General features: G+C 70.2%; 63 protein-coding genes and 1 tRNA gene (2 of these 64 only partly in view). 28 read left to right on the top strand and 36 right to left on the bottom strand.

All coding sequences use genetic code 11. The features are described from left to right. Both ACFYYJ_RS13045 and ACFYYJ_RS13040 read right to left on the bottom strand, forming a co-directional pair. Positions 1-705: the 5' portion of an ACP S-malonyltransferase gene (locus ACFYYJ_RS13045; protein ID WP_385128841.1), read on the bottom strand. The gene continues 213 nt to the left of window position 1, outside the view; 705 of the gene's 918 nt are visible here — the first part of the coding sequence; its start codon is at positions 703-705; its stop codon lies off the left edge, out of view. A gap of 89 nt (positions 706-794) precedes the next feature. After that, positions 795-2,015: a PucR family transcriptional regulator gene (locus ACFYYJ_RS13040; protein ID WP_384579598.1), complete on the bottom strand. Its 1,221-nt coding sequence runs from the start codon at positions 2,013-2,015 to the stop codon at positions 795-797. A gap of 80 nt (positions 2,016-2,095) precedes the next feature. On the opposite strand from ACFYYJ_RS13040, the gene ACFYYJ_RS13035 reads away from it, so the two are divergent. Then, on the top strand, positions 2,096-2,752 hold the full coding sequence (locus tag ACFYYJ_RS13035; RefSeq protein WP_385128842.1) for a pirin family protein: 657 nt from the start codon (positions 2,096-2,098) through the stop codon (positions 2,750-2,752). Between the two features lie 5 nt (positions 2,753-2,757). Here ACFYYJ_RS13035 and ACFYYJ_RS13030 read toward each other — a convergent pair whose 3' ends face one another. Continuing rightward, positions 2,758-3,576, bottom strand: coding sequence for a serine hydrolase domain-containing protein (locus ACFYYJ_RS13030; RefSeq protein WP_385128879.1), 819 nt, complete (start codon positions 3,574-3,576; stop codon positions 2,758-2,760). Between the two features lie 79 nt (positions 3,577-3,655). Between ACFYYJ_RS13030 and ACFYYJ_RS13025 the strand changes: the two genes are divergently transcribed. Together ACFYYJ_RS13025 and ACFYYJ_RS13020 are read left to right on the top strand one after the other, a co-directional pair. Then, entirely contained in the window at positions 3,656-4,039 is a 384-nt protein-coding gene (locus tag ACFYYJ_RS13025) for a MerR family transcriptional regulator (RefSeq protein WP_385128843.1), read from the top strand. Further along, complete coding sequence (locus tag ACFYYJ_RS13020) at positions 4,036-5,067, top strand: aldo/keto reductase (protein WP_389131715.1); 1,032 nt, start codon at positions 4,036-4,038, stop codon at positions 5,065-5,067. The genes ACFYYJ_RS13025 and ACFYYJ_RS13020 overlap by 4 nt, the downstream gene beginning before the upstream one ends. Positions 5,068-5,275: 208 nt before the next feature. Here the strand turns inward: ACFYYJ_RS13020 and ACFYYJ_RS13015 are convergent, their stop codons facing one another. From ACFYYJ_RS13015 to ACFYYJ_RS13005, 3 genes are all read right to left on the bottom strand, one after another. Then, a complete protein-coding gene (locus ACFYYJ_RS13015) occupies positions 5,276-6,109 on the bottom strand; it encodes a DUF4429 domain-containing protein (protein ID WP_389131712.1) in 834 nt (277 codons plus the stop codon). An 87-nt stretch (positions 6,110-6,196) separates the two neighbouring features. Beyond that, positions 6,197-7,432: an alpha/beta hydrolase gene (locus tag ACFYYJ_RS13010; protein WP_385128846.1), complete on the bottom strand. Its 1,236-nt coding sequence runs from the start codon at positions 7,430-7,432 to the stop codon at positions 6,197-6,199. A 270-nt stretch (positions 7,433-7,702) separates the two neighbouring features. Next, positions 7,703-8,356 (bottom strand): TetR/AcrR family transcriptional regulator, encoded by a 654-nt coding sequence (locus ACFYYJ_RS13005; protein ID WP_385364196.1) that lies wholly within the window; start codon positions 8,354-8,356, stop codon positions 7,703-7,705. A 119-nt stretch (positions 8,357-8,475) separates the two neighbouring features. Here ACFYYJ_RS13005 and ACFYYJ_RS13000 point away from each other — a divergent pair, with 119 nt between their 5' ends. Together ACFYYJ_RS13000 and ACFYYJ_RS12995 are read left to right on the top strand one after the other, a co-directional pair. After that, a complete protein-coding gene (locus ACFYYJ_RS13000) occupies positions 8,476-10,068 on the top strand; it encodes an MFS transporter (RefSeq protein WP_389131708.1) in 1,593 nt (530 codons plus the stop codon). A gap of 230 nt (positions 10,069-10,298) precedes the next feature. Continuing rightward, positions 10,299-10,679: a peptidase inhibitor family I36 protein gene (locus ACFYYJ_RS12995; RefSeq protein WP_385128849.1), complete on the top strand. Its 381-nt coding sequence runs from the start codon at positions 10,299-10,301 to the stop codon at positions 10,677-10,679. Here ACFYYJ_RS12995 and ACFYYJ_RS12990 read toward each other — a convergent pair. Together ACFYYJ_RS12990 and aceE are read right to left on the bottom strand one after the other, a co-directional pair. Then, the gene (locus ACFYYJ_RS12990) at positions 10,660-11,445 is read right to left on the bottom strand and encodes a potassium channel family protein (protein WP_385128850.1); all 786 of its coding nucleotides are present in this window, start codon (positions 11,443-11,445) and stop codon (positions 10,660-10,662) included. The genes ACFYYJ_RS12995 and ACFYYJ_RS12990 overlap by 20 nt on opposite strands. A gap of 71 nt (positions 11,446-11,516) precedes the next feature. Then, positions 11,517-14,249 carry a pyruvate dehydrogenase (acetyl-transferring), homodimeric type gene (gene aceE / locus ACFYYJ_RS12985; RefSeq protein ID WP_389131704.1) on the bottom strand — a complete coding sequence of 911 codons (2,733 nt, stop codon included), beginning with the start codon at positions 14,247-14,249 and terminating at the stop codon, positions 11,517-11,519. Positions 14,250-14,708: 459 nt separating this feature from the next. Between aceE and ACFYYJ_RS12980 the strand changes: the two genes are divergently transcribed. The 6 genes from ACFYYJ_RS12980 (at position 14,709) to ACFYYJ_RS12955 (ending at position 19,238) form a co-directional block, all read left to right on the top strand. Next, on the top strand, positions 14,709-15,137 hold the full coding sequence (locus ACFYYJ_RS12980) for a DUF3052 domain-containing protein (protein WP_385128852.1): 429 nt from the start codon (positions 14,709-14,711) through the stop codon (positions 15,135-15,137). Between the two features lie 161 nt (positions 15,138-15,298). Beyond that, the gene (locus ACFYYJ_RS12975) at positions 15,299-15,757 is read left to right on the top strand and encodes a peroxiredoxin (protein WP_385128853.1); all 459 of its coding nucleotides are present in this window, start codon (positions 15,299-15,301) and stop codon (positions 15,755-15,757) included. Between the two features lie 102 nt (positions 15,758-15,859). Next, on the top strand, positions 15,860-16,435 hold the full coding sequence (locus ACFYYJ_RS12970) for a TerD family protein (protein WP_385128854.1): 576 nt from the start codon (positions 15,860-15,862) through the stop codon (positions 16,433-16,435). A gap of 241 nt (positions 16,436-16,676) precedes the next feature. Further along, a complete protein-coding gene (locus ACFYYJ_RS12965) occupies positions 16,677-17,252 on the top strand; it encodes a TerD family protein (protein ID WP_384579681.1) in 576 nt (191 codons plus the stop codon). Between the two features lie 25 nt (positions 17,253-17,277). Continuing rightward, a complete protein-coding gene (locus ACFYYJ_RS12960; protein ID WP_385128855.1) occupies positions 17,278-18,399 on the top strand; it encodes a DUF475 domain-containing protein in 1,122 nt (373 codons plus the stop codon). Positions 18,400-18,497: 98 nt separating this feature from the next. Continuing rightward, positions 18,498-19,238 carry a Tellurium resistance gene (locus ACFYYJ_RS12955; protein WP_385128856.1) on the top strand — a complete coding sequence of 247 codons (741 nt, stop codon included), beginning with the start codon at positions 18,498-18,500 and terminating at the stop codon, positions 19,236-19,238. 59 nt (positions 19,239-19,297) lie between these two features. On the opposite strand, the gene ACFYYJ_RS12950 is transcribed toward ACFYYJ_RS12955, so the two are convergent. After that, entirely contained in the window at positions 19,298-20,053 is a 756-nt protein-coding gene (locus tag ACFYYJ_RS12950; protein ID WP_385366384.1) for a TerD family protein, read from the bottom strand. A gap of 194 nt (positions 20,054-20,247) precedes the next feature. Between ACFYYJ_RS12950 and ACFYYJ_RS12945 the strand changes: the two genes are divergently transcribed. The 4 genes from ACFYYJ_RS12945 to ACFYYJ_RS12930 are packed head-to-tail and all read left to right on the top strand — an operon-like array spanning position 20,248 to position 25,443. Beyond that, complete coding sequence (locus ACFYYJ_RS12945) at positions 20,248-21,423, top strand: HpcH/HpaI aldolase/citrate lyase family protein (protein WP_385128858.1); 1,176 nt, start codon at positions 20,248-20,250, stop codon at positions 21,421-21,423. A gap of 41 nt (positions 21,424-21,464) precedes the next feature. Beyond that, complete coding sequence (locus tag ACFYYJ_RS12940) at positions 21,465-23,966, top strand: phosphoribosyltransferase (RefSeq protein WP_389132109.1); 2,502 nt, start codon at positions 21,465-21,467, stop codon at positions 23,964-23,966. After that, entirely contained in the window at positions 23,963-24,784 is an 822-nt protein-coding gene (locus ACFYYJ_RS12935) for an HAD family hydrolase (protein WP_385128859.1), read from the top strand. Before ACFYYJ_RS12940 ends, ACFYYJ_RS12935 begins: the two co-directional genes overlap by 4 nt. Next, entirely contained in the window at positions 24,781-25,443 is a 663-nt protein-coding gene (locus ACFYYJ_RS12930) for an O-methyltransferase (RefSeq protein ID WP_385128860.1), read from the top strand. Before ACFYYJ_RS12935 ends, ACFYYJ_RS12930 begins: the two co-directional genes overlap by 4 nt. A gap of 22 nt (positions 25,444-25,465) precedes the next feature. On the opposite strand, the gene ACFYYJ_RS12925 is transcribed toward ACFYYJ_RS12930, so the two are convergent. The 3 genes from ACFYYJ_RS12925 to ACFYYJ_RS12915 form a co-directional block, all read right to left on the bottom strand. Further along, a complete protein-coding gene (locus ACFYYJ_RS12925; protein WP_376659775.1) occupies positions 25,466-25,687 on the bottom strand; it encodes a zinc ribbon domain-containing protein in 222 nt (73 codons plus the stop codon). Positions 25,688-25,724: 37 nt separating this feature from the next. Continuing rightward, on the bottom strand, positions 25,725-26,252 hold the full coding sequence (locus ACFYYJ_RS12920) for a DUF4383 domain-containing protein (RefSeq protein WP_385359339.1): 528 nt from the start codon (positions 26,250-26,252) through the stop codon (positions 25,725-25,727). Positions 26,253-26,562: 310 nt separating this feature from the next. Then, positions 26,563-27,855: a hypothetical protein gene (locus ACFYYJ_RS12915; RefSeq protein ID WP_389131694.1), complete on the bottom strand. Its 1,293-nt coding sequence runs from the start codon at positions 27,853-27,855 to the stop codon at positions 26,563-26,565. 65 nt (positions 27,856-27,920) lie between these two features. Between ACFYYJ_RS12915 and ACFYYJ_RS12910 the strand changes: the two genes are divergently transcribed. Continuing rightward, positions 27,921-27,992: transfer RNA gene (locus tag ACFYYJ_RS12910), tRNA-Val, on the top strand. 388 nt (positions 27,993-28,380) lie between these two features. After that, the gene (locus ACFYYJ_RS12905; protein ID WP_389131692.1) at positions 28,381-28,611 is read left to right on the top strand and encodes a helix-turn-helix transcriptional regulator; all 231 of its coding nucleotides are present in this window, start codon (positions 28,381-28,383) and stop codon (positions 28,609-28,611) included. A 273-nt stretch (positions 28,612-28,884) separates the two neighbouring features. Here ACFYYJ_RS12905 and ACFYYJ_RS12900 read toward each other — a convergent pair whose 3' ends face one another. Beyond that, a complete protein-coding gene (locus ACFYYJ_RS12900) occupies positions 28,885-29,076 on the bottom strand; it encodes a hypothetical protein (protein WP_389131689.1) in 192 nt (63 codons plus the stop codon). A 148-nt stretch (positions 29,077-29,224) separates the two neighbouring features. On the opposite strand from ACFYYJ_RS12900, the gene ACFYYJ_RS12895 reads away from it, so the two are divergent. The 9 genes from ACFYYJ_RS12895 (at position 29,225) to ACFYYJ_RS12855 (ending at position 33,326) form a co-directional block, all read left to right on the top strand. Then, entirely contained in the window at positions 29,225-30,475 is a 1,251-nt protein-coding gene (locus ACFYYJ_RS12895) for a Twin-arginine translocation pathway signal (protein WP_389131686.1), read from the top strand. Position 30,476: 1 nt separating this feature from the next. Further along, positions 30,477-30,791, top strand: coding sequence for a 4a-hydroxytetrahydrobiopterin dehydratase (locus ACFYYJ_RS12890; protein ID WP_389131683.1), 315 nt, complete (start codon positions 30,477-30,479; stop codon positions 30,789-30,791). 30 nt (positions 30,792-30,821) lie between these two features. Continuing rightward, positions 30,822-30,974, top strand: a complete 153-nt coding sequence (locus ACFYYJ_RS12885) for a hypothetical protein (protein ID WP_389131681.1) — start codon at positions 30,822-30,824, stop codon at positions 30,972-30,974. Positions 30,975-30,983: 9 nt separating this feature from the next. Further along, entirely contained in the window at positions 30,984-31,274 is a 291-nt protein-coding gene (locus ACFYYJ_RS12880; protein ID WP_389131679.1) for a hypothetical protein, read from the top strand. 171 nt (positions 31,275-31,445) lie between these two features. Beyond that, on the top strand, positions 31,446-31,781 hold the full coding sequence (locus ACFYYJ_RS12875; RefSeq protein ID WP_389131676.1) for a DUF6233 domain-containing protein: 336 nt from the start codon (positions 31,446-31,448) through the stop codon (positions 31,779-31,781). 23 nt (positions 31,782-31,804) lie between these two features. Next, positions 31,805-32,014 (top strand): hypothetical protein, encoded by a 210-nt coding sequence (locus ACFYYJ_RS12870; protein WP_389131675.1) that lies wholly within the window; start codon positions 31,805-31,807, stop codon positions 32,012-32,014. Then, positions 32,011-32,220, top strand: a complete 210-nt coding sequence (locus tag ACFYYJ_RS12865; protein ID WP_389131672.1) for a hypothetical protein — start codon at positions 32,011-32,013, stop codon at positions 32,218-32,220. Before ACFYYJ_RS12870 ends, ACFYYJ_RS12865 begins: the two co-directional genes overlap by 4 nt. Positions 32,221-32,829: 609 nt before the next feature. Then, positions 32,830-33,036: a hypothetical protein gene (locus ACFYYJ_RS12860; RefSeq protein WP_389131669.1), complete on the top strand. Its 207-nt coding sequence runs from the start codon at positions 32,830-32,832 to the stop codon at positions 33,034-33,036. A gap of 23 nt (positions 33,037-33,059) precedes the next feature. After that, a complete protein-coding gene (locus ACFYYJ_RS12855; RefSeq protein WP_389131667.1) occupies positions 33,060-33,326 on the top strand; it encodes a hypothetical protein in 267 nt (88 codons plus the stop codon). Positions 33,327-33,474: 148 nt separating this feature from the next. On the opposite strand, the gene ACFYYJ_RS12850 is transcribed toward ACFYYJ_RS12855, so the two are convergent. Beyond that, a complete protein-coding gene (locus ACFYYJ_RS12850) occupies positions 33,475-34,518 on the bottom strand; it encodes a hypothetical protein (protein ID WP_389131665.1) in 1,044 nt (347 codons plus the stop codon). Between the two features lie 385 nt (positions 34,519-34,903). Between ACFYYJ_RS12850 and ACFYYJ_RS12845 the strand changes: the two genes are divergently transcribed. Continuing rightward, positions 34,904-35,296 (top strand): hypothetical protein, encoded by a 393-nt coding sequence (locus ACFYYJ_RS12845; RefSeq protein WP_389131662.1) that lies wholly within the window; start codon positions 34,904-34,906, stop codon positions 35,294-35,296. Between the two features lie 54 nt (positions 35,297-35,350). Here ACFYYJ_RS12845 and ACFYYJ_RS12840 read toward each other — a convergent pair whose 3' ends face one another. From ACFYYJ_RS12840 to ACFYYJ_RS12775, 14 genes are all read right to left on the bottom strand, one after another. Then, complete coding sequence (locus tag ACFYYJ_RS12840) at positions 35,351-35,701, bottom strand: hypothetical protein (RefSeq protein ID WP_389131659.1); 351 nt, start codon at positions 35,699-35,701, stop codon at positions 35,351-35,353. 424 nt (positions 35,702-36,125) lie between these two features. Next, on the bottom strand, positions 36,126-36,482 hold the full coding sequence (locus ACFYYJ_RS12835) for a hypothetical protein (RefSeq protein ID WP_389131657.1): 357 nt from the start codon (positions 36,480-36,482) through the stop codon (positions 36,126-36,128). 3 nt (positions 36,483-36,485) lie between these two features. After that, positions 36,486-37,373 carry a hypothetical protein gene (locus tag ACFYYJ_RS12830; protein ID WP_389131654.1) on the bottom strand — a complete coding sequence of 296 codons (888 nt, stop codon included), beginning with the start codon at positions 37,371-37,373 and terminating at the stop codon, positions 36,486-36,488. Between the two features lie 53 nt (positions 37,374-37,426). After that, entirely contained in the window at positions 37,427-37,807 is a 381-nt protein-coding gene (locus tag ACFYYJ_RS12825) for a hypothetical protein (protein ID WP_389131651.1), read from the bottom strand. Between the two features lie 8 nt (positions 37,808-37,815). Further along, positions 37,816-38,271 carry a hypothetical protein gene (locus ACFYYJ_RS12820; protein ID WP_389131648.1) on the bottom strand — a complete coding sequence of 152 codons (456 nt, stop codon included), beginning with the start codon at positions 38,269-38,271 and terminating at the stop codon, positions 37,816-37,818. Next, entirely contained in the window at positions 38,268-39,347 is a 1,080-nt protein-coding gene (locus ACFYYJ_RS12815; RefSeq protein ID WP_389131646.1) for a hypothetical protein, read from the bottom strand. The genes ACFYYJ_RS12820 and ACFYYJ_RS12815 overlap by 4 nt, the downstream gene beginning before the upstream one ends. After that, positions 39,347-40,390 (bottom strand): hypothetical protein, encoded by a 1,044-nt coding sequence (locus ACFYYJ_RS12810; RefSeq protein ID WP_389131644.1) that lies wholly within the window; start codon positions 40,388-40,390, stop codon positions 39,347-39,349. The genes ACFYYJ_RS12815 and ACFYYJ_RS12810 overlap by 1 nt, the downstream gene beginning before the upstream one ends. A gap of 10 nt (positions 40,391-40,400) precedes the next feature. Next, entirely contained in the window at positions 40,401-41,252 is an 852-nt protein-coding gene (locus ACFYYJ_RS12805; protein ID WP_389131641.1) for a phage distal tail protein, read from the bottom strand. Between the two features lie 10 nt (positions 41,253-41,262). Then, positions 41,263-45,384: a hypothetical protein gene (locus tag ACFYYJ_RS12800; RefSeq protein ID WP_389131637.1), complete on the bottom strand. Its 4,122-nt coding sequence runs from the start codon at positions 45,382-45,384 to the stop codon at positions 41,263-41,265. Between the two features lie 19 nt (positions 45,385-45,403). Continuing rightward, positions 45,404-45,697: a hypothetical protein gene (locus tag ACFYYJ_RS12795; protein WP_389131635.1), complete on the bottom strand. Its 294-nt coding sequence runs from the start codon at positions 45,695-45,697 to the stop codon at positions 45,404-45,406. Between the two features lie 122 nt (positions 45,698-45,819). Next, a complete protein-coding gene (locus ACFYYJ_RS12790; protein ID WP_389131632.1) occupies positions 45,820-46,152 on the bottom strand; it encodes a hypothetical protein in 333 nt (110 codons plus the stop codon). Between the two features lie 92 nt (positions 46,153-46,244). Beyond that, positions 46,245-46,829, bottom strand: a complete 585-nt coding sequence (locus tag ACFYYJ_RS12785) for a phage tail protein (protein WP_384581283.1) — start codon at positions 46,827-46,829, stop codon at positions 46,245-46,247. A 75-nt stretch (positions 46,830-46,904) separates the two neighbouring features. After that, positions 46,905-47,306, bottom strand: a complete 402-nt coding sequence (locus ACFYYJ_RS12780; protein WP_389131630.1) for a hypothetical protein — start codon at positions 47,304-47,306, stop codon at positions 46,905-46,907. Continuing rightward, positions 47,306-47,638 carry an HK97 gp10 family phage protein gene (locus ACFYYJ_RS12775; protein WP_389131627.1) on the bottom strand — a complete coding sequence of 111 codons (333 nt, stop codon included), beginning with the start codon at positions 47,636-47,638 and terminating at the stop codon, positions 47,306-47,308. Before ACFYYJ_RS12775 ends, ACFYYJ_RS12780 begins: the two co-directional genes overlap by 1 nt. Positions 47,639-47,666: 28 nt before the next feature. Here ACFYYJ_RS12775 and ACFYYJ_RS12770 point away from each other — a divergent pair, with 28 nt between their 5' ends. Continuing rightward, positions 47,667-47,996, top strand: a complete 330-nt coding sequence (locus tag ACFYYJ_RS12770) for a DUF4429 domain-containing protein (RefSeq protein WP_389131624.1) — start codon at positions 47,667-47,669, stop codon at positions 47,994-47,996. Here ACFYYJ_RS12770 and ACFYYJ_RS12765 read toward each other — a convergent pair. The 8 genes from ACFYYJ_RS12765 to ACFYYJ_RS12730 form a co-directional block, all read right to left on the bottom strand. Then, positions 47,986-48,255, bottom strand: coding sequence for a hypothetical protein (locus tag ACFYYJ_RS12765; RefSeq protein WP_389131621.1), 270 nt, complete (start codon positions 48,253-48,255; stop codon positions 47,986-47,988). The two genes, ACFYYJ_RS12770 and ACFYYJ_RS12765, sit on opposite strands and share 11 nt — an antisense overlap. A gap of 92 nt (positions 48,256-48,347) precedes the next feature. Then, a complete protein-coding gene (locus ACFYYJ_RS12760) occupies positions 48,348-48,764 on the bottom strand; it encodes a hypothetical protein (protein WP_389131618.1) in 417 nt (138 codons plus the stop codon). Between the two features lie 9 nt (positions 48,765-48,773). Next, on the bottom strand, positions 48,774-49,757 hold the full coding sequence (locus ACFYYJ_RS12755) for a glycosyltransferase family 4 protein (RefSeq protein ID WP_389131615.1): 984 nt from the start codon (positions 49,755-49,757) through the stop codon (positions 48,774-48,776). Positions 49,758-49,786: 29 nt separating this feature from the next. Next, complete coding sequence (locus tag ACFYYJ_RS12750; protein ID WP_384581294.1) at positions 49,787-50,743, bottom strand: phage major capsid protein; 957 nt, start codon at positions 50,741-50,743, stop codon at positions 49,787-49,789. A gap of 15 nt (positions 50,744-50,758) precedes the next feature. Further along, the gene (locus tag ACFYYJ_RS12745) at positions 50,759-51,346 is read right to left on the bottom strand and encodes a hypothetical protein (RefSeq protein ID WP_389131612.1); all 588 of its coding nucleotides are present in this window, start codon (positions 51,344-51,346) and stop codon (positions 50,759-50,761) included. Between the two features lie 53 nt (positions 51,347-51,399). Further along, positions 51,400-52,083: a hypothetical protein gene (locus ACFYYJ_RS12740; protein ID WP_389131610.1), complete on the bottom strand. Its 684-nt coding sequence runs from the start codon at positions 52,081-52,083 to the stop codon at positions 51,400-51,402. A gap of 64 nt (positions 52,084-52,147) precedes the next feature. Further along, the gene (locus ACFYYJ_RS12735) at positions 52,148-53,596 is read right to left on the bottom strand and encodes a phage portal protein (RefSeq protein WP_389131607.1); all 1,449 of its coding nucleotides are present in this window, start codon (positions 53,594-53,596) and stop codon (positions 52,148-52,150) included. After that, positions 53,593-53,791 carry the 3' portion of a terminase gene (locus tag ACFYYJ_RS12730; RefSeq protein ID WP_389131604.1) on the bottom strand. 1,532 nt of this gene lie beyond the right edge of the window, so only the last 199 of its 1,731 coding nucleotides appear in the window; its start codon lies off the right edge, out of view; the stop codon is at positions 53,593-53,595. The genes ACFYYJ_RS12735 and ACFYYJ_RS12730 overlap by 4 nt, the downstream gene beginning before the upstream one ends.

Genomic DNA, 53,791 nt, shown 5'->3' with positions numbered 1-53,791 from the left:
GGCGACGACATCGGCGCCCGAGGTGACGACCGCGCCGTCCTTGTTGGAGACGTACTTCAGCTCCGGGTCCGCCGGGGAGAGGGCCTTGGCGGCCTCCTCCAGCGTGGCGACCGCCGGGGCCATGTGGTGCGTGTGGAAGGCGCCCGCGACCTTGAGGGCGACGACCTTCATGGAGCCTTCGGGCTTGTCGGCCTCCAGGGCAGCGATCTGCTCCATGGTGCCGGCGGCCACGATCTGGCCCGCTCCGTTGATGTTGGCCGGGGTCAGCCCCAGCTTCTCCAGGTGGGCGACGACCACGTCGCGGTCGCCGCCGAGAACGGCGGCCATGCCGGTCTCGGTGACCGCGGCGGCCTCGGCCATGCCCAGACCGCGCGTCCGTACGAAGGACAGCGCGTCGGCCTCGGACAGCACGCCCGCGACCGCGGCGGCGGTGATCTCGCCGACGCTGTGACCGGAGACGGCACCGAAAGCGGTGGTCGAACCCAGGGCGGACGCGGACAGCAGACCCGCGGCGACCAGCAGCGGCTGCGCCACCGCCGTGTCGCGGATTTCGTCGGCGTCAGCCTTCGTGCCGTAGTGGGCGAGGTCCAGCCCGATGGCGTCCGACCACGCGGCAACGCGGTCGGCGGCACCGGGAAGGTCCAGCCAGGGAGTCAGGAAGCCGGGCGTCTGAGCGCCTTGGCCGGGAGCGACGAGTACGAGCACCCTCACACTCTCTCTTGTGGATGGTCCCTGCCGCCCGTGGGGACAGGGACCAAGAACGGTCGGGGTAATTGTTGATGTCCGACAAAAGTCTAGGACTGGGGATCCCCGTCGGCCAGGCGCCCCAGAATCAGGGCGATCCGCAACGTGAACGCCGAGCGGACATCCGACGGCGACCAGCCGGTGACGTCGGTCACACGTCGGAGCCGGTAGCGCACCGTGTTCGGGTGCACGAACAGCATGCGGGCGGCCCCTTCGAGGCTGCTCGCCTGCTCCAGGTAGACGCTCAGCGTCTCCAGCAGCGCCGACCCCGCCTCCTCCAGCGGTCTGTAGATCTCCTCCACCAGCTGCTCTCGGGCAGCGGGATCCGAGGCGATCGCCCGCTCCGGCAGGAGATCGTCCGCCAGGACCGGGCGCGGGGCGTCCTGCCAGGCCGTGCAGGCCTTCAGTCCGGCCGCCGCGGCCTGCGCCGACTTCGTCGCGTTCAGCAGGTCCGGCACCACCGGACCGGCCACGACCGGACCGGCCGCGAACGGGCCGATCAGGGACTTCGCGACCTGGAGCGGGTTGTCGCTGCCGCCCGCGATGACGACCAGGCGGTCGCCCAGCACACCCGTGAGGACCTGGAGCTTGTGGTGGCGGGCAGCGCGCCGGATCGCCTCGACCGTCAGCTCGCTGTCCCCCTCCGGGGCGGTGCCGAGCACCACGCACACGTGCTCCGGCGAGTTCCAGCCGAGCGCCGCGGCACGCGACAGCGCGCCCTCGTCGGCCTCGCCGGACAGCACCGCGTTGACGACGAGGGACTCCAGCCGGGCGTCCCACGCGCCGCGCGCCTCGGCGGCCTGCGCGTACACCTGGGCCGTCGCGAAGGCGATCTCCCGGGCGTACACCAGCAGCGCCTCGCGCAGGATCGACTCGTCGCCCGGGGCCGCCACCTCCTCGATCGCGGTCTCCATGACCTCGATCGTGGTGCGGACCATCTCCACCGTCTGGCGCAGCGTGATCGCCCGGGTCAGCTCGCGCGGAGCCGTCCCGAAGACGTCGGTCGAGATCGCCTGCGGGGTCTCGGGGTGCCGGAACCACTCCGTGAACGCGGCGATGCCGGCCTGCGCGACCAGGCCGATCCAGGACCGGTTCTCCGGGGGCATCGCCCGGTACCACGGCAGGGTCTCGTCCATGCGCGCGATCGCGTTCGCGGCGAGCCGGCCGGATGACTTCTCCAGCCGGCGCAGTGTCGCGGCGTGCGGATGGGCGGGAGCCACGGGGTGCGCGGCCTGTGTCGCGGGGGAATGCTCACGTTCGGGTTGGGGCACGGGACAAGACTGCCTTATCGACCGGGCTGTGCGGAGTCCGGTCCCGTGCACGGCGCCGCCCCGCCGCTACGGTGGCCCTCATGATTGATGTGCGCCGCGGTACGGACCGGTACGAGGGCGGGGACCCGGACGCCGGGATCACCAGCCGCCACGCCTTCTCCTTCGGGTCCTTCTACGACCCGGACAACCTGCGCTTCGGACCCGTCCTGGCCTGCAACGAGGAGACCCTCGCCCCCGGCGCCGGATTCGACGAGCACCCGCACAGCCACACCGAGATCGTCACCTGGGTCGTCGAGGGCGAGCTCACCCACCAGGACAGCACCGGAGAGCGGGGCGTGGTCCGCCCGGGGGACGTCCAGCGGCTCAGCGCCGGCTCCGGGGCGCGGCACGTCGAGCGCAACGACGGCGCGCAGCGACTGCGCTTCGTGCAGATCTGGCTCGCGCCCCTCACCGCGGGCGGGGAGCCCTCGTACGAGGTGGTCGCGGACGTCGACGACGCCACGCCGTACGGGATCCCCGAGGCCGGCGCCGTCCTGCACGTCCGGCGGCCCGGCGCGGGCGAGCGGTTGCCCGTACCGGAGGCGGAGCGGGTCTACCTGCACGTGGTGCGCGGGGACCTGCGGCTGGACGGGGCCGAGCTCGGCCCCGGGGACTCGGTGCGGATCACCGGCGAGAAGGGCCTGGAGGTCACCGCGGGTTCCCCGGGCGAACTGCTGATCTTCGAACTGCCCGCGTAGGTCTTCTACCGGGAGCGCAGCTCTGCCAGGACCGCGTCGGTGAACGGGGTCCAGGCCGCGACGGCCCACGGGCCGAAGGCGCGGTCCGTGAGCGCCACGCACGCGGCGCGGGCGTCCGGGTCCACCCACAGGAAGGTGCCCGACTGTCCGAAGTGGCCGAAAGCGCGCGGCGAGGAGGAAGCGCCCGTCCAGTGCGGGGACTTGCCGTCGCGGATCTCCACGCCGAGTCCCCAGTCGTTGGGGGACTGGTGCCCGTAACCCGGCAGGACGCCCTTGAGGCCGGGGTGGACGACGGAGGTGGCCTCGGCGACCGTCCGGACGTCGAGCAGCCGGGGCGCCTGCAGCTCGGCGGCGAACCGCAGCAGGTCGGAGACGGTGGAGACGCCGTCCTTGGCGGGGGAGCCCTCCAGGCTGCTGGAGGTCATGCCGAGCGGCTCGAAGACCGCCTGGTGGAGGTATTCGGCGAAGGGGATCCCGGTGGCCTTGGCGATGTGGTCGCCGAGCACCTCGAAACCGGCGTTCGAGTACAGCCGGCGGTCCCCGGGCGGGGCTGTCACCCGGTGCTCGTCGAAGGCCAGACCGCTGGTGTGGGCGAGGAGGTGACGGACCGTCGACCCCTCGGGCCCGGCCGGCTCGTCCAGCTCGACGGCCCCCTCCTCGTACGCGACGAGGGCGGCGTACGCGGCGAGCGGCTTGGTCACCGAGGCCAGCGCGAAACGGTGGTCGACGGGCCCGTGGGAACCGGCCAGGGTCCCGTCGGCGCGCACGACGGCCGCGGCGGCGGTCCCCACCGGCCAGGTCTCGATGATCCGCAGGCTTTCCATGCTGTTGACGCCCTCCACGCTCTCCATGCCGCCGAGCCTACTTGCTTGGAGTGCACTCAAGGGTTTTAGCGTATGGGCCATGAGCCAGAGCCTGACGCAGACGCGGTACACGATCAGCGAGGTCGAGGCCCGCACCGGTCTGACCCAGCACACCCTGCGCTGGTACGAGCGGATCGGGCTGATGCCGCACGTGGACCGCTCCCACTCGGGGCAGCGCCGCTTCAGCGACCAGGACCTGAACTGGCTGTCCTTCGTCGGCAAGCTGCGCGCCACCGGGATGTCGGTGGCGGACATGGTCCGCTACGCGGAACTGGTCCGCGAGGGCGACCACACGTTCGACGAGCGCCGCGCGCTGCTGGAACGGACGCGGAGCGAGGTGCGGGCGCGGCTCACGGAGCTGACCGACGCGCTCGCCGTACTGGACTACAAGATCGGCATTTACTCGGGGAAGGCACGATCATGACGGAGCAGAACAACACGACGCATCGGCTGGACCGGGTCGAACTCGGCAAGGGCGGACCGCTCGTCGGCGTCCAGGGCCTCGGCTGCATGGGCATGAGCGAGCACTACGGGGCCGTCGACGAGGCCGCGGCCCGCGAGACGCTGGAAGCGGCGCTGGCCGCCGGGGTGACCCTCTTCGACACGGCGGACGTATACGGGCAGGGGAAGAACGAGGAGTTCCTCGCCCCGTTCGTGGCCGCGCACCGCGACGAGATCACCCTCGCGACGAAGTTCGGCATCGAGCGCAACGAGGACCCGACCTACCGGGGCATCCGCAACGAGCGCTCCTACATCCGCCGGGCCGTCGAGGGCAGCCTGCGCCGACTCGGCGTGGACGTCATCGACCTCTACTACATGCACCGGCGCGACCCGGCCGTCCCGCTGTCCGAGTCGGTGGGGGAGATGGCGGAGCTGGTGGCCGAGGGCAAGGTCCGCCGGCTCGGGCTGAGCGAGGTCACGGGCGCGGAGCTGCGCGAGGCCCACGCCGTCCACCCGATCTCGGCCCTCCAGTCGGAGTGGTCGCTCTTCAGCCGGGACGTGGAGCGCAGCGCGGTCGGCGCGGCGGCGGAGCTGGGCGTGGCCTTCGTGCCGTACTCGCCGCTGGGGCGGGGCTTCCTGGCGGGGGCGTTCGCGGACGCCGCGGCGGAGTTGTCGGAGGGCGACTTCCGGCTCCGCCAGCCGCGGTTCAGCGGGGACAACGCGAAGGCCAATGCCGCGCTGCTGGCCCCGATCCGGGAGGTGGCGGCCGGGCGCGGTGCCACCCCGGCGCAGATCGCCCTGGCGTGGGTGCAGCAGCGGGCGCAGGTGCACGGCCTGACGGTGATCCCGATCCCGGGCACCCGCAAGCCGGGTCGCCTCCGCGAGAACACCGCCGCGGCGGGGATCACCCTCACGGCGGCGGAACTGTCCCTCCTGGAACCGATCGCCGCCGCCGTCGCGGGCGACCGCTACCCGGACATGTCGTTCACGTCGGTCGTCCGCGAGTCCTGACCTCGGACCTCCGCGCCTCGGGCGCCGGCGAGGCCGTCGTTTCAGCCCGTCCGGCGTTTGAGGACCGGGGTCCGGGGCGGGAGCCCCGGGGAACGGTGGAAGGGCGGGTAGGGGACCGGCCCCGCGCAGCGGCTCCGCGCCCGGCCCGCTCGTCACGCCACGCCCGACCGGCAGGCCCGCCCGGCACGCCCGCCCGGCAGGCCCCGGCCTAAAAAGACTCCGCGGAGAAACGATCCCGCAGCGCCGCGTACTCCGCGTCCGTCAGGAGCCCCGCACTGTGCAGCTCGCTCAGGTGGTGGAGCCGCTCGCCGGTGCCCCGCGCGCGGGGCACCGAGGACACCGCGGCCCGCCCCCGCACCGCGGCCAGCACCCCCGCCGCGAACGGCAGCGACTCGTGCACCGCCCCGTACCCCATGCCGAACACGGCCGCCGCCAGGTCGTGGTCCGGCCGCGGATCCCCGACGGCGTCCCGCAACAGCAGCCGCAGGTGTCCGCCGGGCCCCTCGGGGGAGTGCCATTCCACCCCCGCGAGCGCGGACAACGCGTAACGCTGGTCGCAGGCCTTCCACTTGGTGCTCGTGGCGCCCGTACGCGACCAGTGGAAGGTGATCGCGGACCCGTCGAAGTCCACCCGGGCGTCGTACGCCTTCAGCAGCGCGGGCCGGGGCACGCCGACCAGGAAGCGCTCGGCCGGCTCGGCCGCGTCCGGAACCAGCCGGGCCAGCAGGGCGTCGGCGAAGGCGGCGGCCTGCGGGGCCCGTTCGCCGGGCAGGACCAGCCGGTACGGGTCGCAGACCTCCCGCAGCTGCCCCGCGGCGGCCTCCAGCAGCGGATCCGCGCCAAGCCGCGGGACGGCGCGCAGCACCACCGTGTCCCGCTTCCCGGGGGTCAAGGTCACCCCGGACACCGCTTCCAGAGGGATCCGGCGCGGGCCGAGGGCGTGAAAGAGCCTTGGCGTTCGCATCCCCCGTGCGAAGCGGATGAGCACCGAGTCCGAGTCGAACTCCCAGACGGCATGGTTTCCGGCCAGTACGTCACCCATGAGCCACATCGTAAAGGGAGGCACCCCCGTGCGTCCCCCTCGTTGCGGGGCCCGTTTTCAGGCCCGGCGGCGAGGGGGACGCCCGCGTCAGTCCTGCTCCGTTCCGGAGACTCCGCGTCCGCATGCGTCCGCACCGGCCGCGCAGACGATGGAACGGAACGCGCCGGTTCCGACCTCGGCGAAGTTGCGCAGCGAGTCCGTGCCTGGCGTGAAATAGCCGGTGTGGCTCTTGGCCCCGGCCGAGGAGAGCAGTCGTGCGCCGAAGTCCGGGGAGACCGGGTCGGCGCCGTGGCCCAGCCCGCCGACCTCCAGGTGCGGTACGTCGGCGATCCAGTCGCCCTGGTCGCGGGTGGCCCAGACCCGGGCCGAGGTGTGCAGTCCGGCGACGTTCTGCGTGCGCATGCCGGGGCTGCCCGCCACCACGATGTCCGTGACCCGCGCGGGGAGTTCGTGCGCGGCGACCCCGCACACCACCGATCCGTAGCTGTGGCAGAACAGGGCCACGCTCGAATTCCCGGGCAGGGCCCCGGTCAGTGCCTTGAGGCGGACGGCGCCGTCGAAGGCCATGTGGCCGGTGGCCGCGTCCATGCCGACCCCGGTGGGGGCGGTGTAGCCGGCCCAGGCGATGACCGCGGTCCGGCTGTCGGGCCGGGCCGTGCGCTCGGCCTCGTACAGGGATTCGGCCATGCCGACGGGGGCCGTGAAGTGGCGCTGGGTGCGCTCGAAGGTGAGCGCGTCGGTGTCGACGCCGGGGACGATCACCGAGACCCGGCGCGCCTGGTCGAGGTCGCCGAAGACCTCGGCGACCAGGCCGTTGCCGGTCGGGTCGAAGGCGAGGATCTGCCGGCCGGGTTCGGCGAGCGACTCGAAGCGGTGGGAGCGGCGGACCGCCGTGGCACGGTCGGCGGGGGTCAGGGCGACGTCGCGGCTGCGCGCCTCCTCCATCTGGATGGCCTGGAGCAGGCCGAGGAGGTTGGCCCGGTAGCGGGTCGTGGCCGGGGTCCCGTCGAGGTTGCCGACGACGAGGGGGTAGCTCTCGGCGAGGTCGGACCGCTGGGCGGAGTCGAGGCCGGCGAAGAAGCGGGCCACGGTGGAGGCGTCCGCGTCCGCGGGCGGCACCGGGCGGCCGTCGATCCGTGCGCTCTTCCAGGCGGCCAGCGAGGCCGCCCGCAGCGGGGTCCCGCCCTCGGGGCGGTGCACGGCGGTCCAACCGGTGGTCGCGAGCAGGACGAAGACCACCGCGAGCGCGAGCAGGGCACGCAGGGCGGCAGGGCGCGGGTCGGCGCCAAGGGCGGTGGGGTGGGCGAGGCCGGGCACGTTCACTACGACCAGCGTATGAGACGTCTTCCCGCCAGGACGCTCCGGGTGACGCGCCTCACGGCCGTCCGGGTAGGCCGGGCCGACCCCCGTACGCCCGACCGGGGAGCGTGGCCCCGTCGACCGTCCTGCCAGGTCCGGCGCGGGTCGCGCGGCCGGCGGGGCGCGTCGCGCCGTACCGGCGAACGCCGGGAAGGATCAAGGGTTTTGGTGACGCGACTCACGGCCGGTCGGGCGTGGCGGGCCGGGCCGCGAGCCGCGAGGCGTGCGGGCGGGTCAGGCCGGTGTGCGCCAAGGGGCCGACAGGGCCGGGCCGATCTGGTCGAGGTAGCTCTCGGTCATCCGGCGGATCGCGGCCACGCTCGTGTCCTCGCCCTGCCCCCAGAGCCGTCCTGTGACCCGCATCACTCCGGTGAAGGCGGCTACGGCCACTCGCGGCCGCGGATCGGCGTCGACGTCGAGGCCCTCGCGCTCCGCTATCAGCCGGGCGATCCGCTCCTCCAGCTCCGTCGAGCGCCGCAGGTGCACCGCGAGCAGCGCCGGGGTCGACTCGATCATCCGGTAGGTGCGCATGTAGAGGTCGACCGGGACCACCTCCGAGATGGCCTCGTCGAGGGTGTCCCACGCGTCGAGCACCGCCGCCCGCATCGCCTCGAAGGGACCCTCCCCGGCCGGCCGGGACCGCAGCGCCGCGACGAAGTGCGACTCGACGAGGTCCTGGACGGCGAAGGCCACCTCCTCCTTGTTCGCGAAGTAGCGGAAGAAGGTGCGCTGGGACACGTCCACGGCGTCGGTGATCTCGTCGACGGTCGTCCGCTCGTACCCCCGGGCGAGGAAGAGCAGCAGGGCGGCGCGCAGCAGAGCGTCCCTGGTACGCCGCTTCTTGCGCTCGCGCAGTCCGCCGGCGGCTCCGGCGTCCGAGTCGGTCATCACCGCAAGGAGTCCTCTCTGACGCTGAGTGAGGGGTCAGGCTACCTGTGACAGACCTGACAGTTACTGTCGCGTTAACCCGTCTGTGAAGTGTCAGTCGCTGTCACTAACCTGTCGGCATGACTAGTCAGATCACCCTGGCCAAGGAATCGGAGCCCGCCGCGGCCCGTCCCGGGCTGCGCGGCCACCCCTGGCTGACCCTCTTCGCCGTGGCGATCGGCGTCATGATGGTCACCCTCGACGGCACGATCGTCGCCGTCGCCAACCCCGCGATCCAGCAGGACCTCAGCGCCACGCTCGCCGAGGTCCAGTGGATCACCAACGGCTACCTGCTGGCCCTCGCGGTCTCCCTGATCACCGCGGGCAAGCTCGGCGACCGCTTCGGCCACCGCCAGACCTTCCTCATGGGCATCGCGGGCTTCGCGCTCTCCTCCGCCGCGATCGGCCTGTCCTCCGGCGTCGAGCTCGTCATCGGCTTCCGCGTCGCCCAGGGCCTGTTCGGCGCGCTGCTGATGCCCGCCGCGCTCGGTCTGCTGCGCGCCACCTTCCCCGCCGAGAAGCTCAACATGGCCATCGGCATCTGGGGCATGGTCATCGGCGCCTCGACCGCGGCCGGCCCCATCGTCGGCGGCCTGCTCGTCGAGCACGTCAGCTGGCAGTCGGTGTTCTTCATCAACGTGCCCGTCGGGATCGTCGCGCTGCTCTTCGGCCTGTTCATCCTGGTCGACCACCGGGCGGAGAACGCCCCGCGCTCCTTCGACCTCCTCGGCATCCTGCTGCTGTCGGCGGCGATGTTCTCCCTCATCTGGGCCCTGATCAAGGCCGCGGAATGGGGCTGGGGCGACTCCCGGACGCTCCTCTTCCTCGCCGGCTCCGTGCTCGGCTTCTTCCTCTTCACCTTCTGGGAGACCAGGGTCGCCGAGCCGCTGATCCCGCTGGGCATGTTCCGCTCGCTGCCGCTGTCCGCGGGCACCGTGCTGATGGTCCTGATGGCCTTCGCCTTCATGGGCGGCCTGTTCTTCGTCACCTTCTACCTGCAGAACGTCCACGGGATGAGCCCCGTCGACAGCGGCATGCACCTGCTCCCGCTGACCGGCATGATGATCATCGGTTCGCCGCTGGCCGGCGCCGCCATCACCAAGGTCGGCCCGCGCATCCCGCTCGTCGCCGGCATGGCCGCCACCGCGGCCGCCTGCTTCGGGATGGCGCAGCTCACCCCGGGCACCGGCACCCTCACCATGTCGCTCTGGTTCGCCCTGCTCGGCCTCGGCCTCGCGCCCGTCATGGTCGGCGCCACCGAGGTCATCGTCGGCAACGCCCCGCTGGAGCTGTCCGGCGTGGCCGGGGGGCTCCAGCAGGCCGCCATGCAGGTCGGCGGCAGCCTCGGCACCGCCGTCCTCGGAGCGGTCATGGCGAGCACGGTCGGCAACTCGTTCGGGGACAACTGGCGGGCCGCCGAACTGCCCCCGCTCACCCCGGAGCAGGCCGAGCTCGCCGAGAAGGGGGTCCAGGTGGGCATCGCCCCGGTGCCCCCGGGCGTCCCGGCCGAGATCGCGCAGAAGATCACCGACGTCGCCCACGAGACGTTCGTGGACGGCATGGGCACCGCCTTCACCGTCGCCGGTGTCGTCGCGGTCCTCGCCGCCGTCGTCGCCTGCTTCACCAAGCGCGGCGCGAACGCCGCCCAGGGAGCGGGCGCGGCCCACATCTGAGCCGCCGCCCGCGTGTCGCCCCGGCGTCCTCCCGGGCGTCCTCCTGGGCGCCGGAGGCGTCAACTCCGTACGCACGACAGCCCCGCCGGACGGTTCCGGCGGGGCTGTCGCCTATCCGGGTGGAGCTGCCGGCAGCCCCTTCCGTCCGCCCGTCCTTGCAGGTCAGCGTGGTGTCGGCGAAGCCCCGGAAACGGTCCGGGTACCGCCCGTCATCAAGGAGTTGACCCGTCATGCGTACGTGGAACACTGCTTTCGCCGTCCTCGCCCTGACCCTGACCGCCCTGATCCCGAGCACAGCCGGCCCCGCACACGCGGCCGGCCCGCCGACGCTGAACGGCTGCGCCACCGGGCAGCTGTGCCTGTGGGGCAAGGCGGAGTTCAAGGGCAAGCGGCAGACCTACGAGCTGAGCGGCATCGACATCGAGAGCTGCACCGCGCTGCCCGCCGGGACCAGCGCACAGTCCCTCGCCAACCGGACCGGCCGCCCCGTCACCACCTACCAGTCCGCCGAGTGCGGGGAGACCGGCGAGTTCCAGACCTACTCCGGCGACGGGGTCTGGCTGCCCCAGTCGCCCTACCAGGTACGTGCGTTCAAGGTGTGGGAGCACTAGGCGCCGGCTCGCGCGGCGCCGGGGCACCCGGCTGGTCGGCCTCCCCGCCGCCCAGCCGGGCGACCTCGGCGCGCAGCGCCCGTACCTCGGCCTGGAGCTCCTGGAGGGCGACCAGCTGGAGCCGCTCCACCTGGTCGTCCCGCTCGAACCGGGCGATGAACCAGGCCGCGATGTTCGCGGTGACCACACCGAGCAGGGCGATCCCCGACAGCATCAGCCCGACGGCCAGCACCCGGCCCATGCCGGTGGTGGGGGAGTGGTCCCCGTACCCGACGGTCGTCATGGTGGTGAAGGACCACCACACCGCGTCGCCCAGGTTCTTGATGTTCCCGTCGGGCGCGTCCCGCTCCACGCTCAGCACCGCGAGGGAGCCGAACATCAGCAGCCCCACCACGGCCCCGGCCACGTACGTCGTCAGCCGGATCTGCGGGGCCATCCGGGCCCGCCGCCCCACCAGCATCAGGGTGGCGACCAGCCGGAGCAGCCGGAGAGGCTGGACCAGCGGCAGCACCACCGCCGCCAGGTCCAGCCAGTGGGTCCGGACGAACCGCTTCCGGGCCGGGGCGAGGGTCAGGCGCACCAGGTAGTCGAGGGCGAAGGCCCCCCACACCACCCACTCCGCGTGGGTGCAGGCCCGATGCACCGCCGGATCCGCGTCCGGCGCCACGATGGGCACGGCGTAGGCGACGGCGAAGGCCAGGGCGAGGACCAGCAGCGGGGTCTGGGTCCAGCGCTCCCAGCGCGCCTGACGTGAGGGTTCCTTCATGCGCAGCATCGTAAGGACATGCGAAGGGGGTGCCGGGACAAGTGTCCCGGCACCCCCTCGCAAGGGTGAAACTACGCGTCGCCGCCGGCCGCGCCAGGGTCCGCCGCCGTCACGTCCAGCAGCTGGTAACGGTCGACCGCCTGCTTCAGCACCGAGCGGTCGATCTTCCCCTCACGGGCGAGCTCGGTGAGCGTGGCCAGGACCACCGACTGCGCGTCGATGTGGAAGAAGCGCCGCGCCGCACCGCGCGTGTCCGCGAAGCCGAAGCCGTCCGCGCCCAGCGAGGTGTACGTGCCGGGCACCCACCGCGAGATCTGGTCCGGGACCGAGCGCATCCAGTCGGAGACCGCCACGAACGGACCCTCCGCACCCGACAGCTTCCGCGTCACGTACGGGACGCGCTGCTCCTCCTCCGGGTGGAGCAGGTTGTGCTCCTCCACCTCGACGGCCTCGCGGCGCAGCTCGTTCCAGGAGGTCGCCGACCAGACGTCCGCCCGGACGTTCCAGTCCTCGGCGAGCAGCCGCTGGGCCTCCAGGGCCCACGGCACGGCCACGCCCGAGGCCATGATCTGCGCCCCGATCGCGCCCGCCGTGCCCGTGGACACCTTGTGGATGCCCTTGAGGATGCCGTCCACGTCGACGTCCGCCGGCTCCGCCGGGTGCTGGATCGGCTCGTTGTAGACGGTCAGGTAGTAGAAGACGTCCTCGGCCTCGGGCCCGTACATGCGCCGCAGACCGTCCTGCACGATGTGCGCGATCTCGTAGCCGTAGGCCGGGTCGTAGGCGACGCAGCCCGGGTTCGTCGAGGCCAGCAGCTGGGAGTGACCGTCCGCGTGCTGGAGCCCCTCACCCGTCAGGGTGGTCCGGCCCGCGGTCGCGCCCAGCACGAAACCGCGCGCCAGCTGGTCGGCCATCTGCCAGAACTGGTCACCCGTGCGCTGGAAACCGAACATCGAGTAGAAGACGTAGACCGGGATCAGCGGCTCGCCGTGCGTCGCGTACGCCGAACCCGCGGCGATCAGCGAGGCCGTGCAGCCCGCCTCCGAGATGCCGTCGTGCAGCATCTGGCCGGTCGGCGACTCCTTGTACGCGAGCAGCAGGTCGCGGTCGACCGCCTCGTACTGCTGGCCCAGCGGGTTGTAGATCTTGGCGCTCGGGAAGAACGCGTCCATGCCGAAGGTGCGGTACTCGTCCGGCGCGATCAGCACGAACCGCTTGCCGATCTCCTTGTCCCGCATCAGGTCCTTCAGGATGCGGACGAAGGCCATCGTGGTGGCGATCGACTGCTGGCCCGAGCCCTTCTTGGCGGCCGCGTACGTCTTGTCGTCCGGCAGCTGGAGCGGCTTGGCGCGCACCACGCGGGTCGGCACGTAACCGCCGTGGGCGTTGCGCTGGTCGTGCATGTACTGGATCTCGGGCGAGTCGCGGCCCGGGTGGTAGTACGGCGGCGCGCCGCTCTCCAGCTGCTGGTCCGTGATCGGGATGCGCAGGCGGTCGCGGAAGCGCTTGAGGTCGTCGACCGTCAGCTTCTTCATCTGGTGCGTCGCGTTGCGGCCCTCGAAGTTCGGGCCGAGCGTCCAGCCCTTGACCGTCTGCGCCAGGATCACCGTCGGCTGGCCCTTGTGGGCCTTGGCCGCCGCGTAGGCCGCGTAGACCTTCTTGTGGTCGTGGCCGCCGCGTCCCAGGTGCTGGATCTGGTAGTCGGTCATGTTCTCGACCATCGCGCGCAGCCGCTGGTCACCACCGAAGAAGTGCTCGCGGATGTACGCACCCGATTCGGTGGCGTACGTCTGGAACTGCCCGTCCGGGGTGGAGTTCATCTTGTTGACCAGGATGCCGTCGCGGTCCTGGGCCAGCAGCGGGTCCCAGGAGCGGTCCCAGATCAGCTTGATGACGTTCCAGCCGGCGCCGCGGAACTGCGACTCCAACTCCTGGATGATCTTCCCGTTGCCGCGGACCGGGCCGTCGAGGCGCTGCAGGTTGCAGTTGACGACGAAGGTCAGGTTGTCCAGGCCCTCGCGGGCGGCGATCGACAGCTGGCCGAGCGACTCCGGCTCGTCCATCTCGCCGTCGCCGAGATACGCCCAAACGTGGGACTTGGAGGTGTCCGCGATCCCGCGCGCCTCCATGTACCGGTTCATCCGGGCCTGGTAGATCGCACCGAGCGGGCCGAGGCCCATCGAGACGGTCGGGAACTCCCAGAAGTCCGGCATCAGCCGCGGGTGCGGGTAACTCGAAAGGCCGTAGGGGGCCTTCGACTTCTCCTGCCGGAACGCGTCGAGCTGTTGCTCGGTGAGCCGGTCCAGGAGGTAGGCGCGGGCGTAGATGCCGGGGGAGGCGTGGCCCTGGAAGAAGATCTGGTCGCCGCCGTCGCCCTCGTCCTTGCCCCGGAAGAAGTGGTTGAAGCCCACGTCGTAGAGGGAGGCGGAGGAGGCGAACGTGGCGATGTGGCCGCCGACGCCGATGCCCGGACGCTGCGCGCGGGAGACCATGACGGCCGCGTTCCAGCGAGTGGCGTTCAGGACCTTGCGCTCGATCTCCTCGTTGCCGGGGAAGAACGGCTCGTCCTTGGTGGCGATCGTGTTGACGTAGTCCGTGCTGCGCATCTCGGGCACGGCCACGCGCTTCTCGCGGGCCCGCTCGATCAGGCGCAGCATGAGGTAGCGGGCGCGTTCGCGACCCCGCTCGTCGACCGCTGCGTCCAGGGAGTCGAGCCACTCCTGCGTCTCCTCCGGATCGAAGTCCGGGACCTGACTCGGGAGGCCGCCAATGATGATCGGATTGCGATCGGATGCGGAAGCCACGCTGTTCCTTCGCTGTCGGGGGAGTCGTGCTGAGGCCGTAACCGGTGTTCACCGCCTCCCATGGTCTTACTCTCGACCGAGATCGTCATCTGTACCACCGGGTAACCCCTGGCGTCGGCAGGAAACGTAGGGGTGGGCGACGCTGGGATCGGCGGCGGAACCGGCCAAATCGCAACCCTACGCCCAAACCGGGCGGCACCTTCGCAAGGCCGTTCGTCCCTCAAACAGGTAGGAAAGTCCTCATGCAATGCCGAATGAGCTGGAATGGTGTGGGATGAATCACCAGAGGCCCATGCGGGAAGGCTGAAAGTTGCGGCGAGACGGCCGCAATCGTCACCGTTTCGACGGTCTCGGCGGCCGGGTACTTGCGCGATCCGCCGCTCCCGTGTGGACTACGCCCAATGCTGCGCGTACGCGCGCCGCCGAAGACATTCACCGAACATGAGCAGGAGGCACCCCGTGAGCGCGACCGCGGACCACGCGGAGAACCTGGCCGCCCGGCTGGGTTTCCAGTCCGAACAGGTGGTCCAGGAGATCGGCTACGACGAGGACGTCGATCAGGATTTCCGTGAAACCGTCGAGGCACTCGTCAATGAGCTTGCCGACGAGGACTACGACGACGTCGCCGACGCCGTGCTGCTGTGGTTCCGCGACGAGGACGGCGATCTGACGGACGCCCTGGTCGACGCGACCGAGCTGGTCGAGGACGGCGCACTGATCCTGCTGCTGACGCCCAAGACGGGCCGCGACGGCTACGTCGAGGCCAGCGACATCAGCGAGGCAGCCGAGACCGCCGGTCTTTCGCTGGCCAAGGGCCTGCCCGTCGGCAAGGAGTGGACCTCCACCAAGCTGGCGACGCCCAAGACCGCGGCGAAGACCAAGCGCTGAGACGCACCCGTAGCCGAGCGGAGACGCAGCCACACCCCGCCGACCAGGTGACCCCCGGTCGGCGGGGTGTGTGCGTTCCCGGCTCCGGGAGCCCCAGGCCCTAGGCTTTGACTCACCCGAACAGCCCAATGCAGGGATGCGGGAACGAAGGGATGCGAGAGATGGCGATCGAGGTCGGCGACAAGGCCCCGGACTTCGAGCTCAAGGACAACCACGGCGCGACGGTGCGGCTCTCCGACTTCCGGGGAGAGAAGGCCGTGGTGCTGCTCTTCTACCCGTTCGCCTTCACCGGCGTCTGCACGGGCGAGCTGTGCGAGCTGCGCGACCAGCTGCCCCGCTTCCAGAACGACGACGTGCAGCTCCTCGCGGTCTCCAACGACTCCGTGCCCACCCTTCGGGTCTTCGGCGAGCAGGAGGGCCTCGACTACCCGCTGCTGTCGGACTTCTGGCCGCACGGCGAGACCTCCCGCGCCTACGGAGTCTTCGACGAGGAGAAGGGCTGCGCGGTCCGCGGCACCTTCATCATCGACAAGGACGGCGTAGTGCGCTGGACCGTGGTCAACGGGCTGCCCGACGCCCGTGACCTGAACGAGTACATCAAGGCGCTCGACAGCCTCTAAAAACCCCCTGTGGGTCGGGAACCCGTCACTAGGATCGAAACGTTGATCCGATTGCAACCGCACGACGGGGCACCGCCCCACACAGAACCCAATGGAGGACCAGTGGGAGTCAGCCTCAGCAAGGGCGGCAACGTCTCGCTGACCAAGGCCGCGCCTAACCTGACGGCGGTCATCGTCGGTCTGGGCTGGGACGCTCGCACCACCACCGGCGTCGACTTCGACCTCGACGCCAGCGCGATCCTGACCAACGACCAGGGCAAGGTCGCCAGCGACGCGAACTTCGTCTTCTTCAACAACCTGAAGAGCCCCGACGGCTCGGTCGAGCACACCGGTGACAACACCACCGGTGAGGGCGAGGGCGACGACGAGGCGATCAAGGTGAACCTCGCCGGCGTCCCGGGCGACGTCGCGAAGATCGTCTTCCCCGTCTCGATCTACGAGGCCGAGGCCCGCCAGCAGAGCTTCGGTCAGGTCCGCAACGCGTACATCCGCGTCGTGAACCAGGCCGACAACTCCGAGCTCGCCCGCTACGACCTCTCCGAGGACGCCTCGACCGAGACCGCCATGGTCTTCGGCGAGCTCTACCGCAACGGTGCGGAGTGGAAGTTCCGCGCCATCGGCCAGGGCTACGCCTCGGGCCTGCGCGGCATCGCGCAGGACTTCGGCGTCAACGTCTGACCCCGAGAGCAGTCCAACCGTCCGGCGCCGTGCACTGTGTGTACGGCGCCGGACCGGCTTTGCCGCCACCGGGCCGCCGGCCACCGGGCACCAGGCCGTCGACCGCCGCGGCAGCAGCACGGCACCACCGCAGCACGGCGCCACTGCCAACACCGCACCACACGGCACCACCGCCAACACGGCACCACCGCACAGCCGCCACCGCACCGCCGTCACACCGTCGTCCGGGGAGGACCACAACATGGGCGTCACACTCGCCAAGGGGGGCAATGTCTCCCTCTCCAAGGCCGCACCGAACCTCACCCGGGTTCTGATCGGCCTCGGTTGGGACGCGCGCTCCACCACGGGAGCCGACTTCGACCTCGACGCCAGCGCGCTGCTGTGCAACAGCGGCCGCGTGCTCGGGGACGACTACTTCGTCTTCTACAACAACCTCAGGAGCCCCGACGGCTCCGTCGAACACACCGGGGACAACCTCACCGGCGAGGGTGAAGGCGACGACGAGTCGATCATCATCGACCTCACCAAGGTGCCGGAGATGGTGGACAAGATCGTCTTCCCGGTGTCCATCCACGAAGCGGACGTCCGCCGACAGAGCTTCGGCCAGGTCAGCAATGCCTTCATCCGCGTGGTGAACCAGGCGGACGGCCAGGAGTTGGCCCGCTACGACCTCTCCGAGGACGCCTCCAGCGAGACCGCGATGATCTTCGGCGAGGTCTACCGCTACGGGGGCGAATGGAAGTTCCGGGCGGTAGGGCAGGGGTACGCGTCGGGCCTCCGGGGCATCGCTCTAGACTTCGGGGTCAACGTTTCGTAAAGCCGTACAAGACGATGGGGTGCCAGTGGTTCTGAAAACCTTCGGCTGGTCGTTCGCAGTCACTGCGCTCGGTCTGGCCGCAGCGGTGTTCTACGGGGGGTGGACCGCTTTCGGCATCGTGGCGATCCTGACGATCCTCGAGATCTCGCTGTCCTTCGACAACGCGGTGGTCAACGCCGGAATCCTGAAGAAGATGAATGCCTTCTGGCAGAAGATCTTCCTGACGGTCGGTGTGCTCATCGCGGTCTTCGGTATGCGACTGGTGTTCCCCGTCGTCATCGTTGCCATCAGCGCAAAGATCGGCCCCATCGAGGCCGTCCAGCTGGCGCTGAACGACAAGGAGCAATACCAGCAGCTCGTCACGGACGCTCACCCGTCCATCGCCGCCTTCGGTGGCATGTTCCTGCTGATGATCTTCCTCGACTTCATCTTCGAGGACCGTGACATCAAGTGGCTCGCGTGGCTGGAGCGCCCGCTCGCCAAGCTCGGCAAGATCGACATGCTGTCCGCGTGCGTCGCGCTGATCGTCCTGGTCGTCGCCTCGATGACCGTCGCCACCCAGGCCCACCAGCACGGCGGCGTCCACGTGGACAAGGCGCAGACCGTCCTGATCTCCGGTGTCCTCGGCCTGATCACCTACATGATCGTCGGCGGCCTCTCCGGCTACTTCGAGAACCGGCTCGAGGAAGAGGAGGAGGCCGAGCACGAGGCCGAGGAGGAGGCGAAGAAGAGCGGCAAGCCCGTCTCGGCCGTCGCCATGGCCGGCAAGGCCGCCTTCTTCATGTTCCTGTACCTCGAAGTCCTCGACGCCTCCTTCTCCTTCGACGGGGTCATCGGCGCCTTCGCCATCACCAACGACATCGTGCTCATGGCCCTCGGCCTCGGCATCGGTGCCATGTACGTCCGCTCGCTGACGGTCTACCTGGTCCGCCAGGGCACCCTCGACGAGTACGTCTACCTGGAGCACGGCGCGCACTACGCCATCGGCGCGCTCGCGGTGCTCCTGCTCGTCACCATCCAGTACGAGATCAACGAGGTCATCACCGGTCTCATCGGCGTCGTGCTGATCGCCTGGTCCTTCTGGTCCTCCGTGCGACGCAACAAGAAGCTGGAACTGGAACCGGAGGGTGCAGCCGCGGAGGCATGACCGCCGCGTTAATGCGGAACGCTCCAATTGCGGGGCGGCCGGGCGGGTCCACGGACCCGGCGGGCCGCCCCGCTTCCGTACGTATCAGGGGGGTAGGGATGGGATTCTTCGACGGCATCCTGGGCAGCAGGTCCGGCCAGTTCCAGTCGGGCAACGCCTCGTCGAACGCGATCGAGCTCACGCGGCGACATCCGACGGTGTCGCTCACCAAACAGGGGGCGGTCCACGGCAATCTCCGCGTCAACCTGTCCTGGCGGATGCGCACCTCGGACATCGGCGGCCGCTCGGGCCAGAGCGGGCAGCTCTTCCGGCACCCGTTCAAGCTTTTCAAGCCCGACATGGTGCAGGCGCACACCCAGGGCATGGTCAACGTCGACCTGGACCTCGGCTGCCTCTACGAGCTCACCGACGGCAGCCGGGGCGCCGTGCAGCCGCTGGGCAACCTCCTCGGCGACATCAACGACCCGCCGTACGTGAAACTCAGCGGCGACGACCGCTTCGGATCGGCCTCGGGCGAGACCCTCTACGTCAATCTCGACCACGCCGACGAGATCAAGCGGCTGCTGTTCTTCGTCTACATCTACGACCAGACCCCGGCGTTCGACCGGACGCACGCCCTGGTCACCCTCTTCCCGAGCGCCGGACCGCGCATCGAGATCGCGCTGGAGGAACGCCACCCGGAGGCCCGCTCCTGCGCGGTGGTGTCCTTCGAGAAGGTCAAGGGCGAGCTGATCGTGCGGCGCGAGGTGAAGTTCGTCTACGGCTTCCAGGCCGAGCTGGACCGGCTCTACGGCTGGGGGCTCCAGTGGGGACGCGGCTACAAGAGCGCCAAGAGCTGACGCCGGGGCTCCGGGGTCCGACAAGGGCCCCGGTGCCCCACGGCGGGCGGCCCGGCGGGTCAGCGCCGGATGAACTGCGGGCCCTGCACCGGCAGCCGGAACGTCGGGTCCCCGCCCGGACCGGGCACCGGGGCCGGGGACACCGGCTGCGGGTACCCGTAGGCGGGCTGGACGGCCGGCGGGGCCTGCGTGGGCGGCGCGGGCGGGGCCATCGCGGCGGTCTGGTCGGAGGCGGGCCCCGTCGCGGGCTGCGCCTCGGCATCGGGGGCGTTCTCGTCGACCGAGATCCCGTGGTCGGTCGCGAGGCCCACGAGCCCGTTGGAGTAGCCCTCGCCCAGCGCGCGGAACTTCCACCCGTCGCCCCGCCGGTACAGCTCCCCGCACATCAGGGCCGTCTCGGCGCCGGTCTCGGGCCGTACGTCGAAGTAGGCCAGAGGATCGGAGCTGCCGCCCGGGGAGGCGTCGTAGAGCAGGATCCGCAGGTCGCGCACCCGGTGGAACGGCACGTCCTCGGCGGAGGCCACCACCAGGATCCGGTCCACGCCCGGGGTCACCGAGCGCAGGTCCGCCTGGACCGCGTCGGTGATCGCGTCGCCGAGCTGCTTCTTGCCGAGCCGCCAGACGGCGCCGGAGGGGTGCCGGGGCTGGTTGTAGAAGACGAAGTCCTCGTCCGAACGCACCCGGCCGTCGGGGCCCACGAGCAGCGCGGAGGCGTCCACGTCCGGAACCTCCGGGCCGCCGGTCCAGCGCAGCACCGCCCGGACCGCCACCGCGGTCACCGGGATGTTCGAGCCCTTCTGCATCGAGTGCGTCATGCCCGTCATCCTGCCTTCCCGGGGTGGAGCGCGACAATGCGGCCCCCCGTAAGGCCTTGTCTCAATCGAAAGACGTGGGCATGGTGCAAGAGGGTTACCTGAATTTCATGTGCTTGGGGAATTTTTGACTCGTGTTCGTACGTACTATTACCGGCCACGCCAGTTGGGCCGCCGAGGCAGTACGGGGGAAGCACATGCGTCACTTTGGGCACATATCGCCCAGCGTCCGTAAGGACCTCTTCCACCAGGAGCCCGCGGAGTTCACCAAGGCCTCGCCCGCCCGGATCCTCGCGGCGGCGCTCGGCGCCACCCTGTACAGCCCGGCGACCCGCCCCGCCCTCGCCGCGGACATCCGCAAGCAGGCCGGCCGCGGGGTCGTCTCCATGGTCCTCTGCCTGGAGGATTCCATCAGCGACGCCGACGTCCTCGGCGCCGAGGAGAACCTCGTCCGGCAGTTCGCCGCACTCGACGCCGACGGCCCGGACGGCGCGGAGCACCCGCTGCTCTTCGTCCGCGTCCGCACCCCCGAGCAGATACCCGACCTCGTGCGCCGCCTGGGGGCCACGGTGCGGCACCTGGCCGGATTCGTGCTGCCCAAGTTCACCGAGAGCAGCGGCTCCGCCTTCCTCGACGCCGTCGCCGAGGCGGAGGCCGCGAGCGGACAGCCCCGGCTGTACGCGATGCCCGTCCTGGAGACCCCCGACCTCCTCCACCTCGAAACCCGCATCGAGGCACTCGCCGGCATCTCCCGCACCGTCAACGCCCACCGCGAGCGCGTCCTCGCCCTGCGGCTCGGCGTCACCGACTTCTGCTCCGCCTACGGCCTGCGCCGCACCCCCGACATGACCGCCTACGACGTCCAGATCGTGGCCGGCGTCATCGCGGACGTGGTGAACGTACTGAGCCGGGCCGACGGCACCGGCTTCACCGTCACCGGCCCGGTCTGGGAGTACTTCCGCAGCCAGCAGCGCCTCTTCAAGCCCCAGCTGCGCCGCAGCCCCTTCCTGGAGGAGGGCGTCGAGGAACTGCGCACCGCGCTCATCGAGCACGACCTGGACGGGCTGCTGCGCGAGATCGAACTCGACCGGGCCAACGGACTGCTCGGCAAGACCTGCATCCACCCCGCCCACGTCACGCCCGTGCACGCGCTGTCCGTGGTCTCCCACGAGGAGTTCAGCGACGCCCAGGACATCCTGCGCCCCGAGCGCGGCGGCGGCGGCGTGATGCGTTCCGCCTACACGAACAAGATGAACGAGGTGAAGCCCCACCGGGCCTGGGCCGAGCGCACCATGCTGCGCGCCGAGGTCTTCGGTGTGGCGAAGGAGGAGGTCGGCTTCGTCGACCTCCTCACGGCCGGGCTCCAGGTGTGAGCGGGCCGGTGGCCGGGCTGACGACTAGGAAAGGCAAGAAGATAGACAGCGTGTGGTCGGGAACGTGGGTCGCGGACCGTCTGGGCGTACGCCTGGAGGACGCCGAGGCGGCCGTCGGCGAGGCGGTCGCCGCCGAGGAGGTCGCGGGCCCGCGGCTCGGTGAACTCCTCGGGCTCGCCCTGCGGCGCAACCCCAAGCGCGCGCACCTGCTGGTCTCGCAGGTGCTGGGCAAGCACGTCCCGCAGTCCCCGAAGACGGTGTACGACGCCGGGTACGGCCTCGGCCGTCGGGTACGGGCGCTGCTCGGCGAGGAGGCGGCAGCCTCCGCGGTGGTCCTCGGCTACGCGGAGACCGCCACCGGGCTCGGCCACTGCGTGGCCGACGGCCTGGGCCCGGCCCCCTACCTGCACTCCACCCGCCGTCCCGTCCCGGGCGTGGAGCCGGCGGGCGGCTTCGAGGAGTCCCACTCGCACGCCACCTCGCACCTGCTGCTGCCGGAGGACGCCGGGCTGCTCGCGGGCTCCGGGGCGCTGGTCCTGGTGGACGACGAGTTCTCCACCGGCAACACGGTCCTGAACACCATCCGCGACCTGCACGCCCGCCACCCGCGCACCCACTACGTGGTCGTGGCCCTGGTCGACATGCGCTCCCCGGCCGACCGCGACCGCCTCGCGGCCTTCGCCGCCGAGCTCGGCGCCCGCGTGGACCTCATATCCCTCGCCTCGGGCACGGTCACCCTCCCGGAGGGGGTCCTGGCCAAGGGCCAGGCACTGGTGGAGGAGTGGGAGGCATCCCAGCCCCTCGGGCGTTCGAGGAGCGGGGTCCGGGGCGGAGCCCCGACGGACGACCCGGCGGACGACCCGCACCCGGTCACCCGCGTCTCCCTCGACTGGCCCAAGGGCGTCCCGGACGGCGGCCGCCACGGCTTCACCGCGACCCACCGCGCGGAGCTGGAGGCCGCCCTCCCCGACCTCACCGCCCAGCTCACCGCCGCGCTCGGCGAAGCGCCCGGCCGCGTCCTCGTACTCGGCAACGAAGAGCTGATGTACGCGCCCCTGCGCCTCGCCAAGGCCCTGGAAGAGGCCGGCGCGGCCACAGAGGTCCGCTTCTCGACCACCACCCGCTCGCCCGTGCTCGCCGTCGACGACCCCGGCTACGCCATCCGCACCCGGCTCGTCTTCCCGGCCCACGACACCCCCGCCGACGGCCCCGGCGACCGGTACGCCTACAACGTCGCCGGAGCCGGCTTCGACGCGGTCGTCGCCGTCGTCGACTCGGCCGGCGACACCCCCGAACTCCGGACCGGGCTCCTCGACGCCCTCGCCCCGCACACGGGCCGCGTCGTCCTGGCCGTCGTCCCCTCCTACGCGCCCGACCGCGTACCCGACCGGCAGGAGCCGATCATGCCCGAGCCCCTGCGCGGCCCCGCCTTCTCCTCGTACGCGCCCGAGGACGTCGGCTGGCTGCTCCAGGACTTCTCCGACGTCGAGCTGGAGGCCCCGACCGAGGAGCGCGAGGAGGCCATCCAGGCGGGCGGCGCGCACTACGCCGAGTCCCTGCCCGTCGAATACCAGCCGTCCCCGCAGTACCAGGAGCTCTACCGGAGCGCCCTCAAGGCCTCCGCCGCCCGCATGGCCAAGGCCGTCGGCACGGTCACCGAGACCGTCCTCGCCGAGCGCACCCCGTCCCCCGTCCTGGTCTCCCTGGCCCGCGCCGGCACCCCCGTCGGCGTGCTGATGCGCCGCTGGGCCCGGGCGCGCCACGGCCTGGACCTGCCGCACTACGCCGTCTCCATCGTCCGCGGCCGCGGCATCGACGCCAACGCGCTGCGCTGGCTGGCCGCACACCACGACCCGGCCGACGTCGTCTTCGTGGACGGCTGGACGGGCAAGGGCGCCATCACCCGCGAGCTGCGCGCCGCCCTCGCCGAGTTCGAGGGCTTCAACCCGGAGATCGTCGTCCTGGCCGACCCGGGCTCCTGCGTGGAGACGTACGGCACCCGGGAGGACTTCCTGATCCCCTCCGCCTGTCTCAATTCCACGGTCTCCGGTCTGATCTCGCGTACGGTGCTGAGGTCCGACCTGGTCGGTCCCGCAGACTTCCACGGCGCCAAGTACTACCGCGAGCTCGCCGGGGCGGACGTCTCCGTCGACTTCGTCGACACCGTCGCCGCCCACTTCGACGAGGTCGCCGACGCCGTCGACGACGAGGTCAAGGAGCTGCCGGCGGCCGACCGCACCCCGACCTGGGAGGGCTGGGCGGCGGTCGAGCGGATCAGCGAGGAGTACGGCATCCACGACGTGAACCTCGTCAAGCCGGGCGTCGGCGAGACCACCCGCGTGCTCCTGCGCCGGGTTCCGTGGAAGATCCTGGCGCAGCGCGGCGCCGGGGCCGACCTGGACCACGTACGGCTGCTCGCCGAGCAGCGCGGGGTCCCGGTGGAAGAGGTGGACGGGCTCCCCTACACGTGTGTGGGACTCATCCACCCCCGATTCACGCGCGGCGCCACGGGCGCCGACGGAAAGGCTGTGGCCTCGAAGTGACTGTCCTCGTAGCCAGTGATCTCGACCGTACGCTCATCTACTCGACGGCCGCCCTGGCCCTGAGCATGCCCGACCCGGTGGCCCCGCGGCTGCTGTGCGTCGAGGTGCACGAGAGCAAGCCGCTGTCCTACATGACGGAGACGGCGGCCGAGCTGCTGGCGGAACTCAAGGAGGACCCGTCGGTCGTCTTCGTCCCCACCACGACCCGCACGCGCAAGCAGTACCAGCGCATCAGCTTCCCCGGCCGCCCCGCCCCGTACGCGATCTGCGCGAACGGCGGCCAGTTGCTGGTCGACGGGGCGCCCGACCGGGACTGGCGGCGGGCGGTCGCGAAGCGGCTCGCGCAGGAGTGCGCGTCGCTGGAGGAGGTCCACGGCCACCTGCTGGCCGCGGCCGACCCGGCGTGGCTGCGCAAGGCGCGGGTGGCGGAGGACCTGTTCGCGTACCTGGTCGTCGAGCGGGCCCTGGTGCCCGACGAGTGGCTGAAGGCGCTGACGGAGTGGGCCGAGGCCCGCGGCTGGACGATCTCGCTCCAGGGCCGGAAGATCTACGCCGTCCCGCGCCCGCTGACCAAGAGCGCGGCCATGCGCGAGGTGGCCCGCCGCACCGGCGCCACGACCACCCTCGCCGCCGGTGACTCGCTGCTGGACGCGGACCTGCTGCTCGCGGCGGACCGGGCCTGGCGACCGGGGCACGGAGAGCTGGCGGACGCGGACTGGACGGCGCCGAACGTGACGGCCCTGACGACGCTCGGTGTCGAGGCGGGCGAGGAAATCGTCCGCGAATTCGGCCGGACGGTTGCGACACTGACCGCATGACCAAGGGCAATACGACCAAGATCACGGACGAGCTCTACCGGTACGTGCTCGACCACAACCCCCCGCTGGACGCGGTCCAGCGGGGGCTGGTGGCGACGACGTACGCCAAGTTCCCCGATGTCGCCGGGATGCAGTCCGCGGAGGAGCAGGGGCCGCTGCTGGCTTTCCTCGTCCGGCTGACGGGAGCCCGTCACATCGTGGAGATCGGCACCTTCACCGGTTTCTCCAGCCTCTCCATGGCGCAGGCCCTCCCCGCGGACGGCCGGCTCATCGCCTGCGACGTCTCCGAGGAGTGGACGGCGTACGGCCGCGAGGCCTGGGAGCAGGCGGGCGTCGCTGACCGCATCGACCTGCGGATCGCGCCGGCGCTGGACACCCTGCGGGCCATGCCGGCCGAACCGCACATCGACATGGCCTACATCGACGCCGACAAGCAGAGCCAGATCGCTTACTGGGAGGAACTCGTACCCAGGCTGCGCACCGGCGGCCTGATCGTCACGGACAACACCCTGTTCCACGGCACGGTCGTCGACGAGTCGGCCGACAGCGAGGCGGCGGTGGGTGTCCGCGCCTTCAACGACCACGTCTCGGCGGACACCCGCATGGAGTCGGTCCTGCTGGCGATCTCGGACGGCCTGACGCTCTCGCGCAAGCGCTGACCCGGGGTGGGGGTGCGGCCGCTCAGCCGCAGCCACCCCCGCCACAGCAGCCGCCGCCCCCGCCCCCGCCGCGCATGGCGGGAGCGGGGGCGCTGCTGGTTCCGCCGACGGCGACGGCCGACAGCAGCTTGACGGTGTCGGCGTGCCCTGCGGGGCAGTCGGCGGGGGCGGACGACTCGGCCATGGGCCGGCTGACCTCAAAGGTGTCGTCACAGGTGCGGCAGCGGAACTCGTATCGAGGCATGCGGACAGACTAGGTGCTGTGCGCCCCCGCGTCCGGCTCAGGAACGGGCCTGCGCGACGCGCTCCTCCCGGGCGGCCTGCTCGGGGTGTCGGGCCCGCCAATACGGATTGTCGTGCGGCAGGGCGCTGCCCACCCGCCCGTACATCCCGAACCACATCAGCATCACGCCGACGACGAAGCTGAACAACACGTTCTGGATCTCGAAGGCGAGGAAGTTGAATCCGGTGTCCAGCAGGGCCAGATTGACGAAGCCGCTCAGGATGAACGCCACGCCGAGCACGATGTTCAGCGTGGACGCGAAGGTTCCGCCGATCACCATCCCGACGAAGAGCAGCGCACCGATGCAGATCGACAGGACGCTCAGCGCGCCGTTGGTGTTCAGGGCGAGCACCGTGTCGCCGCCGGTGTCGAAGAACCCGATCTCGTCGATGAGCCCCAGGATCCCGAAGACGACCAGCAGCAGCCCGGTCAGACCGGCGCCGACCCGGTAGACCTGGCTGAGCTTGTGGTCGGCGGGCAGGTGATCGTCGAGCTTGGCGTTCACGGGGTGCAGGGCGCGCTGCACCCAGTGGTGGGAGACCGGCGGCGTGCCGGCCGCGTAGGGCTCGTGGGGTACGTACGGCGCGTAGTTCTCGTGGGGTTCCGTGCACCCGTAGAGCGCGTGCGCCTCGTACCCCTCGCCGGCCTTCGCGTCGGGCACGGGCACGGGCGCCCGCCGCTCCCGCCGCGACGCACGAGACCGATGGGACGAGTGGAAAGCGTGGGCAGCCATACCGCCCTCCTCTACTCCGTTCCCGGCAACCCGGGCACCTCCAGCATCCGTCGCCGGGCACCCGGGGACAAATCCGAGAAACGGAGATGCATCGGGTGACGTCCTACCGGGCGGAGGCGCGCCCGTCCCGGATGTCCGACACCACCCGGCCCACCGCGAGCCGGACCCCCTCCATCTCCTGAAGGAAGTGCCAGTAGTCGGGATGCCTCCCCTCCAGCCCGGCCAGCGCCCGCTCCACCCGGGCCACCGACTGGTCCAGCGGCCCCGCGTGCCGCGGATCGGGCACGCTGCGACCCGCCATCGCCAGGCGCTGGGCATCGCGGATCGCGAACCGGGTCCGGTCCACCTCCGCCTGCGGATCCCGCGCCACCGCCTCCAGCCGTGTCAGCCGGTCCTGCGCGGCCGACACCGCCTCGTCCGTCGCGTCCAGGGAGGTACGGACCGCCTCGATCAGCGCCGACACATCGGCCCAGCGCTGCTCGTCCCGCGCCCGGCCGGCCTCGAACAACCGGTCCTCCGCCTCCGCGACGTCCCGTACCGCCTGGTCCGGCACGTGCTGGAGGTCCTGCCAACACGCGGCCGAGAACCTCCGCCGCAGCTCGCTCAACACCGGATCCACCCGGTCCGCCCGGTTGCGCAACGCCTGGGCGCGCGTACGCAGGCTCACCAACCGCCGGTCGATCTCCGCGGCCCGCTCCGGGAGCCGCGCGGCCTCGGCCCGTACGGCCTCCGCGTCCCGCAGGATCCGGTCCGCGCGCTGCACCGTCTCCTGCACCCCGTGCAGGGCCGCGCCCTGGTTCAGCTTGGTCAGCTCCGGCCCCAGCGCGGCGAGCCGCGCCGCCAGGTCATCAGCCCTCATCCCCTTGGCGCGTACGGAGTCCAGCGCGTCACTCGCCGCCAGCAGCGCCGCCTTCGCCCGCTCCCGGGCCGGCGCGACCCGCGCCAGCTGCGTCTCCGCCTTGTCCAGCAGCGGCTGCAACCCCTGCGCGAACCGGTCCAGCTCCCCCTTGACCCGCACCAACTCGTCCCGGGCCCGCGTCAGCTGCTCCCGGGCCCGCGCGGCGACCGAGGCCTCCAGCTCGGCCCGGTCCAGGTCGTGCGCGTCGACCGCCTCGATGTACACGCGGCTGACCTGGTCGATGCGCTGCCCGAGCGCCGCGAACCCCTCGCTCGCCTGCCGCGCGGCGGGCGACCCGTCCGCCGCCGCGATCGTCTCGATGGAGATCCGAAGATCCCGCTGCGCGGTGTCCAGCTCGTAGAACGCCGCGGCGGCGGCATCCTTCGCCGCCTGCGCGTCCGCCCGCCGACTCTCGTCCCGCCCGCCGAACCACCGCCGGGATGCCGTCGTCACAATCCCTCTCCCGTACGCGTCCGCGCCAGCCCTGCCCCGCTCCATTCTCCCCCACGGGAACGGGTTTGCGTGGGGGGTGTGCCCGGCATGTAGGCTGTCCACTCATCCACGGGTGCGTAGCTCAGGGGTAGAGCGCTGCTCTTACAAAGCAGATGTCGGCGGTTCGAAACCGTCCGCGCCCACCGCGTTGACCTCGGAAGAGGTGAAGGAAAGCCCAGGTCAGAACCCTCTGAGCCTGGGCTTTCTCATCTTTGCGTGCAGCTTGCCTACGCGCCAGTGCAGTCTCGCTACGCTCTCATGCAGGGTCACTACGGCACTCCGCCCCCTAAAATCCCCCCAAGGGAACACGGTGTCGTTGCAGGTCAGGGGCCAAATGCGGCGACCCCCCTCCATGCGTCGGAGGGGGGTCGCCTTGCCGCTGGATGCCTGACGTCGCCCAACCACGCTGATGGTGGGACCCGCGCCGCTACACCCTACGGCCGCCTATGTCGTCGACTCGGTCGACGTTGGTACCGAAAAGCGGGATGTATCCCGCAGACAAAACGATCTTCAGGTCTGAGTGTCTAGTAGGTGCAACCCGCTACACCCCCCTGGATCGCCGAAGCCCGCGTCAGACTGGGCAACCGCATCCGCGATGCCCGTCTCGATGCGGAGCTGACGCAGGACAAGCTTGCCGAGTTGGCCGGGATCGACCGGACAACCCTGCAGAAGACCGAGGCCGGCAAGACGGACCCGAAGTTCTCACAACTGCTCCGCCTTGCGCGAGCCCTTCGCCTCCCGGCGAAGGACCTCATGCCGTAGTCCTGGTGTCCGCATGCCCAGTTTCGGTCAGACGAACGGTTTCCAGTCTGCCTGGCATATGCACCCGTCCGGAAGTGTGTAAACAGATATATGCAGACGGTCACTTCGCACCCTGTGTGAAAAGTTAACCAACGGTCATGCTCTACCGTCGACTTGGGTGCTGGCAAGTCGAACGCATGCGCGAACATTTGTGGCAGCGAACGGCTGCGCGAAGCCACCCGGGCGTGTCTGGTTCCCGCCTCTCCGCTGCCGCCGCGGCGGAGAGGCGGGGGCCTAGGTGCCGCCGTGGCCGGTGCAGGCCCGCGGGAACCAGCGGACCGTGGCGCCTGCTCGGCCGGCGCGACGCTCGCCAAGGTCGACCGCGGTCTCGTTGTCGAGGTGGATCCCGCAGAACACGCATGCGCTGCCGCGGACCTGCTGCTCGGACAGCTCTGACAGGGGCGGCAGTTCATCGAGCGCGTCCATGATCCCTCGCGATTCGTCGGCGGTCGGTGGCGGTGTACAGAGATGATGTCCATGCACGCAGACCGGCAGATAGGCCATGGCGTGGCCACGCGTGGCCACGTGGCGGCCATGGCCCGAGGTGACCGCGATGAGCCCCCAGACTGAATCCATGAGCCACCGCAACGACGCGTTGAGAGCCGCCCGGCTGCGGGTCGGCTGGCGCACGATGGACGCCGCGGCGGCAGCCCTGCAGGCCCACGGGCAGCAGCTCCTCGACGACCCGCACTACACAGTGTCCGCGCGAACATGGCGCCGCTGGGAAGGCCACGCCGACGACCGGCGTTGGCCCCCGGAGGAGACGGCCATCGTGCTGCACGACGCGCTCGGCAGGTGGCCCGAAGACCTGGGATTCCCGGCGCCCGCCGGCTGGATCCGCCCCGAGGCACACCAAGAGGATGACGTGAAGCGACGCGCTTTCGTGTCCGTGACCGCCGCCGCGCTGATGCCCGGCCCCACGGCCACCCAGCACGTAGACCCGGCCCTCATCGACTACTTCCAGCAGCAGCTCGAGGGCCACTACCGGGCCGACATGCTGCTCGGCCCCCACGACCTGATCGGCACAGTGAGTGCCCAGTACCAGCTCATCGACAAGCTGGTGCGGTCCGCGGCCGGGGAGACCCGCCGCAGCCTGCTCCGGGTCGGTGCCGCCTACGCGGCGCTCGTCGGCTGGCTGTACCAGGACGCCGGCGACCTCGGTGCCGCGGCGTTCTGGCGGGGCATAACGCAGGAGATCGCCGCCCGGTCGCGGGACCCGCACCTGATCGGCTACAGCCTCGTCAACCTGGCCCAGGTGCGGACCGACCTGGGCGACGGGCACGGCGTCATCGACCTGTGCGAGGCCGCCCTCGACGACGAGCGGATCTTCCCCAAGGTGCAGATCATGGCGATGCAGCAGCAGGCCCACGGGGCGAGCCTGACCGGCGACCGCACGGCCGTCGACCGGCTCATCGACACCGCCGACGGACTGCTCGCCCGAGTCGACGACGACCTCCCCTGGGGCAATGCCTGCCGCCGCACGCCCGGCTACCTCGAGGTACAGCGAGCCACCTGCTACGGCCGGCTCGGCCTCGGCCGGGAAGCCGACGCCCTGTGGCGGCAGGTGCTGGCCGCAGTGCCGTCCACCGCCCGCCGAGACCGCGGCGTGTACCTCGCCCGGCACGCGTCCGCCGCCGCAGCTGCGCGGGAACCGGACCACGCCGTCGAGATCGCCAGAGAGGCGGCGACGATCGCCGTGGAGACCCGTTCCGCGCGGATGGTCCGCGAACTCCTCACCCTGGAGCGGGCCATGAGGCCATGGCACGATGCCCCGGTAGGCCGGGACCTCGCGGAGATCCTGGCGCCTGTGACTGAGGGGAGCTGACATGGGTGCGCTGAAGCCGATGACGCACGAGGAGATCGCGGAGGGTCTGGCCAAGCTGCCGGGCTGGACGCAGGAGGGTGATGCGATCACCCGCACGTACCCGATCCGCTATCACGCGGCGGTCGCGGCGATCGTGACGATCGCGGACCGATCCCGTCGGATCCAGCACCACGCGGACCTGGACCTGCGGATCGACCACCTGCGGGCGTCCATCACCACACACGACGCCGGCCACCGGCTGACTGCGGCCGACTTCGATCTGGCCCACCGCATCGATGAGATCGTGGCCGCGCATCAGGCCCTTCCTCTGGACTGACCGTCGGGCCTCCCCGATACCCTGTTCGACATGTCCGCCACCCGTCCCGCCCGCTCTGCGGCCGAGGTCAACGCCGAGATCCGGGCGCTGGTCGCCGCGGGTGGGGCGGGTACGGACCGGTACCGGGAGCTGCTCGTCGAGTGGGGCGAGGCGATGCGCGCCGGGGTCGAGCCGGCGGCATAGGATCCGCCGGTGGCAATCGAACTGAACGACGACCTTCTGGCCCTGCGGCAGGCTGCGGATGATGCGCACGCCGAGGTGCGCCGGCTGCAGGAGGAGTACGGGAAGCCGACTCAAGAGGGCGGCTGGACCGAGGAGCAGCACACCGCCTGGAATGTGGCGGTGGAAGCCTGGCGGGACCGGGCCGCCGAAGTCCAGGACGCCATCGCCGACCACGCGAAGGCGACGGGGCAGGACCGCGGGAAGCTCGAGGCTGCGGTGAACGCAGCGGTCCGGCATCCGAAGCCGGCCGACGGGTCCTGACGCACCTCCGCCCCGCCGGGCGCTGTCCCCGCATGGGGTCCGGTGGGGCGGGATCGTGCAGCTGCAGCCCGCAGCGCCCCCGCAAGCTAGGGAACTGCTCGCGGATGATGTGTCCACGCTAGACCCAGGCGCTGACAAAGGGCATGCGCCGATCGGCGTAGAATCGAACTTGTGTCCGATCTGCCGCCCGACCTGCCCCGCCTCCGCACCCTGGAGACATGGCTCCAGCTGAGCCTCGACCGGGTCCGGCAGCAGATCGCCGACGCGGAGAAGCGCCACGCCGAGGTGGCCGCCCGCCTGCCGCCCGCGCCACCGCCGGACTGGGAGCTGGAGCTCGACCTCAGCAAGCATCCGTCGATGGTCCACGTCGGCGGCTGCACCATGGGCGGCAAGGGCTTCCGATCCCGCCCGGTCAGTCGCACGGACGCGCTGCGGCTCCTCTGCGTCGACCGGCTCGAGGCCTGCCCGTACTGCCGACCGGACGCCGAGCTCGGGGTGCTGGACTGACCGGACCGGCGCAGGCTGGAGGCATGACCGAGCCGCGTGTCGTCGTCTACCCGCCCGACGAGGACGGAACCCGCAGGGTGCGCGTGGACGGGGTGATCCTCGGACGAGCGTTCGGCATGGCCGATGTGATCGAGTTCCTGCGCCGCGCGGGCCTCGACGACGAGGCGGAATGGCCGCCGATCGAGTGGCGCGGCGGCGGGCCCGAGGTCTGGACGGCAGCCGACCAGCCGTGACGCGCGCACGGCCCCGCCGTTACCCGAGCGTGGACTTCGACGACCTGATGGCCCAGCCCGGCGACCGGCTCCCGCTCCTCACCCGCGGCGAGGCCGGCGCGCTCATCGCCCTCCTCGGACAGCTCGCCGACGGCGCGGACGAGAGCCTCCGGCTGGCCGCGGGCGAGATTCAGGCCCGGATCGGGATGCGGCTGCCCGCCGAGTAGACGCGGACACGAAGAAGCCCGCCCCCGCTGGATGCAGGAGCGGGCGTCGGGATCAGGATGGGTGATGGCTTGCCAGATGAGCCGTCGCAGCTGCCGCGGCTTCATCGCTCGTGCGCGCGGACCCCCACTTGGCGCACCGCACCGGTGTGGAGCCGACGACTCGATCAGTGCGGCAGTGCCAATCCCACGGCGTCGGGCTGCCCGGCACGGAGCTCCGGCGGACGGTGTAGTTCTTGGGACTCACTTCAGACCTCCGGTTGGTTGGTAGCGCATAACGTTCCCTTAAGCGCCAGGATTTGAGGGCTCCAGCGGACCGCCGGCGACCCCTCGCTCGCGTCGCCGACGTGTCACGTACCGGTGCAGGTCTCCGAGGATCACGTCGGTCAGCGTCCGCCCCTCGGCGGCAGCCTCTTCCTTGGCCGCGTCCCATAGGTCCTGCGGCACACGGATGTTCTTGAGTGGCGTCTTGCCGGTGGCGGGCCGGGCCATATCTCCCCCTTGAAGGTGTGGGTACAGAAACTAGCATCCGCCTGCATGGAGACCTTGACAAGAGTGCATTGCGAGCGCATTCTGTAGGTACAGAAACAACCCGCGAACAGGGAGATTCAAGTGAACGACTTCATGGTCGGTCAGCGAGTCCGCCTCACCGCCGACTTCCTTCCGGCCTGGCCGCAGGCCTACTCCGCACCCGCCGGCACCCTCGGCACGGTCGTCAGCCTCCCGAAGCAGCCGCTCCACGGACACGGCGTGCTTCTCGACGAAGACCCCACCGGCCTCCCCGTAGCCGTCGACTCGCGCGAACTCGAAGCCATCTAGCCTCGACCCTCAAGGAGCCTGACATGCGACCGACACCCACCACTGCTGGCGACTGGCACTGCGCGCTCATCGACCACCTCACCCACGAGCTCGTGGTGCACACCCGGATGCAGCCGATGCAGGTCGTGGTGGTGGCGTGTGCCGCAAGTGACGGGCGGGCATCACTGTCCGTCCGACCGGATGGCACCCCCGAAGCCGAGGCTCGGTGGCGGCCTCACGTGTCGATGCGCCTGTTCTTTGCCGACCGGTCGGTGGGCTGCCGTACCTGCCAGATGCCTGTGGCCCGTTAGGAGACCCAATGCCCTCCGCTCCTCACCTGCCCACCCCGCACGCCGGGGTGGGCATTGCCCTGCCAGGCTCGGACCTGTTCGAGACGGTCCGCCGCAAGCTCATCGACGACCTCGGCCCCGCCCGGTAGGGCGGGGCTTTGCTGTCGGCCTAGGTGCGGGGCTTGTGCGGCAGCAGCGGGTTGTTGCGGCGCTTGTCGGCCGGCCGGACATAGGCCAACACCTGGGTGGAGTTCTTGCTCCACCGGCCGTGCTCGGCGATGAAGGGGACAGGGACTCCCCGTTCGGCCGCGTCGGTCGGACCGCCTGCGCGCAGGCCGTGGGCCGTGGTCCGCTCGGCGTCCGTCAGGTTGGCGGCCTTGGCTAGCTTCTTGACGATCTCGCCCACGGCGGCAGCCGACATCCCCTTACCCACGGCTCCACGCGCATGGATGCAGCGGAGGAGGGGGCCGTCCACAACTCCGAACTCACGAAGGCCCTCGAGGTACAAGGCGACGATGCGGCCGGCGTCGATGTCGGGGGCGAGAGCGCGGGGGACGTCGACGTCTTCGCCCTTGGCATTGGTGTCAGTCTTGGACATGGGGATGAAGACGGTCACCCAGTCCTCGGAGATCGCCAGCTGGCTGATCTGGATGGCAGCCAGCTCGGAGCGTCGGCCCATCAGTCCGTAGCCGAGCACGAGGATCGCCGCGTCCCGCCGTCCGCTGAGCGAGTTCGGGTCGCACTGCGCGAGGAGGAGGCGGAGTACGTCGAGCGTGACGGCCTTCGCGCGGCGCGGTCGCCAGCCGGCCTTCGCGCGGTCCTGGCGGTGGACCTTGATTAGCTCGCGGGCGGCCCGGGTCGGTGGCTGCCCCTCGAAGCCAGCGCGGAAGTGGGCGGTGCGGATGGCGGAGAGCGCCTGATCGAGGCTGTTGGGCGAGTAGGGCTTGCCGGTCGTGGTCGATGTGGATCGCATGAGGTGGCCGATGAACTCGGCGACGGTCTGTCCGGTCATGGGGAGCGCGGTGCGCTGCTCGCGCTCGCACCATGTGATGGCCATCCGCCACCACCGCTTGTAGGCGCGGTCGGTGTTGTCGGCGATGGAGCGCTTGAGGTCGGCGATGGTCTCGCCTGAGAGGTGTTCGTCGTTGGTGCGCGGTGCAGGCAGTTCAGTGACGATCTCGGCTTGATGTACCGGTTCGAGTTCGCTCCCCACGTTCACCCTCCTTTGAGGCGGTATGTGACTAGAACTAGCGTACCGGTTAAGGCCCTTGATACGTGGGGGTTATCGCGGCCTCGGCTCCCCAGTGGTCGCGATTCCGCAACACGGCCCCCGCCTCCAATGTCGGGGCGCTACCGTCTCGACCTCACCAACCTCTGGGGTCACCATGCGCATCCGAACTCTCCCTGCCGCTCTGCTCCTTCTTGCCGCAGTCTCCGCCTGCAGCGGCGGAAAGCCCGCCGCGGCGCCCCCGCCTCCTGCCAGCCAGACAGCCCCCAAGCCTGTGCCGTCGGCAGCGTCTCCGGCGCTCGCGTTGGGCGCCGCAGCCGAGACGGTCGGCGCCGGTGGCACGGGACGGCTGGAGCTGACCCCGACATCCGTGACCTACCTGCCGGCCGGGACCACCTTCGACAAGCCCACGCAGGGGCAGTTCGCCTTCATCACCATCAAGGCCAGGCCGACAACGGCAGTGGCTGCAGCTCAGGCAGCGCCGATCACCGGGGGCGGCTGGAGCTGGATCGCCCCCGACGGGCAGGCGATCGAGCAGGGAAACGGCCAGGCATTCAATGTCGTCGCCGAGTCCTTCAACGCCGGCGGAGCTGTCCAGCCAGGCAGCTGGGTCTGGGACTCTGCGGTCTTTGACCTGACCAAGGCGCAGGCTGGAGGGACACTCGTCTACACCGACGGCGAGGGAACGACCATCCGGTGGAAGATCCCCGCTGAGGACGCGGGTGCCGAGGTCGCTCAGGTCAAGAAAGAGCTCGCCCCCTGAGACGGCGAAACGCCCCACCGCCGTAGCGGTGGGGCTGCTCGCACTCCAGTTCTCTCACACGTCGTGGTCGATGAACTCGCGAGCCTTGGGAGGAACCGGGGGTGCGGCCGGCGGCTCCATGCCGAGAGACCGGATGTGGACGCTCAGCCCGCGGACTCTGTCGATGAGGTAGCCGACGGCGACGAGGGCGCCCTCGACGCGCTTCTCGGCAAGGTTGGCTTGCTCGCGCAGGGCGTTGATCTCGCCGCCCTGCCGCAGCAGTTCCTTGTCCATCCGGTCGGTGACGGCGGCGAAGTCGTCCCGCGATTCCTGCCTCTTCGAGCGCCGCGCTGCTCGCCCGGCGAACGCGCTGGCTACGGCAGCTGCGCCGGTGAGTCCGACCTGAGCCCACGTCTCAGCATTCATAGGGTGGCTCCGCTTTCTTGGTGCGGGACGGCTCGGGCCACCCGGCAACCACGAGGACCGGGGCGGTAATCACCGCCCACACGGCTGCCGCTACCCAGCCGCGGGGGTAGCCCCCCGAGAGCCAGGCAGCGAGGTACGACACCATCCACGGCACCACCACGAGTGGCAGTACGAGGAAGGCGGCAGCGTCACGGCCCGGCGGAGCCCACGCACATACGAGCGCCACAACGCCCGCAACGATCCAGCACCAACCCCAGTAGTCCAGGGGTCGGATGCTCAGTACAAGCTGCAGCCCGCGCTGGTCTGGCTGGGGAGTCGTCAGCTGCCCATATCCGTAGAGGAGCCAGACGAGCCCATAGCTGGAGAGGATTGCGCCGCGGCGGCCCAGCTGACGCCTGAGCCGCCGGACCGCACGGCACTTCACCTACACGCTCCGGACCGGCGCCACGGCTGTGGCCGGGGCGGGCGCGGTGATCTGCGTTCGGTCCCACATGGCGACGACGGCGGCTGCTGCGGCGAGGACGACGGCCTGCTGCTCGGCGGACCAGTCGAGGCCGAAGCCGACGGCGAGCGCGAGGGCGGCCTGGGCGAAGCCGACGACCGCGGCACCGATCGCGTCACCCGCGATGATGGCGAGGATCAAGCCGACGAGGGCCGCGGCGACCGCGTTGATGACGGCCTGCTGCTCGGCGGAGACGTGAACGCCGAACGCGGCGAGGAGCTTCACGCCGATGGCGACGAGGCCGAGCCAGAGCGCCGGCTCGCGGTGGAAGATCTTCATGGGTCAGACCGCCTTCGGGGTGGCTGCGGGGGCTACGGTCACGGTCACCTTGAGGGTGCCGTCGGCGAGGGCCTGCCCGATCTCGGCCGGGGTCATCTTGCACTTCGCCGGCAGCGCGGCGAGGACCGCGTCGTAGGCCGCGAACTTCGAGTGGAGCGCAGGCACGACGTTGGCCAGCGGGTGGCCGCCGCCGGGCACCTCAGGGGTCGGGGACATGCTCTGGTTGAGCCAGTACAGGACGGAGTGTGCGACGTCGTCCGGGGTGAAGCCGGCCATGGGGTCCTCCTCGATGGGGGCGGTTGGTGTGGTGGTTGCGGCACCGGCGGCCAGGAGCGCCGTGCGGTCGATCGCGCCGGGGTCCCAGTGGTCGTTTCCGGGCACGTTGGAGTGGCCGTAGTGGCCGCCGCGTGTGAGCCAGGTGTTCAGCGGGCGCGGCGAGTCGTCGCTGTACGACTGGGCGAGGCGCCCGGCAGGCCACTCGTCGGGGATGCCCCAGGAGCGGATCGCGCGGAGCAGGGCCTGGAAGTTCTTGCCCGGCTTCCAGTAACCGGTGAACGCGGTGCCCGCCTTGGCCATGACCTCGACCTGGATGCAGACGCGGCCTGTCCGGTTGGTGCGGACGCTCCCCGCGTTGACGAGGGCCTTGGCCGACTGGTTGAGGGGCCCGAACTGGCCGAGCATGTCGGTCTTCGGGTCGTACAGGATGTGGGGCTCGTAGTTCTCCGACATCAGGTAGTCGGCGGTCCCGTAGAAGGCGTCCGCGCTGCCGGAGCTGCCCTCGGTCGTGTGCCAGACCACGCGCGGCGGATTGCCCGGGGTGTCCATGGCGCCGGCGCCCGCGATGTTGCCGTCCCCGAGCCGGATGGCTTCGGGGATCCAGATCTCGCCCATCGGCGATACCTCCTGGGCATGCGAAAGCCTCGGTCGAGCCGGGGCTGGGTTGGTCAGGTGAGGGCGACGTCGGCGGCGTCGAAGTGGGTGGAGAAGTTGCTGTAGTGGCGGAGTACGACCTGGTGGCCGGCAGCCGTATACGGCTGGGCCAGGTCGACCGCGGTGCGGGGACCGCCGATGTAGTCGCCGGCGTTGTGTGGCCAGCCGGGAATGTCGGGGTCGCTGGTGATGGCGTACACCACCCACTGGGTGCCCTCAGCCGTCGTGCGGGCCAGGGCCATCAGCCACAGCTCGCCGTACACGGTGTCCTGCCCTGACTGGGGCGGGGATGCTGCGCCGGCACGGCCGGTGCGGTACTCCTCCTCGGCGTAGGCGTCGAGCGCCGCGGTGAACGCGGGCCCGGTCAGGTTGCCGAGGGTGTTGACGAAGCGCACGAGGCCCCCTAGCGAACGGCACGGATGAGGCGGACCTGGGCGGCCACGCTGTTGCCGCCGCCGGTGCGCTGGGCTTCGACGGTGAGGGTGTACTCGGCGCCTGCGGCCACGCCGTGTACGTCCGTGTAGTCGAACGGATCGCCGGCCGCGGTGGTTGGGCCCCACTGCACGCCGTTGATCAGGACTCTCACGTTTCCGGTGGTGCCGGAGCCGGCCGTCGTTGTGAGTGCCAGCCGCAGGGAGGAGCCCCAAGCCACGTTGGAGCAGGATGCGATCGTGACGTAGCCCGCCGAGGTCGTCTGCGGCCACACCGCGGGATCCGCCGGCAGTGGCGGCAGGAGACCGTCCGCGGCCGACAAGTCCGGCTGCTGGGCGCGCAGCTCGTCGAGGTCCCGCCGCAGCAGGGCCAGCCGCCGGCCGAAGTCGCTGAGGTCTGGGGGCAGCTGCTCGAGGCGCCGGTTCATGCATCCTCCAGCAGCGTCGGGGTCAGCCGGTTCGAGGCCACGTCCAGGGACCATGCGTAGGCGCGGGCGATTGTCTGGATGCCGGCCGGATGCCGCGGGGAGGAGGTGACATCCAGGCGGATGCTGTCGCCGAGGACCCAGTCGACGCCGAGCCGCGGTGCCTGCGAGGCGACCGCCTCAAGAGCCCAGGCTCGGGAGCCGGTCCCCATCAGAGCCAGGGCCTCGGCCGCGTGCCGGTCGAGCTGGGACGTGTCCGTGATCCCGGACGCTGGAGTAAAGCGTTCCTCCCACAGCGCCCACGAGTTCGCGAGGAGGTCGTCGGCGGTGTGGACGCTGCTCGAGGCGCGGGCATCGCTGGAGCGTTCGCCGCGGGCGATGACTCGGGTTGCGCCGGAGCCCTTCTCGTATGACTCAGTGAGGCTGTATCGAGTCATACAGCCCGGCAGGTCGAACACCGCGGCTGGGAGGTCGCTGATCGTGCCGATCGTCGGGGCGATCCGCAGGACCAGCTGGAACTTCGTCTGGGCGGCGTCGCCCCAGATGGTGTCGATGACCCACTCGGGGCCGCCCTCCATCTGGGATACCTCCTGCACCCCGGACAGGATCGTGCGGTCCTCGTCGTCGGCCATCGTGTAGTCGATGAGGACGCCCGTGTCGGTCGTGTCGAGGATCAGCGGCGGGCCGTCCGTCAAAGCAGGGGTGGCAAGGGCTGCCATGACCGCGGTCTGGTCAACGCCGGTCGCCGTGTAGCTGCCGGGGTAGCGCCGATCCAGGTACACCTCGGCGGTCGCCGCGGTCAGGCTGACCTCGGGACCGGCTCCTCCGGACCGGACCAGGGTGATGCCCGACCACAGCGGGATGCCCGTCGCCGCGTCGACCGCGACCAACAGCGTGCGGCCCGGGTCCGTGGCCTCGGGCCAGCCGGCCGCAGCCCCCTCCACGACGAGGCTCCCCTGCACAGACGTCGACGCACCCAACTTTCGCGACAGGGCGCCCGCCTTGAACGACCGCAGCTCTTCGCCGATCCGCCCGGTCCGCAGGTCGCAGCCGTACCAGGCCAGCTCGACCGCGGCCATCAGGCCGACTCGTACTGAATCGACCAGTACAAGCGGGAGTTCGACGACGCCGCAGCAGGGGAGGTGTTGCTGACCTGGCCAGCGCTCGACGAGTTCGTGCTTGTTTTGACAACGAACACCATGGTTGTGCCACCCGAGTCGATCTGTCCCGCGCCCAGGTAGTCGTTAGCGAAGGCGACCGCGTAGTCCGCGACCCCGAACGTCACGATGCCGGCCGAAGCCGCGGCGACCGGCAGCGACATCGACCAGACGCCCGTCCCGCCGTTCGACGTCGACCCCAGGATGAGCGTGCCCAAGTAGTGGATCTGCTTGCCGACGCGCGTCCAGCGGGTCGTCAACGATCCGTTGCCGAGCGTCGGGTTGGTGGTGCTCGCGGTCCACGACGGGGTGTATGCGACGTAGTCGCCCTGCGCCGCCCACACCGACCCGGTCCAGTACTCGGGCACACCGCGAACGGTGTTGAAGCGGGCCTGCCCCGTGTACACGCCGGCGATGGCGATGTCCGTGGCCGAGGTCACGGGCAGGATGCCGCCCGGGGCAACCGTGACCTGCCGGATCGTGGACGAGATCGTCGACGACGACGCGCCGCCGCCGCCGGTGTTGGGGACGTTGATCGTGGCCAGCGGAATGTAGATGATCGTGCCGCCCGGAACCGGGATCGCCGGCGAGCCAGACGGCGTGCCCGTCAAGAGCACGGTGTCGGCCTTGTATAGGCCGGACGAGTCGACGGAGTTGTCCCAGATCCGGACGTAGACCAAGTCGACGCGAGCAAAAGTGGCGTTGGCGGCGGCGATCGTTCCCGGGCTGGTCGCAGCCAGTTGGAATCGGTACGAGCGCCCGGACCGAGTCGCGACACCGACGCCCGCGGTGACGTTTACCGTCGTCCCGCTGCGGCTCACCGCCAGGCCGATGTCGCCGGCGCGGATACCCGCACGCATGCCGCCGGCCGTGCCGTCGGCCATGAACATCATCGTGTCCATCTTGCCGAGTTCGGTCTCGTCGTAGTTGAGGGTCGGGAGCCAGAGCGGATCGGTGGCAACCACGGTGGGCTCCTTACATCCAGGCTGACCGGACACTGCCGGTCAGCAGAGCGGCGGGATCGGACGAGTCGGCGTACCAGCCGACCTCGACCGCGGTACCGGGTGGGATCTCCGGCCACTGCCCGGACAGATACAGGCGCCGGGACGTCGTGCCGTTCAGGACGGCCGAGTGCAGGTCCGTGTCGATGACCAGCTCGTCGCCGACCTCGAGGGTGCTGCCGTACAGCAGCGCGCGGACCGTTCCGTCCGGGTACTGCACGGTGATCGTCGGATTGGTCACCGGTCCCTCGACCGTGAACGTCGGCCGGGTCGCGATGTTGCCCTCGTTGACGAGGGTGATACTGCCCGCGACAACCGTCGTCGAGATCGACAGCGGAACCGTGAGTGGAACTGTCAGGCCGCCGGTAGTCGACGGTAGAGCTGTCGACTGAGACTGCAGGGTGGTGCTGTACCGGCGGGGGTCAGCGGCCGTGACCATGGCGCTGTACGTTGCGCTGTACGGATTCACCAGCTCGACCAGGACTTCGCCGCTGCGGCGTACTGTCACCTGTTTCGGGACGGTCTCCTCGACGACGAGGACCGTGTCGGTGAGGGCGACCGCGGTGTAGAGCTGCTCGATCGCCGCGTCCCTGGCTGCTGTCGTGGGGGCGGCGATGAGCCCCTCGATGGATATCGGTCTGGCGTCCAGGTAGGCGGGGGACGCCCAGGCGCCGTGGTCAGCTTGGCGGGGGTGGAGCTCTGCCCGAACTCCGGGAGAGCTCCACCCCTTGACCTTGGTGGGGAGCCAGGTCACTCCGGCGTCGTCAACGACGCTCAATGGGAGCGAGCCCAGCTTGATGGGGGTGCCGCCGAGCTGCACCGCCATGAGGCACCTCCTACGTGGTGAAGCTCATTCGCCGCTGCATCTCTGCCATCTGCTGCTCGGCCGTCAGCTGCGAACCGACGAGCGTCCAGTTGTAGGAGCGCTGATCGGGTGCCGACCTTCCACTGCTGGCAGCGGCGGTCAGCCGGTCCAGCTGGCCGGTCGTCAGGACGGGCTCCGGCCGGCCCGTCCCGTTGTAGGCAAGGTTCATGCCGGGCTGCAGGTAACCCCCCGAGTCGAAAGTCCCGAGGGCCGGCGCGAAGCCGTATCGGTCCTGGAAGAGGCTGTTGTTGTAGCCGCGCGCGCGGCTTCCGGTGATGACGCCTTCGCCGCCGCGGGACTCGACGTTCATTCCGGCGAGGGTGCCAGCAGTGTGCCCGACACCGTTGTTCGTGATGCCGATCATGAATGGGCTGCGAAGGTTCCGTTTCCATCCGGCCGGGGCCGTGTCTCCCTGGAAGGAGAACGTCGACCACAGTCGGCCCTTCGGGGACTGGCCCAGGATGACCTTCTGGATCCCGGACATGAAGCCGCTGCAGTCCCATGAGGGGTCACCGGCGCCGCCCCACTGGTAGGGCAGGCCTGCCTGCGACCGGGCGAAGGCCATTGCCGCGGCTACTGACCCAGACGCCGACCCGCCACCGATGAGGCCTTCAGCGGCGGCAATGACCTTTTCCTTCAGCTTCTTCAGCATCGTGATCGGGAACTGACTCAACGCCTGTGCCCATTGCGAGCCGGTCAGGTTGGATCCGATCTGGTCACGGATGAATTTCGTCGCGACGTCCCAGGCCTTGCTCGGGCTGGTCATGAACTCGATGCCGTCCATGAGGGCGCCGCCGATCTGCCGGGCCTTGCCCGACAGCCAGTCAACGACTCCCCCGTCGGCGAACCGAGGGATGCCGACGGCGCCGCCCTTGGCGAACGCGGACCCACCGCGCGCGGCCTGGGCCCGCAGCGCCTCCACCGCCGCATGGCCTCCGGCGCCCTGAACCTCGGCCGCCGTCCATACGTGCTCGCCGTTGGAAAGCAGCGCGGGGATGGAGTCCGAGGTGGCGGTACCGGCGCCGAAGACGGAGCCGCCTGTGGCGAAGGTGACCACGTCGAGTTTGCCCGCACCGGTGAAGTCCGCGATGGCGTTCCACACCTTGCGGATTCCGTTGTTGTAGACGGTATCGATGACGAATTGGACGGGCCGGCGGGTGATGTCCCTCAGGCCGTCCCAGATCCGACCGATGCCGCTGACGGCCGTGTCAAAGCTCGAGCGGACTGTGTCGACGCCCCGCGAGAGGCTGTCGAATGTGGGCTTGATCCAGTTCTGCCAAACCCACTGAACCGCGGTGCCGATGCCGTCCCAAGCGGGTTTGATCGCATTGCGCCACAGCCACATCGCCGCATCACCAACCATGCGACCACCTGCGACGATGGCGTCGAAGGCCGGCTTGAGGGCGTTATCCCACAACCATTCCGCGCCGGCGGCGATCAACCTGAAGGTGGGGCCGATCGCCTCCCTCCACAGCCATACGGCAGCATCGCCGATGCCCCGGAAGGCAGGAGCGAAGACGTTCTCCCACAGCCACATCGCAATCGCGGCCAAGGCCTTGAACGCCAGGTACAGCGGCGCGAAGACCAGCGTGAGTAGAACGGTGAGAAGGATGCGCCCTGCCTGCCAGATCCCTTCGAAGGCGGGCCGGATCGCGCTTTCCCACAGCCACATCGCCACAGACCCGAGGAACTGAAGCCCGGTCCAGATCGCGGCGAGGATGGGCTGCAGGATGGACCACACGTACTTGGCGCCGGCCTGGATGGCTTCCCAGGCGGCATTCACGGTATCCCTGAACCATCCCCAATGCTCGTAGGCGTAGACGACGGCCGCGACCAGCGCAACGATGGCGAAGATGATCAGAGTGATCGGGTTCGCGTTCATCACGAGGTTGAACGCGATCACCGCCAGCGTCCACAGCTTCGTGGCCACCCAAGCCGCATACATCAGCTGGATCAGCCACGGCATCGTCTCGGCGATGGAGCCGATCGCACTGAAGACAGCCCCAAGGGCCTGCAGCACCGGCCCGGACAGCGGGGAGGCCGCCCGCGCGACCTCGAAGAACGCGGAGCCGATGTCACCCAGCGCCCGCGCCAGGATCGGCGCCTGGGACGAGGAGTAGGACAGGAACCGCTCGAACTTGTCCGACCCCTTGAGGCCCGTGGCCCACTTGGCCCAGCGGCCCGTGATCTCCTGCATCCGCCCCGAGATGGAGTCCATGTGGGGCAGGAACGCGTCCACGATGCCCGCGATGGTCTTGAAGACGTTGCCGAGGGCGACGCCCATCCCGATCGTGGCCGGCCCCACAGACTTGGCCAGGTCGGTCCGGAAGGACTGCCACCAGGGGGACTTGAACCCGGCGGACACCCGGTCCTGGAGTTCTCCGATGGCCTTGGCCGCGTTCAGGACGAACGGCGTCAGGCCGGGCAGGCTGTTCTTGACTCCCTCGAGAGCGCGGGTGAACAGCGGCATCACGGCAGGCTGCAACGACTCCGACCAGCCCTTGAACGCGGTACGCAGGGACTGGAATGCGTCGAAGGTTCCGCGAGCGCTGGGGGTCAGCTTGTCCAGGGCCGCCTGATAGTTGGCCTGCGCGAGGGCAGCCTGATCCACGCCTCCGGCCGCCGTGGCGGACGCAGAGGCAATCTGGCGCTGAGCGGATGCGATCGAGTCGGCCGCCTGCGCCGAGACGCGGGCGACGTTCTCCTGGGCCTTGGCGACGGCTGCCTGGGCATCCGCGACGCCGCGGGTCCTGTCGGCGACCGTCTGCTGAGACTGGGCCAAGCGGTCCTGCGCCTGCTTGACGACCTGCGTTCCCTCGATGCCGGTCTTGCCGGCCTGCGCCTGCTCTTCAGCCAGGCGTTTTGTCTCGATGGTCTGCTGCTTGAGACGCTGGGTGGCCTGCGCGACCGCGAGGGCGGCGCGCTCCTTCTCCAGGGCGGTCGCCTTCGGATCCCCCTCCGCTTGGCTGCGGCGCTGCTGCGCCTCGGCCAGGGACAGTTCCGCATCCTTGACCGAGAGCTGGGCGTCCGCGTACCGAGTGGAGAGGTCTTCGAGCTGCTGCGCGGCCTCTTTCCTCGCCTGGGTCAGGTCTTCCTGAGCTCTGGCCGAGGCCTTCTGGGCGTCGGCGAGCTGCCGTTCGGCGTCGCCGACACCGCGTGCGGCCTGCCGAACCTGGTCATGCGCCGAAGCGATCTGCGCGGCGGCATTGCGCTGGGCCGAGGCGAGGGACTGCTGTGCGCCTGCCATCTGCAGGGCGCGGGATGCCGCCTGCGCTCCTGCCTGTGCGCCGCGGGCCGAGGCTGCGGTCGAGGCGTCCTGGGCCGCCTTCTGCGCTTGCAGGGCGCCCGCGATGTTGACGAAGGCCGGGGCGGCGACCGCCGCCAGGGCGCCGACTCCGACGGATGCGGCCACGGCGGCCGACCCGATTGCCCCGATACCGGCGGCGAGAACCGGAATGGCCGGCAGTACTGCGAGTCCGCCGATGGCCACGGTCAGCTGGAGAACGGCCGAGAGCGCGCCGGCCGTGTCGACATCGATGCGTGCCCGCTTGCCGTCGACCGCGTCGATCTCGGCGTGGACGAGAGCAAGCTGGGCGCGCGCCGCTGCGGTGTCGGCGCGCACCTGGACGTTCGGGTGTTCGGCGCCCAGTCGCCGTAGTTCGGCTTCGATCAGTCGGACTTCAGCGCGGGCTGCTCCGGCGTCGATGTCGATGCCGATCCGCTTGTTGGCGAGGGTTTCCATGCGGACGCGGAGGGCCTGCAGATCCGAGTCGGCTTCCGAGGTGTCCGCGTCGATACGGATCTTCGGAAGGCTCCGAAAGGCAGCTTCCAGCCTGGTCTTGAGGCTGCGGGAGAATGCGCCGCCGGTCTCATCGCCCTGCCTGGTTGCCGACGGCCGGGCGGCGCGGGCCCCTCCCTCGATCGCGTCGCGGATCGCCGGGGCGATGCGGGTCTCCAGCCGACGGCCGATGATCCGCCCCATGTCGTCGCCGACCTGCTCCGCGGCAGGTACGAGACCTGAGTGCAGGCGTGCGTAGATTCCCTGGGTGTTGGGGATGACGTCGACTTCGACCGAGCCCACGCTGATCGCCACAGGAGCCTCCTCCCGCGCGTCAGGCCGCGCCTCCGTTGATCAGTTCAAACAGTCGGCCGGCACCGGCCTCGGTGAGAACCGGCTTGGGGCGCCGGGTCATGACCCCGGGCCGGGCGATCGGTTCAGGCGGAGGCGGCCTCTTGCTCTTGCTGTCGGTGTTCGCGCAGATCAGCACGTACTCGACGCGGCGCAGGGCATCGATCGCCGAGGCCAGGAGCAGCTCGACCTGGGACCAGCGCGCCTTCTCCGGCTCCCCGGAATCCGCCTGCTTGGCGAGCTCCTCGTCAGGCAGGGCTGCACGGAGCGCCGTCATGGTGGCGGACTCCGGTGGAAGCCCTTGGATGAGGACGCGCAGCCGCCTCGAGGTCAGTTCCCCGCGGTGGTAGGCCGCGAGCTGGTCGCCGTCGCGGGGGTAGTAGTGGGCAAGGTCGGCTTCTAGCGCTTCTGCGTGCGCCTCTGCGACCGATTGGGTCCACTGGACTTTCCCACCGGCTCACCGGCGGCCTCACCGGCGTCGTTGACGAACTCGCCGACCTCGTCATTGGACGGGTCGAGGTCGAGGTAGAGGTCGTAGGAGTCCGGGCTGAGGATCCGGTCCATGAACGCGTCGATATCTCCGCTGCGGAGCATGCGCATGGTGCTCTGCTTCCATGCACCGGAGGGCACGACCTCCAGCGTCTTGCCGCACAGCTCGGCGGTGACGTAGTGGCCGGAGGCCTCGATCTCCTGGGCCTCGGCGGGGGTGACTTCGGGGTCGGTTTCGGTCATGGCGCGGTCCTTTCACAGGGGGCGCGGTCGGGGGTTCATGAAGCGGACAGGCCGGGACCGCGCCAGGTATCGGCCTGTCCGCCGCTAGGGGGTCAGGACCCGGTGTAGGCGGGCGTGACGGGAACGATGTCGGCGTGGTAGACCGTGTTCCCGGCGGCGTCGGGGTAGGCGGTGATGGTCCACTCGAAGCCGGCCATCTGGTCCTGCTTGTGGGTGACGTCGCTGCGGTCGCTGATCTCGCCCTGGGGGACGTAGAAGCCGCGGGCCGTGTCACCGTCGAAGATCGCGAACCAGAATGCACGCCGGTCCGGAGTAGGTGATGCGGTCTCCGCGAACGAGGTCAGGCTGCCGACGGGCGTGAGGTTGGCGATCGGGATCCGGTACTGCAGCGACTGGACGGTGGTCCGGCTGGTCTCCCACGCCGTGAGCTTGAACGTCCTCAGCGACTTGGTGATCTGGGTACGGATCGGGGAGGTCAGACCCCACGGAGTGAACTCCTGGCTGTCCTCGTCGAATCCCTGCACGAGGCCGTCGTCGGAGATGCAGCCCAGAGGCTTCCACGCCGCGGCGGGCTGGGTCAGCGGGGTTGCAGGAGCGGCAGTGCCGACGTCCGCGACCCAGCCGCCGCCGTTGGCGCCGATCTGAGTGAGGTCCGCGGCGCGGGTGATGTTGACCATGAAGGGTCTCCTACATGCGAAGACCCCGCCTGCGGACGGGGTCGGGACAGGGGCCGGCGCGGTCCCGTCAACCGGTCAGGAGGCCGGGTGACTGTACAGCTCGTAGGTCGCGCCGATGCGGCGCAGCCCGACGTTCTCGTAAGGGCGGGGGCCGGGCGCTGAGACGGTTCTGACGCGCCCCACAACGGCGCCACCAGTGGTGGAGCCGGGCAGCTGGGTGAGGAGCAAGCCGCGGATCTGCAAGGCCAGCGCGATGGCGCTTCCCCGAGTCGCGGCGTACACGTCGATGTCGACGAGGGCCCGGTCGAGCCGGAACCCGTCGTCATCTCCGGCTGGTATGCGCTCGACCTGCACGGTCGGCAGTTCGTCGAGGAGGTTGTTGTCGAGCTCGTCCCGGACGACGATTCCGCTGCCGAGTTGCGCCTGGAGCCACTGGATGAGGAGGAGTTCGACGTCGACCGATCCGACGGCAGCCATCAGCCGCCCCCTGCCTGTGCCGCCCGGAGTAGCACGTGGTGGGCGTAGACGTGCTCGGTGCCGTACTCAACCCAGCGGGCCCAGTAGGAGGTGTTTCTGACGACGCCGACGGGCCGCTTCTTCTGTGACCGCCCCACCGCCTTGCGTTCCACCTTGACGGTCCACGAAGCCTTGTACTCGCCGGGGTGCGGGTCGCCGTTCTCGCCGACCGGCGAGGTGGCGACTGCGACATCCCTGATGAGTTCCGCGCGGCGCAGCATCTCCGCAGTGATCATCGGCGAGTTGAGAAGCTGGCCCACGCCTCGGGTGGACATTTTGAACTTGGCGGCCATAGCCTCGCCTCCTCACTCAGGGGGTTGCATGGACGTCAAGGGCGTGCTCGGGCAGATCAGTTTCGACGGCGAGTGGATCACCATCACGAAGACGCCCATCGGCCCGAAGCCAGCGCCCATCAGGATCCGGGCCACAGATGTCATGGCCAGTCGGTACAAGGCTGGCAGCCGCCTCTTTCACGGCTATGTGCAGTTCGTGCTGCCCGGCAGCGGTCCGGCCCCAGAGCAGGCGGCTGGGTCGGGCAGTGGCGGCCGGCCGCCCTACGAGGATCCGTACAGCCTGTCCATTCCACGGAAGAGTAACGATGCCGCGGTGAAGCTGATCGCGGCCGTTGAGCAGGCCCGCCCTAGCCTGTGACTCGGTCCGCGGCGAACTGGACGAGGCCAGCCAGGCCCGTGAAGGGGCTTCGGCCCCAGTTGCCGGGCTCGCCGGTGATCTCGCAGACCTCACCGCGTATCCGGACCTGATCCGTGGTCTTCCAGTCCGATCCGGACGGGGCGTAGATGGTATAGCCGACGATGACCGTGTCTCTGGCCTGCTGCTGGTCGCCGCCCACCTGGGGAGTCTCCGCCCTGGGTGCGACCACGCAGCCCTTGACCGGCGTCTCCGTCAGCACCCCCGGGATCGGCTGCCCGCGCGAATCACGGCCGGGTGAGGCACCGCGGCGAAGGCGGACCACGGTCTCCCCGTAGGGGTACGGGGCGGGCACTACACCCACCCCCAGCCGGGCTCGTAGGTCAGCCCCGGCCCGTAGCTGTCGTCGACAGGCCACGTCGGCGACGGGTCGGCCGTCTCCGGCGTCGGGTCGACCGTGAACGCGCCGCCACGTCCGGCCAGCGACTTCAGGGCCGCCTTGTCGGCCTTGGTCAGGTACAGGCCGCCGCTGCCCGTCGGGCGCTGGACCGACATCGGGCCGATGGTCTCGTAGGACACCTGCTGAGGGTTGACGTAGGCGCGGCCAGCCACGGACAGGACGACCGCGGTGGCCTCGTCAGGCAGCGGCTTGACCACCGATTGGCCGAGCGCGACAGCCTGCTCGATCAGCAAGTCGGCCCGGTCGCCGTCGATCTCAGGCAGGCCCAGGTACAGCCCCAGCTGTTCGGCCGTCGGAGGAACGAAGGTCATCACGCCCCCTTAGGCCAGTGCCTCCACGGCGTCGCACCAAGTGGTGAGGTCCGTCGCCGGTTCGAGTTCCGCAGACCGCGCCTTGGACCTCTTCGACACCAGGCCGTACTCGGTCCGGGAGGTAAGGAGCTTGCGGATGGCCATCTCGTAGCCGTCCACGTCGTGCAGGTCGATGAACACCCCGGCCTCGCCGAGGCTCTCGCACAGCCCCGGGGTGGGGTGGGCTATCACGGGGATGCCCGAGGCCATGGCTTCGACTCCGGCGCGCCCCCATGATTCGTAGGACGACGGCATCAGCAGGATCTTCGTCCGGCCGTACACCGCGTCCCTCATCTCGTGGCCGCACATGTGGTCGATGACCTCGACGTTCGGCAGGTCGGGAACAATCTGCTCGCCGTAGGCGCCGACGACCGCGAGGAACTGGACGTCGGGCATGCGGCGGGCGAGCTTCTCGAAGAGCCGGCCGCCCTTCTCCTCGTTCAGGTTGACCAGGGTCACCTTCCTGCCGGGCTTCGTCCTGTACTCGTCGGCGAAGACCGGCGGGCGGACGATGACGTCTCGTCCGGGCCGGACCGCCTTGGGGTACTCAGCGAAGAAGAGCTCCGCTTCGCGCTTCATCCAGTGCGAGTTGTAGACGGCGAGCTCCGCGCCCTGCGCCATCTCGCGGAAGGACTGGAGGTGGGTGTTGTGGCAGATGACGGCCAGCGGCTTGCCGTAGCCGCGGGCCAGGGCGCCGGCGCTCGGCACGTTCTCCAGGTGCGAGACCACAACGTCGCACTGGCGGATCGCTGATCCCGCGTCGAGGCGGGACTGCAGCGGAACCACCTTGACGCCGTCCAGCTCGTAGTCGGCGCTGTCCGCGGTGTACCGGGACAGCCAGACCGATACGTCGTGCCCTCGCTCGACGAGGGCCCGCAGCATGGAATGGGCCATCCACTCGGCTCCGGCATTGTGGCGCGGCGGGTAGCCGTGCAGCCGGGCGACGATCCGCATCGGCGCCCGGCCACCCTCCACGCCCGGCATCAGGACGAGCCGCCCGCGGCCAGGTACTTCACGAAGGCCTCGACATCGCCGAGGACGAAGCCGTAGTAGGCCTCCGCGAGCAGCAGCACGAGGTTCTCCTGGAACGCGGAGTGGACGCCGCCGTCCTCGTCGATGTACGTCGCCTCGCGGCTGATCTTGACGGTGATGTCCATGCCGACGCCGTATGCGGCCTGGGACCAGTCGCCGCCGATGCCTCGCAGGCCGGTGTCGACGGTGCTCGACTGGCGGCGCAGCTTGCCGGAGACGGCCCGGGAGTAGGCGACGGGTTCGCCGACGAGGGTGCCCGCGAGCGCGGCGCCGGTCCCGGGGACGGTGGTGTCGACGAAGATGGGGCGGCCGGTGGTGTCGGTCGCGCCGAGCAGGGACGGCTTCATCCGGTGGTCCAGGACCGAGCCGGTGTAGTCCCAGTCGTCGTCGATGACCTCCTTCATGCCGTTGACGATGTCCTTGTAGATACCGCCCGTGGCCTGGGAGGCCGTGCCGATGGTGACCGACTTGGTGGTCGCGGCCAGGTAGTCGGCGAAGGGGCCGGTGGCGCCCTTCATGGTCTTGCCGTGGACGGTCGCGCGGTCGAAGGCGCGGGCGAACGCGGTCGGCAGGTCCTGCTGGAGCTGGGTCCACAGGCCGGCCGCGTTGCTGTCCGCGACCTCCATCGCGACGGGGATGAGGACGGCGATCTTCTTGCCGGTCATCTGCTTGATGCTGACTCCGCCGGACGACAGCGGCTTGCGGCCGGCCTGCTCGACCCAGTCGGCCGTGGGCACGTCCAGCGGCACCGGAACCGCGGTGTTGGCCGTCATGGCGAGCGGGACGCGCTTGGCCAGCGACATGACCGCGGACTGTTCGACGGACTTCGCGAAGATCGGTCCGACGAGGGTCTTCGGCAGGAAGGTGCTGTCGACGTCCGACAGCTTGATCGGATTGGTGTGTGCCATCTTGGGCTACCTCTCTCAGCGGCCCTTGAGGGCCCTTTGCATGAACCCGGCGAACTCGTCGCCGGGGCTGGTGGGGGTACGTGCGCCGTTGCCTGAGGAGCCCTGGGTACGGTCGGGAGCGGGACGGCGGGGGCCGCTGTCGTCGGGCAGGGCCCAGTGCGGCTTGCGCTTCAGCAGCTCGCTGAGGTCGGCCCGGATCTGGTCGGTGTCGATGACGCCGTCCGCATCCACGTAGGCGGTGAGGTCAAGCGCCCCGACCGCGTCCTCGGGATCCGCGAACTGCTTGGCTGCCAGCGCCTCCACCTTCGAGGCCACCGCAGCGCGCACCGCCTTCTCAGCGCGCTCGCGCTGTGCGGTGAGCTGCTCGCCGAGCCGTTCAGCCTCCGTCTTCTGCGCGTCCTCGAGCTCTTTCGCCTTCGCGGCGAGGGGCTCCAGCTCGCGCAGCCGCTTACGCAGGTTCTCCGCCTCGGAGTTCTTCTTCCGCAGCGCGGCCTCGGCCCGCTTACGGTCGAAGGGCTCCTCTTCGGAGGTGTCCGCCTCCGGGGCGGCTTCGGTCTCCTGCTGCTGCTCTTCGACCTGCTCGGTCTGGGTCTCTTCAGGCATGGTGAAACGGCCCTCCAGGGGCTGAGAAAGGCCACCTCCAGGGCAGCCAGGGATTACAGGACGGGCAGGTGCCCGTTGTCGGCGAGAGCGCGCCGGAACCGGCGCAGCTGATCACCTGGATATGGCGCGGCGTAGTCGCGGTAGATCCGCTCCCACTCGCGCGCGTGGTCGGACAGCTCGAACCGCTGCCCCTTGAACACCGGAACCACGCCGCAATGACAGCCGTCGTGGGACCGGAAGCCGGCGGTGTCCTGCTTGTAGACAGCCCCGCGGGATGCGAGCAGCTTGCAGAACGCGCAGGCGCCCAGAGCCGCCGAACGAGCCCAGGCGGTGGCCTGCCGGTCCTGGCGGACCGCCTCCTGCACGGTGCCGCGACCCTGGTCGGTCACCAGCTTCTGCGCGACCGCCTCGGCCTTCTTCTCCGCTTGGTCGAGCCGCACTTCGAGCGGTTCCCTCTGGGCCGGGGTCGTAGCCGGATCCTCGGGATCACGTTCCCAGACGTCTTTGGTCGCCCAGCGCAGACTGGAGTCGACCTGCGCATCCGGCGGGGGGTCCAGGAGCGGAACGGTGAACCTTCCGGTCACGCGGGCCGCGACCCGTTCTGCGTCGTAGTAGTCCGCGGCCAGGCTCGCCGACGCCGCGCCGTACTGGCCGACAAGGATGCGCACTGCGGCCATCCAGTCGGGAACCGACTGGTCCAGCCGGGACGGGATGATCAGCCGCCGCAGTCCACGCATGTCCCGAACCAGCAATCGGGTCACCCCGACCTGCGCGGCCCTCAGCCGGCGTACCCCGTCGGCGTCATCCGAGACCGCTGTCGCCACCGGACACCTCCGAGGCGGTCGGTACCGGAGTTTCGTTGCCCAGTTGCGTCAGCCGGTTGAGCAGCTCGCTCACCGCGGCACTACCGGCGGCCCGACGCCGCTCCACCGTTACCCGGCGTCGCTGGTCCTCGGACAGGCCGGCCATCTCGAGGGCGACGTCGGAGTCGGGCGGCAGGATGCCCGCCTGGACCATCTTCACCGCGGCATCAGTCTGGGCGGCGAGGGTGGGCGTTGCCGGATTGCGCCAGACCGTCTCGATGCGCCGGGACTTCTCCGGCGGCTCTCCGTCACGGAACCACAGCGCCAGCCGCATCATGTCCCGGTACGTCGCGGAGAAGCGCCGGATCCGCCGCTCGGCCTTCTTGACCAGCATGGCCTCGCTTGAGCGGATCGCGTCCGCGCTTGCCGGGTTGTCACTGGTGTAGCCGAGCATGTGCGGCGGCAGCCCGAGCTGGGTCGCCATGATCCGCGCGTACAGGTCGATGATCTTCGTCTGTCCGGATGGATCGTGGGCCGTGAACGCGCCGACCGTCGGCACGTTGCCGTCCTCGTCCCGCTCCAAGGCCAGCACGCGGCCGATGTACGTCTCCCAGGCGCTCTTCGCGTTGCCTTCTGCGTCCTGGAACGCGGACTCCGACGCACCGAGGATGTAGCGCTGGGGCGCCCCGAAGAACTCCGCGGCGACCTCGATGCCCATCAGACGCCGGCAAGCCGCGTCGGTGATGGACATGACCTCGGGGGTGATCTCAGACTTGCCCACCCGGTCCGCGGTCCGCTGTCGGTTCGCCATCCGCAGCACCGGCACCATGCCGAGGTTGTGGATGTCCCGGTCGAGAACCTCCCAGTCGCCATTTCCCTGAACCGCGTAGACGGTCTGATCCGGGAGGTAGAGCGTGACCAGCCGGTCGTCGGGGGCGAGTCCGTACTCGGGCGATCCTTGGCACTCGCGCAGCGCGTACAGCGGGATCCTGACACGCGCGTCCCAGTGCAGGGTCATGTCGAGCGGGGACTCGAAGCTGATGATCGGAGGCAGATCCTCGTCATCACCGGAGCCGACCGTCACGTACTCGCGTCCGTAGGTCAGGGCGTCAAGGTGGGCGAGGGACGCCTCGTCGAAGATGTCGTTAGCCTCGGCGATCTCCGCCAGGTCAAAAGCATCTGAGCCGTCCGCCCAGCGGAACGCCTCCAGGTCCAGGCGCTGCTCAAGGGCCTCCACTCCGATCCTCGGCCAGCCGATCACCGTGTGCAGGTTCTTCAGCTGCGGCGGGATCGAAATCCCGAGGTCCCGGATGACCTGCTCCCCATTGAAGTAGGCGTCCAGCAAGTCGAGCTGGTACCTCTGGGCTCCCAGATCGGCTCGCAGAAGGTTCAGGATGCCCTTCTCGTCCTCCGACAGGGCCAGCAGTGGAAGGTCGGGGGTCGTCACCGCAGCACCACCACCCGTCCCTTACCGCGCGCCGTCGAGCGCTTCGTCCAAGCAGCCGAGTTCATGACCATCCGGCGGAGCATCCGCGCGCCGATCGCGCACACCGCGAGGTCGACCTTGCGCGCCGACTCCCGATGCTCCTTGCCGACCGTGTAGCCCCAGGCGTTCGTCCTGCGACGTGCGTTCGCGATGTGC

This window comes from Streptomyces sp. NPDC002467 (assembly GCF_042889825.1).
GTDB lineage: Bacteria > Actinomycetota > Actinomycetes > Streptomycetales > Streptomycetaceae > Streptomyces.
This window is presented reverse-complemented; position numbering and strand designations above follow the sequence as displayed.

Excerpts from the sequence above, each read along its gene's own strand:
- ACFYYJ_RS13035 (WP_385128842.1), top strand. The coding sequence starts at position 2,096 with ATGATTGATGTGCGCCGCGGTACGGACCGGTACGAGGGCGGGGACCCG.
- ACFYYJ_RS13030 (WP_385128879.1), bottom strand. The coding sequence starts at position 3,576 with ATGGAAAGCCTGCGGATCATCGAGACCTGGCCGGTGGGGACCGCCGCC.
- ACFYYJ_RS13025 (WP_385128843.1), top strand. The coding sequence starts at position 3,656 with ATGAGCCAGAGCCTGACGCAGACGCGGTACACGATCAGCGAGGTCGAG.
- ACFYYJ_RS13020 (WP_389131715.1), top strand. The coding sequence starts at position 4,036 with ATGACGGAGCAGAACAACACGACGCATCGGCTGGACCGGGTCGAACTC.
- ACFYYJ_RS13015 (WP_389131712.1), bottom strand. The coding sequence starts at position 6,109 with ATGGGTGACGTACTGGCCGGAAACCATGCCGTCTGGGAGTTCGACTCG.
- ACFYYJ_RS13005 (WP_385364196.1), bottom strand. The coding sequence starts at position 8,356 with ATGACCGACTCGGACGCCGGAGCCGCCGGCGGACTGCGCGAGCGCAAG.
- ACFYYJ_RS13000 (WP_389131708.1), top strand. The coding sequence starts at position 8,476 with ATGACTAGTCAGATCACCCTGGCCAAGGAATCGGAGCCCGCCGCGGCC.
- ACFYYJ_RS12995 (WP_385128849.1), top strand. The coding sequence starts at position 10,299 with ATGCGTACGTGGAACACTGCTTTCGCCGTCCTCGCCCTGACCCTGACC.
- ACFYYJ_RS12990 (WP_385128850.1), bottom strand. The coding sequence starts at position 11,445 with ATGAAGGAACCCTCACGTCAGGCGCGCTGGGAGCGCTGGACCCAGACC.
- ACFYYJ_RS12975 (WP_385128853.1), top strand. The coding sequence starts at position 15,299 with ATGGCGATCGAGGTCGGCGACAAGGCCCCGGACTTCGAGCTCAAGGAC.
- ACFYYJ_RS12965 (WP_384579681.1), top strand. The coding sequence starts at position 16,677 with ATGGGCGTCACACTCGCCAAGGGGGGCAATGTCTCCCTCTCCAAGGCC.
- ACFYYJ_RS12955 (WP_385128856.1), top strand. The coding sequence starts at position 18,498 with ATGGGATTCTTCGACGGCATCCTGGGCAGCAGGTCCGGCCAGTTCCAG.
- ACFYYJ_RS12950 (WP_385366384.1), bottom strand. The coding sequence starts at position 20,053 with ATGACGCACTCGATGCAGAAGGGCTCGAACATCCCGGTGACCGCGGTG.
- ACFYYJ_RS12945 (WP_385128858.1), top strand. The coding sequence starts at position 20,248 with ATGCGTCACTTTGGGCACATATCGCCCAGCGTCCGTAAGGACCTCTTC.
- ACFYYJ_RS12930 (WP_385128860.1), top strand. The coding sequence starts at position 24,781 with ATGACCAAGGGCAATACGACCAAGATCACGGACGAGCTCTACCGGTAC.
- ACFYYJ_RS12925 (WP_376659775.1), bottom strand. The coding sequence starts at position 25,687 with ATGCCTCGATACGAGTTCCGCTGCCGCACCTGTGACGACACCTTTGAG.
- ACFYYJ_RS12915 (WP_389131694.1), bottom strand. The coding sequence starts at position 27,855 with ATGGAGCGGGGCAGGGCTGGCGCGGACGCGTACGGGAGAGGGATTGTG.
- ACFYYJ_RS12900 (WP_389131689.1), bottom strand. The coding sequence starts at position 29,076 with ATGGACGCGCTCGATGAACTGCCGCCCCTGTCAGAGCTGTCCGAGCAG.
- ACFYYJ_RS12895 (WP_389131686.1), top strand. The coding sequence starts at position 29,225 with ATGAGCCACCGCAACGACGCGTTGAGAGCCGCCCGGCTGCGGGTCGGC.
- ACFYYJ_RS12890 (WP_389131683.1), top strand. The coding sequence starts at position 30,477 with ATGGGTGCGCTGAAGCCGATGACGCACGAGGAGATCGCGGAGGGTCTG.
- ACFYYJ_RS12885 (WP_389131681.1), top strand. The coding sequence starts at position 30,822 with ATGTCCGCCACCCGTCCCGCCCGCTCTGCGGCCGAGGTCAACGCCGAG.
- ACFYYJ_RS12870 (WP_389131675.1), top strand. The coding sequence starts at position 31,805 with ATGACCGAGCCGCGTGTCGTCGTCTACCCGCCCGACGAGGACGGAACC.
- ACFYYJ_RS12855 (WP_389131667.1), top strand. The coding sequence starts at position 33,060 with ATGCGACCGACACCCACCACTGCTGGCGACTGGCACTGCGCGCTCATC.
- ACFYYJ_RS12840 (WP_389131659.1), bottom strand. The coding sequence starts at position 35,701 with ATGAATGCTGAGACGTGGGCTCAGGTCGGACTCACCGGCGCAGCTGCC.
- ACFYYJ_RS12835 (WP_389131657.1), bottom strand. The coding sequence starts at position 36,482 with ATGAAGATCTTCCACCGCGAGCCGGCGCTCTGGCTCGGCCTCGTCGCC.
- ACFYYJ_RS12830 (WP_389131654.1), bottom strand. The coding sequence starts at position 37,373 with ATGGGCGAGATCTGGATCCCCGAAGCCATCCGGCTCGGGGACGGCAAC.
- ACFYYJ_RS12820 (WP_389131648.1), bottom strand. The coding sequence starts at position 38,271 with ATGAACCGGCGCCTCGAGCAGCTGCCCCCAGACCTCAGCGACTTCGGC.
- ACFYYJ_RS12815 (WP_389131646.1), bottom strand. The coding sequence starts at position 39,347 with ATGGCCGCGGTCGAGCTGGCCTGGTACGGCTGCGACCTGCGGACCGGG.
- ACFYYJ_RS12805 (WP_389131641.1), bottom strand. The coding sequence starts at position 41,252 with ATGGCGGTGCAGCTCGGCGGCACCCCCATCAAGCTGGGCTCGCTCCCA.
- ACFYYJ_RS12795 (WP_389131635.1), bottom strand. The coding sequence starts at position 45,697 with ATGACGGCGCTCCGTGCAGCCCTGCCTGACGAGGAGCTCGCCAAGCAG.
- ACFYYJ_RS12790 (WP_389131632.1), bottom strand. The coding sequence starts at position 46,152 with ATGACCGAAACCGACCCCGAAGTCACCCCCGCCGAGGCCCAGGAGATC.
- ACFYYJ_RS12785 (WP_384581283.1), bottom strand. The coding sequence starts at position 46,829 with ATGGTCAACATCACCCGCGCCGCGGACCTCACTCAGATCGGCGCCAAC.
- ACFYYJ_RS12780 (WP_389131630.1), bottom strand. The coding sequence starts at position 47,306 with ATGGCTGCCGTCGGATCGGTCGACGTCGAACTCCTCCTCATCCAGTGG.
- ACFYYJ_RS12775 (WP_389131627.1), bottom strand. The coding sequence starts at position 47,638 with ATGGCCGCCAAGTTCAAAATGTCCACCCGAGGCGTGGGCCAGCTTCTC.
- ACFYYJ_RS12770 (WP_389131624.1), top strand. The coding sequence starts at position 47,667 with ATGGACGTCAAGGGCGTGCTCGGGCAGATCAGTTTCGACGGCGAGTGG.
- ACFYYJ_RS12760 (WP_389131618.1), bottom strand. The coding sequence starts at position 48,764 with ATGACCTTCGTTCCTCCGACGGCCGAACAGCTGGGGCTGTACCTGGGC.
- ACFYYJ_RS12755 (WP_389131615.1), bottom strand. The coding sequence starts at position 49,757 with ATGCGGATCGTCGCCCGGCTGCACGGCTACCCGCCGCGCCACAATGCC.
- ACFYYJ_RS12750 (WP_384581294.1), bottom strand. The coding sequence starts at position 50,743 with ATGGCACACACCAATCCGATCAAGCTGTCGGACGTCGACAGCACCTTC.
- ACFYYJ_RS12745 (WP_389131612.1), bottom strand. The coding sequence starts at position 51,346 with ATGCCTGAAGAGACCCAGACCGAGCAGGTCGAAGAGCAGCAGCAGGAG.
- ACFYYJ_RS12740 (WP_389131610.1), bottom strand. The coding sequence starts at position 52,083 with ATGCGTGGACTGCGGCGGCTGATCATCCCGTCCCGGCTGGACCAGTCG.